The sequence below is a fragment of the Pseudomonas sp. HY13-MNA-CIBAN-0226 genome (assembly GCF_040310305.1).
In the GTDB taxonomy this organism is placed as follows: Bacteria; Pseudomonadota; Gammaproteobacteria; order Pseudomonadales; family Pseudomonadaceae; genus Aquipseudomonas; species Aquipseudomonas gregormendelii.
Genome location: NZ_JBEOPS010000010.1, coordinates 1 through 56,309, shown reverse-complemented (window position 1 = coordinate 56,309; position 56,309 = coordinate 1). Strand labels below are relative to the sequence as shown.

The following is a 56,309-nucleotide window of genomic DNA, read 5'->3' as shown; positions in this document are numbered from 1 at the left end:
ATCCATCGCAAACACCGCGCTGCCCCTGGCCGGGCGAACGCCCTGGCGCGAGAGCAGGGCCATGATCGTCAGAGGTCCGCCGCTGCCTCCAGGCGTGGCGCAATAGGCAAACTCGGCGGCCATCACCACCCCAAGACTTTTCAGTCTGCCGACCTTGTGACACTGATCGCCCAATAACAGTCGCAGGCGCAGGGTGTTCAGGACCCAGCACAACAGAATCATGCCGAACATGATCAGCAGCCAGTGCAGGGGGAAATGCCGCAACCGATACCAGGTTTCATTCCCGCCCAGCAGGGACGGGATCAGCACCGCAACCAGCAGCGCGACGAGAAGAAGAATGACGCGGCTCATGCGCGGCGACCGACAGCAGCGTCTGGCAGTCGCAACCAGTCGGCCTTGGTCAGCGGCATACGCCCCTGATCCAGCAGACGCTTGACGGTTTGCAGCCAGTAATCCCGGGAGAACCGGTGGCGCATGTCCACTGGATGCAGGCCGAGGCGAATCACCGGCGCTTGCTGCCAGCGTTGCTCCCGGCGGTCGCTGAGCCACTTCGACAGGCCGCGACGCCAGGCACTGCGGGCGCTCCACACCAGTCCCGGCGCGTCCACAACGCGGAAGTCCGGCAGGCGGTAGAGGTGCTGTGGATCACTGGTGTAGCTCAGCGGCAACTGGCGCAGGGCTTGCCGTGTTCCGGCACTCATCAACCAGGCCGGCGCGACGAACCCTTCCAGGGGCCAGTCGTAGCGACGGAACATCTCGATGCCAGCCTGCAGGCGGGACAGCGCTTGCTGCTCGGTCAGGTGATAGAACTCACCTTCGTGGGTGTAGATACGGCGCATGAACCAGTCTCGTGGGGTGCTCGGCGGTGAACCTTCGTCGCAATGAAAATAGCCGTGCAGCGCCAGTTCGTCACCCCGGGCCAGACGATGGGACAGCAGTCGGCGAAAGTCCGGGTGCGCTTGCAGGTCATTGTGTTTGTGGAAGTCAGGTACCACCAGCCAGGTCATCGGCACCGCGCCCAGGGCATCGACAGCTTCGACGAAAGGCTGATAGTCGGGCCAGGTCTGCGGTGCGACATCGTGCAGCACCAGCAGCAGGCAGGGGGGATTCGCGGATTCAACCATTGGCGATCAGCGGCCATTGCGTGCCCAGCACAGCATGATAATGCCCCAGCAGGCTGTCGACCACCGTATCCCAGGCGTAATGCTGTTCCACATGACGGCGAGCCTGTTGACCCAGGGCCGTACTGCCCGAACTGAATAGCGCGTGGACGGCGCTGGCCATTGCCGCCGGACTGTTGGGTGCGCAGAGCAGGCCGCACTGGTCGGTGACGATTTCCTGAAAGGCCCCGGCCGCTACCGCGATTACCGGGATACCGCTGGCCATGGCTTCGAGGATCACCAGGCCGAAGGTTTCCTGATCGCCAGCATGCAGCAGTGCATCGGAGCTGGCCATCAGGCGAGCCACGTGCGGCGCCGGGCAGAACTCATCGATCACCGTGACGTTATCCGGCACGAGTGTTGGCATCGATGAACCCACCAGCAGCAGGTGAAAGCGCGGGCCCAGTCGCTTCATGCAATCGAGCAGCACGGGCAGGTTTTTTTCCTTGGAACCGCGACCGGCAAAAATCAGCACGCGGCTGTCTTCGGCAATGCCCAGTTCCGCCCGCAGCCCCGTGTCGCGAGCGCCAGGGTGGAAGGTTTGCAGGTCGACGCCCAAAGGCTGCACATAGACATTTTTTACCCCCAGGCCAATCAGCTTGTCGGCCATGACCTGGCTGGGCGCGAGTACCCGATCGAAGTTGCCATACAGCTTCCTGACATAGGCTTCGACATTGGGTGTTACCCAGTTGCCCATGCGATTGCTGCACAGCAGCGGCAAATCCGAGTGATAAAAGCCAATCACCGGAACATCCAGCTGACGTCGCGCGTCCAGGGCTGCCCAGGCCGTGAGGTAAGGGTCGCCGACTTCAATCAGATCGGGCTGCAGATCCTGCAGGACATTTCGCCAGGGGGCGAGGCGAACGGGAAAACGATAGCCTTTGCCGAAGGGCAGGGCGGGGGCGGGAACAGTGTATACGCCGTCCTGTTCACCCAGGTGGGCGCCGGGAATCAGCAGGCTGTGGCGAATGCCGGGCTTGATGCCCAGGCGTCGGTGTTTGGCATCCAGATACGTGCGCACGCCACCGCTGGCAGGGGCGTAGAACATGGTTATGTCAGCGATATGCACGATGAGCATCCCTCCGGTCCGTTGTTCTCCCTCGGTTGACCTTTTTGAAGGATAGATGTTCGGTTGGGGTTTGCCGGGTGGCTGCGCAGTTGGCGCTGCGTTTGATTTGAGAGCGCGATCGCGAGCAGGCTCACTCCCACAAGTCTGGACGTTAACCTGTGGGAGCGAGCCTGCCCGCGATGGCGTCGGTTCTGATGTTAGATACGGAAACTACCCACCAGCTGCTTCAGCCGCGCCGCCTGCTGCTCCAGGTCTGAACACGCCCGCAACGTCGACTGCAGGTTCTCCACCCCTTCCTGGTTCAGCGTGTTGATCTCGGTAATGTCGACGTTGATCGATTCCACCACCGCCGTCTGCTCCTCGGTCGCCGTGGCTACCGATTGGTTCATCCCGTCGATCTCGCCGATGCGCAGGGTCACGCTGTTCAGGCGTTCGCCAGCGAGGTTGGCGATGTCCACGCTGTCCTGGCTGTGACGCTGGCTGTCGCTCATGTTGCTCACCGATTCCCGTGCACCGACCTGCAGTTCCTCGATCATGGTCTGCACCTGCTGTGCCGATTCCTGGGTGCGATGCGCCAGGTTGCGCACTTCATCGGCGACCACCGCAAAGCCACGACCCGCTTCGCCGGCGCGTGCCGCCTCGATCGCCGCGTTGAGTGCCAGCAAGTTGGTTTGCTGGGAAATGCTGGTGATGACTTCGAGGATCTGCCCGATATTCACGGTCTTGCTGTTAAGCGATTCGATATTGGTGCTCGAGGCGCTGAGCATGCTCGACAGTTGATTCATCGCGGCAATGCTGCGATCCACCACTTGCTGACCGTCTTCGGCCAGATTGCGCGCGTCGCTGGCCTGGCTTGATGCCTGGGCGGCGTTGCGGGCGATTTCCTGGGCTGCGGCGCCCAGTTGATTGATCGCGGCGGCCACGCTGCTAGTGCGCGAGGCTTGCTGATCGGAATTGAACATCGACGAATTGGACGCGGCGACGACGCGCAACGCCACTTCATTGACCTGGCCGGTGGCCGACGCCACTTCGCGGATCGAGCCGTGGATGCGCTCGACGAAGCGGTTGAACGCCGTGCCCAGGATGCCGAATTCATCGTTGTTCTGGATGGTCAGGCGCTTGGTCAGGTCTCCCTCACCGTCGGCGATGTCTTCCATGGCCCGGGTCATCACGTGCAATGGCTGGATAAGCAGGCGGATCAGCATGCCCAGCAGGGCGATGATGATTGCCACGGCGATCAGCGTCGCCACAACCGCCGATGCACGGAACTCGCTGAGCATCGAGAAGGCTTTGTCTTTGTCGACCGACAGGCCGATGTACCAGTTGACCGAAGGCAGGCCTTTGACCGGGGTGAAGTTGACGATGCGGGTCTTGCCATCGACTTCCACTTCGCTGAAGTCACTGCTCAAACGCGGCGCCCCCTGGGGAAAGGCCTCGCTCAGCGTCTTCATGACCAGCGTTTTGTCCGGGTGAACCAGGATCTTGCCATCGGCACTGACCAGGAACGCGTAACCCATGCCGTCAAAATCCCGGGCGCTGAGGGTATCGATCAGGGTTTGCAGGCTCAGGTCGCCGCCCACTACGCCGACGCTCTGGCCGGCTTTTTTCGAGGCAGTGGCAATGGAAATGATGGTCTGCCCGGTGGCCGCATCGATGTAAGGTTCGGTCAGGGTGGCGGTGCTGCTACTTTCGGCACCTTTATACCAGGGGCGCACTCGCGGATCGAAGCCGGCAGGCATTTTGGCGTCCGGGCGAATGGTGAAACTGCCGGTCGCGTCGCCCAGGTAGGAGGCCATGAAGGTCGACGTCAACGCTTTCTGCTCAAGCAGGCTGGCCACAGTGTCCGGCTCGGGGTTGATGGCGATGTTCTGGGCCAGGTTGTCGATCAGCAGGATGCGCCCGCTCAACCAGGTCTGGATATTGCTGGCGGTAACGTCGCCCATCTCGTTGAGGTAGTTGTCCAGGTCTTCGCGGATGGCGTTACGTTGCAGGTAGTCGTTGTACAGCGTAAACGAGGCGAAGGCGGCAATGACGATTAGCGCGGCGGCAAGCAGGATTTTATGGCTGAAACGCAGGTTTTTGTTCATGGCTTGAGGTTCCGCTAAGGTCTTAGTGGCCAGGGCGTGCTTTTATAAGAGAACGCGAAAGTGGGTGGTGACGAGCACAAGCGCACAGCTCCGTTTTTTCTGTAGGAAATTACCGACGCTCTTCAATCCCCTGTATCGGCCATCAGGAATCAAAGATTAACCATGGGTGACGAAATGCCTGACTCCTCGCAACTTGTTATTGGTGCTGATCTCGCTGGTAGCCCTATCGCCCAGGCGATGCGCCTGGCCAATCGTCATGGCCTGGTCGCCGGGGCGACCGGGACCGGCAAGACGGTCACCTTGCAACGCCTGGCCGAAGCCTTCAGCGACGCCGGGGTGGCGGTGTTCGCCGCCGATATCAAGGGCGACCTGTGCGGGCTCGGGGCTGCCGGTAATCCCCAGGGCAAGATCGCCGAGCGCATCGCCGGCATGCCCTGGCTGAATCACCAGCCCCAGGCGTATCCGGTGACCTTGTGGGATATCCACGGCAAGTCCGGTCACCCTTTGCGCACCACCCTCAGTGAAATGGGCCCGTTGCTGCTGGGCAGCCTGCTGGAACTGACCGACAGCCAGCAGTCGGCGCTGTATGCCGCGTTCAAGGTCGCGGATCGGGAAGGCCTGCTACTGCTGGACCTCAAAGACCTGAAGGCGCTGCTCAATCACCTGCGCGATCATCCGCAGTTGCTGGGAGACGACGCCGCGCTGATGACCACCGGTTCCAGCCAGGCGTTGTTGCGCCGCCTGGCAACGCTTGAACAGCAGGGGGCCGAAGCGCTGTTCGGTGAGCCCGCGTTGCAGCTCGAAGACATCCTGCAACCGACCGCCGAGGGTCGCGGGCGCATTCACCTGCTCGACGCCAGCCGCCTGGTACATGAAGCGCCGAAGGTCTACGCCACGTTCCTGTTGTGGTTGCTGGCTGAACTGTTCGAGCAATTGCCCGAGCGCGGGGATGCAGACAAACCGCTGCTGGCGCTGTTTTTTGATGAGGCGCACTTGCTGTTCGCCGGTACTCCCCAGGCCCTGCGTGATCGCCTGGAGCAAGTGGTGCGGTTGATCCGCTCCAAAGGCGTAGGGGTGTATTTTGTGACCCAGTCGCCGGGTGACCTGCCGGATGACGTGCTGGCCCAGTTGGGCTTGCGTGTGCAACATGGGCTTCGCGCGTTCACCGCCAAGGAGCAGAAATCCCTGCGTGCGGTCGCCGAGGGCTTTCGTCCCAACCCGGCGTTTGATGCCTTGTCGGTGCTGACCGAATTGGGGATCGGCGAGGCGCTGGTGGGCACCTTGCAGGACAAAGGCACCCCCGCGATGGTGCAACGGGTGCTGGTAGCGCCGCCGCAGTCGCGGATCGGACCGGCGACCGAGACCGAGCGCACGATGCTGATCGCCGGCTCGCCGTTCAAAGGCCGTTACGACAAGCCGATCGATCGCGAGTCAGCCTATGAAGTGCTGATGGGGCGCAAGGGCTTGGCGCCGGAGCCTGAAGCCACACCGGGCAAGGCAGGCGCTGAAGAGCCAAGCTTCACCGACAAGGCCGGGGAATTCCTTGGCACGGCGGCGGGTCAGGCGCTCAAGTCGGCGATGCGTCAGGCGGCCAATCAACTGGGGCGGCAGTTGGTGCGGGGGTTGATGGGGTCGCTGCTCGGAGGCAACAAACGCCGCTAAAAGCAAAAGATCGCAGCCTTCGGCAGCTCCTACGTAGGAGCTGCCGAAGGCTGCGATCTTTTGATCTTGCCGTTAAACCTTTGGTTTGGCGTGAGCCGCCAGCCGTTCCAGCGCTGCCCGGAGATTCGGATCGCTGATTCCGTCGGCCGTGGCCTGAATGGTTGCGCCTGCATCCGTCGACAAGCTGATGGTATGTCCCGCAGCACCTTGCTGAACGGTGGGCGGCTGTACCTTGAACAGAATCCGCGTCAGGCTGGCAAATTCGTCAAACATTTGTAACTGACGCTGCAAACGCTTCTGCTGATAGCGCAGCCGGGTCGCCCAATGCCCATCGGTCACGATCAGCAGTAGACTGCCTTCGCGCCAGGAGGCCACATGGCAGTGTTCCCGGGCGGCAGGCTGCAGCTGGCTTTCCAACAGGCGCTGCAAATGACCCAGGCGTTGAGCGTGACCAAAGATGGCTTTAAGCGGTTTGGCTTCGCGAAGCAGAACGGCGGGTGCTCTGGCCGTGAGAGGGCGAAATGCCATGATCAGACACCTGAAGTAACAGAGCAGCCATCTTAGCAGAAAGGCCTGGCCGTACCCCATCCATCGTTCTGGCGACGCTTTATCCATTAAATCAATGATTAACTTCGTACTTATCCGGGTTGAAACTGGCAGAAAAGGCCTTATTGTAAGTGAGCCCCGTCACAGCGCTGTGCCAGCATCGTGGAATAACGCCACTTTCCTCTCCATCGTTTCCGGGTAGAATGCTCGTTCGCATGCGGCCATGAGGGCTGCTCGGGCGACTCACGGGGCCGCCCTCCATCCCTTTAGTGTGGAAGATCCTGCCGATATGTTTGCGCCTTTGTTAAAGAAACTTTTTGGAAGCAAGAACGAGCGTGAAGTCAAACGCATGCTCAAGACGGTGCAATTCGTCAATGCCTTCGAAGAGCAAATGGTGGCCCTTTCGGACGATCAATTGCGTGCCAAGACAGACGAGTTCAAGGCCCGCATCGCCAAAGGGGAAACCCTCGACAAGCTGCTGCCTGAAGCCTTTGCGGTCGCCCGCGAAGCCGGCAAGCGCGTCATGGGTATGCGCCACTTCGATGTCCAGCTGATCGGCGGCATGACCTTGCATGAAGGCATGATCGCGGAAATGCGTACCGGTGAAGGCAAGACCCTGGTGGCAACACTGGGCGTTTACCTGAACGCGCTGTCCGGCAAGGGCGTGCACGTTGTGACCGTGAACGACTACCTGGCCCGTCGTGATGCCAACTGGATGCGTCCGCTCTACGAATTCCTCGGCCTGACGGTCGGCGTTGTCACGCCGTTCCAGCCGCCGGAAGAGAAGCGCCTGGCTTACGCCGCCGACATCACCTACGGCACCAACAACGAATTCGGTTTCGACTACCTGCGCGACAACATGGCGTTCAGCATGGAAGAAAAATTCCAGCGCGAACTCAATTTTGCCGTGATCGACGAAGTCGACTCCATCCTCATCGACGAAGCCCGTACCCCGCTGATCATTTCCGGTCAGGCGGAGGACAGCTCCAAGATGTACGTCGAGATCAACCGACTGATCCCGCAACTGGAGTTGCACGTCGAGGAAGTAGAAGGCGAAGTCACCAAAGCTGGCCACTACACCGTCGACGAGAAGACGCGTCAGGTCGAGCTCAACGAAGCCGGTCACCAGTTCATTGAAGACATGCTCACCCGCGTCGGTCTGCTGGCCGAAGGCGAAAGCCTGTATTCGGCACATAACCTGGGCCTGCTGACCCACGTCTATGCCGGTCTGCGTGCGCACAAGCTGTTCCATCGCAACATCGAATACATCGTGCAGGACGGGCAGGTTGTGCTGGTCGACGAACACACCGGTCGTACCATGCCGGGTCGTCGTCTGTCCGAAGGCTTGCACCAGGCCATCGAAGCCAAGGAAGAGCTGAACATCCAGGCCGAAAGCCAGACCCTGGCATCGACCACCTTCCAGAACTACTTCCGCCTGTACAACAAGCTGTCCGGCATGACCGGTACGGCAGACACCGAAGCGTTCGAGTTCCACCAGATCTACGGCCTGTCGGTCATGGTGATTCCGCCAAACCGTCCGCTGGCACGTAAGGACTACAACGACCTGGTGTTCCTGACCGCCGACGAAAAATACGCGGCGATCATCAACGACATCAAGGAATGCATGACCCAGGGCCGTCCGGTGCTGGTGGGTACTGCAACCATCGAAACTTCCGAGCACATGTCCAATCTGCTCAACAAGGAAGGCATCGAGCATAAGGTCCTGAACGCCAAGTTCCACGAGAAGGAAGCCGAGATCATCGCCCAGGCCGGTCGCCCAGGCGCACTGACCATCGCCACCAACATGGCCGGTCGTGGTACCGACATCCTGTTGGGCGGCAACTGGGAAGTGGAAGTGGCTTCGCTGGAGAATCCGACCCCTGAGCAGATCGCCCAGATCAAGGCCGACTGGCAAAAACGCCACCAGCAAGTGCTGGAGTCCGGTGGCCTGCAGGTCATCGCTTCCGAGCGTCACGAATCGCGCCGTATCGACAACCAGTTGCGCGGTCGTGCCGGCCGTCAGGGTGATGCCGGTTCGAGCCGCTTCTACCTGTCGCTGGAAGACAGCCTGATGCGTATCTTCGCCTCTGATCGGGTGAAGAACTTCATGAAAGCCCTGGGCATGCAGCCTGGCGAAGCGATTGAGCACCGTATGGTGACCAACGCCATCGAAAAGGCCCAGCGCAAGGTAGAAGGCCGCAACTTCGATATTCGTAAGCAACTGCTCGAGTTCGACGACGTCAACAACGAACAGCGTAAAGTGATTTATCACATGCGTAACACGTTGCTGGCCGCTGACAACATCGGCGAGACCATCGCTGACTTCCGTCAGGACGTGCTCAACGCCACCGTCAGCGCGCACATTCCGCCACAGTCGCTGCCAGAGCAGTGGGACGTGGCCGGTCTTGAGGCTGCATTGCAGAGTGATTTCGGTGTTGCCTTGCCGATCCAGCAGTGGCTCGACGAAGACGATCACCTGTACGAAGAGACCCTGCGCGAGAAGCTGATGAACGAGCTGATCGCCGCGTACCACGAGAAAGAAGACCAGGCTGGCGCCGAAGCGCTGCGTACCTTCGAGAAGCAGATTGTGCTCCGCGTACTGGATGACCTGTGGAAAGACCACCTGTCGACCATGGATCACCTGCGTCATGGTATCCACCTGCGTGGCTACGCCCAGAAGAACCCGAAGCAAGAGTACAAGCGCGAGTCGTTCACGCTGTTCTCCGAGCTGCTGGATTCGATCAAGCGCGACTCGATTCGTGTGCTGTCTCACGTACAGGTTCGTCGCGAAGACCCGATCGAAGAAGAGCAACGCCTGCGCCAGGAAGCCGAAGCTCTGGCCGCACGCATGCAATTCCAGCACGACGAGCCGCCAGGTCTGGAGCAGCCGGAACTGCTGGGTGAAGAGGTCGATGTTGCCCTCGCCACCGCGCCGGTGCGTAACGAACAGAAGCTGGGCCGTAACGAACTGTGCTACTGCGGTTCGGGCAAGAAATTCAAGCATTGCCACGGGCAGATCCAGTAAAACCCGTTCAGCACGCTGAAATACCCGCGCCGCGACCGGCATCAGCCGTCGCGGCGTTTTGCCATTTGATACCGCCGATCATCTGCGTCGGCGATGACTATTTTTAAGGAGCGCATTCATGGCTGTTGGTCTTGGTCCTTTGCCAACGTTGCACCCGGTTGCCGGTTTTGAACTCGGTATTGCTTCGGCCGGCATCAAGCGCCCGGGGCGCAAGGATGTCGTGGTCATGCGCTGTGCCGAAGGCTCGACGGTCGCTGGCGTGTTCACCCTGAACGCCTTTTGCGCCGCACCGGTGATTCTTGCCAAGCAGCGAGTGCAAGGCCCGGTGCGTTACCTGCTGACCAACACCGGCAACGCCAACGCCGGCACCGGCGAGCCTGGCCTGGCCGCCGCCGAGCGCACCTGCGCGAAGCTGGCAGAGCTGACCGGCGTCGATGCCCGCCTGGTGCTGCCGTACTCCACCGGGGTGATCGGCGAACCGCTGCCGGTCGAGAAGATCGAAGGCGCCTTGCAGGCTGCGCTCGACGACCTGTCGGTCAACAACTGGGAAGCTGCCGCCACCGGCATCATGACCACCGACACCTTGCCCAAGGGGGCGAGCCGCCAGTTCGACCATGACGGCGTGACCATCACCGTCACCGGCATCAGCAAAGGTGCTGGCATGATTCGGCCGAACATGGCGACCATGCTGGGCTACATCGCCACTGACGCCAAAGTGTCCCGTGAAGTGCTGCAAAACCTGCTGCTGGACGGCGCCAACAAGTCGTTCAACCGCATCACCATCGACGGCGACACCTCGACCAACGACTGCTGCATGCTGATCGCCACCGGACAGGCGGCGCTGCCGGAAATCACCCGCGCCGAAGGCGAGCTGTTTGCCAAGCTGAAACAGGCCGTGTTCGAAGTGTGCATGGACGTCGCCCAGGCGATCGTTCGTGATGGCGAGGGCGCGACCAAGTTCGTCACCGTCCAGGTTAATGGCGGCGGCAACCACCAGGAGTGCCTGGACGTCGGTTACACCGTGGCTCACTCGCCCCTGATCAAGACTGCACTGTTTGCTTCCGATCCGAACTGGGGCCGTATCCTGGCCGCCGTTGGCCGCGCGGGTGTGCCCGATCTGGATGTGAGCAAGATCGACGTGTTCCTCGGGGAAGTGTGCATCGCCAGCCACGGCGCCCGTGCGGCCAGTTACACCGAAGCCCAGGGTGCGGCGGTGATGCAGCAGGAAGAAATCACTATCCGGATCGAACTGGGTCGCGGCGCGTGCAGCGAGACGATCTGGACCACAGATCTGTCTCATGAGTATGTAAAGATCAACGCTGAGTACCGTACTTAAGCCAGACCGGGTCGGTCGAACGCGACCCCGGCCCATCGCGGGCAAGCCCCGCTCCCACAGGATTGCGCTGACCCTGTGGGAGCGGGCTTGCCCGCGATGACGGTCAACCAGACGCTGAAAAATCTGGCCCATACCTCTTATCCAAGGGTCCCGAACATGAGCCTCCACCTGATCATCGGCGACAAATTGTATTCCTCCTGGTCCTTGCGCGGCGCGCTGGCGCTTGATCTGGCCAAAGCCCCCTACAGCGAAGAACTGATCAAGCTGAACCAGCCGGACACCCGTGAACGCCTGCTCAAACACTCGCCGACCGGCAAAGTCCCGCTGCTGAAAACCAGACATGGCACCATCGCCGATTCCATGGCGATTGCCGAGTACCTGGCCGAACAGTTCCCGGATGCTGGGCTCTGGCCCAGCGATGTAGCGGCCCGGGCCCAGGCCCGCTCGGCCTGCGCGCAAATGCACGCCGGGTTCTTCGCCCTGCGGGCCAACATGCCGTTTGACCTCAGCCGCGACGCGCCACTGGTGTCGGCTCCGACTGAAGTCCAGGAGGACATCGAACGAGTGCTGGCGTTATGGGCGCAGTGCCGGGCCGCTGCGTCCGACGCCGGTCCGTTCCTGTTTGGCAAGGTTAGCCTGGCCGATGCTTTCTTCGCCCCGATTGCTGTGCGCCTGCGCACCTATCAGGTGAAAGTACCGGCCGAGGATGAGGCCTACATCGATACGATCTACCAATGGCCAGCGTTCAAGGCCTGGCAGAAAGCAGGTCTGAAGGAGGTTGGGCAGTGAAACGCGTACATGTAGCGGCTGCGGTTATTCGTGACAGCAGTGGCAAGATCCTGATCGCCCGGCGCGCCGATACCCAGCACCAGGGCGGTCTTTGGGAGTTCCCGGGTGGCAAGGTCGAGGCTGACGAGTCCGTCGAAACCGCCTTGGCTCGCGAGCTTCATGAAGAGCTGGGAATTGTGGTCGGCGCAGCGCGCCCGCTGATCAAGGTCCGCCACGATTATCCTGACAAGCAAGTATTGCTGGATGTCTGGGAAGTCTCGGCGTTTACCGGTGAGCCGCATGGGGCCGAAGGCCAGCCGCTGGCCTGGGTGGCTCCGCGGGACCTGCTGGACTACGAATTTCCGGCGGCCAACCAGCCGATCGTCGCGGCTGCGCGTTTGCCGGCCGAATACCTGATCACCCCTGAAGATCTGGAGACCCCGGCACTATTGCGCGGTATCCAGAAAGCCATCGCAGGCGGCATCAAGCTTATCCAGCTGCGCGCACCAAACGGCTACGATCCCAAATACCGGGATCTGGCGGTGGATGCGGCGGGACTGTGTGCGGGCAAGGCGCAGTTGATGATCAAGGGGCCGTTCGAGTGGCTGGGTGATTTCCCCTCGGCCGGCTGGCATATCACGGCCGCCCAACTGCGCAAATACGCGGCAGCGGGTCGACCGCTGCCGGCGTCGCGCTGGCTGGCGGCGTCCTGTCATAACGCAGAGGAGCTGGCGTTGGCCGAGCAGATGGGCGTGGACTTTGTCACCCTGTCGCCGGTACAGCCGACCCAGACCCACCCGGATGCCCAGCCGCTGGGTTGGCAGCAGGCGGCGAGCTTGATCGAAGGGTTCAGCAAACCGGTGTTCCTGCTGGGTGGCGTGGGCCCGGCTGAGCGGCAGCAGGCTTGGGAAGCTGGGGCGCAGGGTGTGGCGGGGATCCGCGCGTTCTGGCCTGAGGCTTGATTGTGTATTGAGGCTGCTGGCCTCATCGCTGGCAAGCCAGCTCCCACAGGGTATTGTGTCGTTCACAAATGTTGTGCACACGACGAAACTTGTGGGAGCTGGCTTGCCAGCGATGGCAACCGAACAGGCGCTACGCTTCTGTGGGCTTCACCGCCGGCTGCCACAAGATTTCCGCAACCCCCTGGCGCCTGGCAATGACCCTTGCCATCACAAACAGCAAATCCGACAACCGATTGATGTAAGCCAACCCGACCCCGGCCAGCGGCTCAGTCGCATTCAAATGCTGACAGCGCCGTTCCGCACTGCGCGCCAGGCTGCGGCACACGTGCGCCTGGGCAATCAGCGCCGAACCGCCGGGCAAAATGAAATTCTCCAACGGCCCCAGTTCTTCGTTCCATACATCGATCGCCGCCTCCAGGCGCTCGATCTCTGCCATGTTCAGAGCCTGATACTCAGGCATTGCCAGTTCGCCGCCGAGGTCGAACAAGCGGTGCTGGCAAGGCGCTAACACCTCGACCACTTCATTAAGCCCAGGATACGCAGCAGTTTCCTGCGCCAATCCCGCCAGCAGCACACCAACCTGACTGTTTAGCGTGTCAACCTCACCAATTGCTTCAATTCGTGGATGGTCCTTGGGCACTCGGCGACCATCGCCGAGGCCTGTTTCGCCTTTGTCGCCAGTGCGGGTGTAGATTTTCGACAAGCGAAAGCCCATGGGTTACCTCTATAGCTGATTGAGTTCCTGAGAGACGAGCGCAGTGCTCGCCAAGGGCAGGCGCAGGGTGAAGCAGGTGCCCTGGCCGAGGGTCGATTGCACTTCCATCTGGCCCTTGTGGTTGTTGGTGATGATGAAGTACGACACCGATAAACCGAGCCCGGTCCCCTGGCCGATTTCCTTGGTGGTGAAGAACGGTTCGAAAGTACGCTTGCGCACGCTCTCGCTCATGCCGATGCCGTTGTCCTCGACCTGGATCTCCGCCCAGGGCGGGTTCAGGCGGGTGCGCAAGATGATCCGCCCCGGTTCACCGTCGTCCTCGCGCTGATGAATGGCCTGGGCGGCATTTTTCAGCAGGTTGAGCAGCACCTGCTCCAGCTCGTTGGCGGTGCCGGGGACCGGGCCGAGCTGCGGGTCGAACTGACGAATGATCGCCTGCCCCTTGAAGTCGAAACCGATCGCCAGGTCGAAGTCGTTGCCAGCGATTTCCACTGCCTGATCAATCAGCGCCGGCAGGTCGCAGGGCGCCATTTGCCGGGTGCTGCGCCGGCTGAAACTGAGCATGTGCGTCACGATTTTCGCCGCGCGGGCGCCAGCCTGCTGGATACCGTCGAGCAGTTGCGGCACTTCACGAGCCACCAGATACTGGTTCACGGTTTCCAGTTCGATGCCGATGTGCTCGGCCTGTTCAAGGTTCTTCGGCAACTCCGGGGACAGGCGCCGGCGGATGTTTTGCACGTTGTGCAGGATGGCGCCCAAGGGGTTGTTGATCTCATGCGCCATACCCGCCGCCAGGCCGCCGACTGAGAGCATTTTCTCTGACTGCACCATCATCTCTTCCAGCGAGAGACGCTGGGTAATGTCGTCGATACGGATGACCACGCCACGACCCGCGCCGCCCATCAGTGGATAAAACGTCAGGGCGTAATGCCTGGCTTCATCATCCTTGACCCAGGTCACCCGCTCGATCTTGGCCACCGTGTGCTGTTCGACCGTTTGCTTGAGCTGCGGCAAATACGGCTTTAGCGGTTCGAAGGCGAGGAAGATCGGCTGGTTCAGGGCCTCGTCCAGGCGAGTCCCGGACAGCGCGCTGGCCTCCTGATTCCATTGGGTGACGTAGAGCTGTTCATCCAGGGCAATCAACGCCGAGGGCATCGAGTCGATGATGCTGTTGAGGTAATTCTGGAAGCCCGTGAGCTTTTTCTCGATCTTGCTGCGAACCTGCACTTCCAGTTCCAGTTTGCGATTGGTATGGCGGGTTTCTTCCGCCAGCCCCTGAGCCTGGTCGTAGGCGGCCTGGGAGTCGTCACGGGCGCGTTTGAGCTGCTGCTCCCGCGCTTCGATCCGCGACAGCATGGTATTGAACGCCTCGGCAAGGCTGCCGATTTCGTCATGGTTGCCGCGAGAGGCGCGCAGGGCGTAGTTCTCTTCCCTTGTGACTTGCCGGGACAACTCTTCCAGCTGATGGATCGGCCGGGTAATCAGGCGCTTGATCTGCCGGGCGATCACCAGCCACAACAGGATGCTGAAGATCAGGATCCCCAGGCTTGCCGTCAGCGTACCGGTGTAGAACGCCATCGGCAGTTCGCTGCTGGCAACCAGCAGCAAGTGACCAGGCGCTGTGCCGGGGCGGGGCAGGGTGATCACCTGGTTGCTGCGAAATTCGGTGGCTTGCCAGGACTCGATGTGCCGGTAGTGCTCTGGCAACTTGAGCTTTTCCCCCTGTTGCAACTGCGCCAGGCGCTGGCCTTTGCCATCGTAGAGGGCGGCTGCCCGCAGAGGCGAATAGCTATTGAGCTCGTTGAGCAGGCGTTCGGCGCTTTGTGGTGACTGCAAGGCGTCGGAGATCAGGCTGGGGTTGGACACCAGGCGGCCGATGGTCTGCAAGGCCTGGGGCGCCATGCTTTCCTGGGAAATATAATAAGCGGCGCTGATAAAGGTCAGGTTGGCGACCAGCAGAACAGTGGTCAACAGCACCAACAGGGCGGCCAGCAATTTCTGACCGACCGGTAGGTTTTCAAGGCGCTGGCGCAATGGCATCAGGTTCGTCGCTGCAAAGGAACAAGTGGCCAGCGTAGCCGCTGCTTAGTCGCTGGGCAATCCAAGGCTTTGCAGATGGGCGATCAGGCGCGACTCGAGCTGCTCCAGGTGTGGCAGGTGCAGCGAGTGCCGGCGCGCGGCTTTACAGGCGTAACCCAGCAGGTAGCTGATCTCGGTGCGCCGCTGGCTGTCGACATCCTGGTACATGGACGAGTAATTCGCCGCAGTGGCGTGGATCACGCGCTCTACTTCCTGCTGCAAATCCTCGGCGGCAGCCGGCTGGCCGCAGCGTTGGAGCAGCTCGCTCAGTTCACCGCAGAGTGTGGCGACTTCGCAATGATGCGCGTCAAGCCCGCCATTGCGGCACTGGTGCAGGACGGTGAGCGGATTGATCGCACAGTTGAGCGCCAGTTTGCGCCACAGCCGGGTCAGGATGTCGGTGCTCCATTCATGGGGAATGCCGGCGGCTGTCAGATCATCCAGCCAGATCGGCGGCACCGGGTGGCTGGCGTCCCCCAGCCAGGTATAGCCGTGGCCGGCAAAGACCACTCGCCAGTCGCCGTCGCGAAACGCCCCTTCGGTGCTTGAAGCGTATAGGCAGCGAGCGTGGGGAACCCGGGCGGCAACGGCGTCCTGGCTGCCCAACCCATTTTGCAGCAGGATCAACTCGGCGTCGGGTGCCAGGCGCGGCGCCAGTTGGGCCACGGCGCTCTCGGCGTCATAGGCCTTGCAGGCGACCAGCAGGCGCCTGATTGGCTCGGCGCTGTCCGGTGTCTGCGCCGGGATCGGGTAGCTGCGCGCCTCGCCATGTTCGACCAGGGTCAGCGCGCCTTGCGCCTCGTAGGCCTGCAGTCGCGCCTGATCTCGCACAATCAGCGTGACTGGCACCCCGGCCCGAGCCAGACGAGTGGCCCATAGGGTGCCGAGGCTGCCCGCACCGAGGATGTGCCAGGTGGTCGACATCAGCTTTTTGCTCTGTTTATGACGCGCATCGGAGGCTCGCAGTGAATGATCGGAAAGACCCGTTATAATCAGCGCGGATTTTAACCGCAAGCCAGGCGTGCTCCATGGGCACCCCTTTTACTGGAGAGATTACATGCCGTCGTTCGACGTGGTATCCGAACTGGACAAACACGAAGTCACCAACGCGGTCGAAAACGCCGTCAAGGAACTCGATCGCCGCTATGACCTGAAAGGCAAGGGCACCTTCGAATTCAAGGAAAAAGACCTGACCGTCAACCTGACCGCAGAAGCCGATTTTCAGCTTGAAGCCATGATTGAGATCCTCAAGCTGGCACTGGTCAAGCGCAAAATCGATGTGCAGTGCCTTGAGGTCAAGGACGCCTATGCATCGGGCAAGCTGATGAAGCAGGAAGCCGTACTGAAGGAAGGCATCGACAAGGAGCTGGCGAAGAAGATCGTCGCCCACGTCAAGGATGCCAAGCTCAAGGTGCAGGCCGCCATTCAGGGCGAGCAAGTACGCATTACCGGGAAAAAGCGTGACGATCTGCAGGAGGCTATCGCCGCACTGCGCGCCAAAACCTTCGACATGCCGCTGCAGTTCAACAACTTCCGCGATTGATTTCGAAGGAGAGCAACAATGGATTTGAATGCTGAAGTGGACAACCTGGTCAAGGCGTCCCAAGCCTGGATTCCAATGATCATGGAATACGGCAGCCGCGTGCTGCTCGCCATCATTACCCTGGCCATCGGCTGGTGGCTGATCAACAAGGTCACGCAGAAACTCGGCGGCCTGCTGGCACTGCGTAACGCCGACCTGGCGTTGCAGGGCTTCATCAGCAGCCTGGCGAACATCATCCTGAAAGTGTTGCTGATCGTCAGCGTCGCGTCGATGATTGGCGTGGAAACCACCTCCTTTGTCGCGGCGATCGGTGCGGCAGGCCTGGCCATCGGCCTGGCATTGCAGGGCAGCCTGGCGAACTTTGCCGGCGGGGTGTTGATTTTGCTGTTCCGTCCGTTCCGGATCGGTGACTGGATTGAAGCGCAGGGTGTTTCGGGTACCGTGGACAGTATCCAGATTTTCCATACTGTGCTGCGTACCGGTGATAACAAGACCATCATCGTGCCCAATGGCAACTTGTCCAACGGCATCATTACCAACACCAACCGTCAGCCAACCCGCAAAGTCGTGTTCGATGTGGGCGTGGATTACGAAGCGGACTTGCAAAAGGCCCGTGAAGTGTTGCTCGACCTGGCGAAGGACGAACGCGTATTGGCTGAGCCGGCGCCACAAGCGGTCATCTCCACCCTGGGCGACAGTTCGATTACTGTTTCCCTGCGCGTTTGGGTCAAGACTGCTGATTACTGGGACGTGATGTTCATGTTCAACGAGCAATCCCGGGATCGTCTTAAAACCGCTGGTATCGATATTCCGTTTCCGCAACGGGTGATTCGAGTGGTTCAGGAAGGGGCCGTGCAGTAACAGGCATAAGCTGCAAACAATAAAAAAGGCCCATCCGAAGATGGGCCTTTTTTTATCTAGAGCTAACTAACAGCTTTCGATTACAAGATCGACAGCGGGTAGTCAACGATCAGGCGGAACTCGTCGATGCTGCCTTCGCCTTGGTCAGCGTTGGCGCGGTGCCATGCTTGACGAATGCGGAACGACAGGTCTTTAGCCGGGCCGTTTTGTACTACGTACTTGGCTTCAACGTTGGTTTCGTGGTGTTTGCCATCTTCGCCGTACAGGCCAGCGTAAGCGCCATTCACCGGAGCGTTGGAGCCGTCGATGTCCCAACCTTTCACGTAACGGGTCATGAAGCTCAGACCAGGAACGCCGTACTCGGCCATTTTCAGGTCGTAGCGTACTTGGGCCGACTTCTCGCCAGGACCGTTGAAGTCAGAGTACTGGATGGAGTTGGCGAGGAAGATCGAGTCGCCGCCACGGTTGTTTTTACCCACGCCGACGTAGTCGAACGGGGTGTCGCCGTTGATTTTCTGGAAGCCAACGGTCAGGGTGTGCGCTTTCAGGAACGAGAAAGCAGCTGCCAGGGAGAACGCGGTGTTGCTGATGTCGCCTGCTTCAGCACTACCGGAATCGTCTGTGCGGTAGATGTTACCGTCCAGGTTCACCGACTGATCGCCACCCATAGGGATGGTGTAGTTGGCGTTGGCGTAGTACTGGTTCCAGATGTCTTCGAGCTGAGCGCCGTACAGCGATACGCTGAAGTTTTCGTTGATGCCGTATTTGGCACCACCGTAGTTGATGGTGTCAGCTTCGACGCCAGCGTAGTTGGCCCACAGACCGCCGTCACGGCCGTTTTTGTCCTGGCTGGTCGCCGAGTAGAAGTGACCGGCTTCGAGGTCAAGGTCTTTGATCTCGCTGCTTTGCAGTTGGAAACCGCTGGCAGTTTGCGGAAGGATACGGGAACCGCCAACAGCAAATACTGGTGCGGTGCTAGGCTGCATGTCGCCCGCTTTCAGTTCGGTCTTGGAGATGCGAACTTTAAGTGCAGCGCCTGCTTTACCCTGGCTGTCATTGTTTTCGCCAGCAGCGTTGGTGCTCAGGTTACCCGAACCCGAGTACTTGTCGGAACCGTCCAGTTTGATGGCGAGGTAACCGAAAGCGTCAATACCAACACCCACGGTGCCCTGGGTGTAGCCAGAGTTGAACACACCGTGGAAACCCTGGGTCCAGTCTTTGTCATCGACTGCGCCGTCTTTCTTGTTACGGTTGAAGTAGTAGTTGCGGAGCAGCACGTTGAAAGTGCTGTCTTCAACAAAACCTTTGGCTTCGGCCTGGTCGCCTACGAAAGGTGCGGCCGTAGCCATTTGAGTGCTGGCTGCTGCTGCAACTGCCAGTGCGATCATGCTCCACTTCATCACGCGCATCGTGATTTGCTCCTTTGGTTTTAGAAGAGTACTGCCGTCCCACCTGTTTTATTATCTGGGCGGCTCTTTCTTTTTGTGTCGGCGCAAACTTATATCACGCCGACCATGTTGGCGATACTTGCGCATCTAACCTTTCAGCATCTTTACGACCCTGTCGCAAACAGCTGGGTAGATGTCGCAAATTTACAGCCCCAATGCAAGAGGACTGACAACTTGTTTGTTGTTTTCCAGGGCCTGAGCATCGGTAAAAAGAGTCCCTGGTGAAACGAGTGAATCTCCATCGGGCTACCTTGCCACTGTTTTTATATGCCTGGCGGCTTCCACTTCCAGCGGAGGCGCAAAAGGCGATGTGGGTGTGAATGCAACAAGCGTGCTCAAATCGGAAATCTTTCTGTTTTTTTTCTGAAATATCGCCAAAAGCCGTAAAGGCCTCATAAAACCGGGGGGTTCGTGCCCCGAGGTTCGAGCTTGACGCCGGGATTGGCATCGTGTTTCACCGTTCTGGCTATCAGCGCGACAAGTCAAAATGTTACCGGTTCACCCCGCAAGTGAGTAAAAGGTGGATCCCCGACCCACCAGCGTAGACGCAATGTGCGGTTTTGGTGCAAAAAATTTGCAGCACTGTGCGCAATTCACTCAGCGCGGCCATGATGTGGTTTGGAGCGTCGCCTTGATAATCAGTCACTTCAGCGCTTTCGCCTTCCTGGTTCGTGCTGAAATGGTGCGTCTTGCACAGAAAAGGCCCATGTCGGAGCGTGCTGCCTGCCGTCGTCGATGGTCGTGAAGCGAGCGACGTTCGCAGGTATGCTGCTCAACTGTCGCCTGGTCAAGCGTCGTTGAAGATGAGGCCAGGTTGTAAATGATCATCTGCCGGAGTGCGCACAGTGTTTGCCTTGGATTCACGACTTCAACAAGACACCTTACCGATAGGGGATTTCCCGCTCTGTCGGCTGCTCTTGTCCAACGATTCGAATTACCCCTGGTTCATCCTGGTGCCACGCCGCGAGGATATCAGCGAGATATTTCAGTTGGATGTCGCTGATCAGCTGCAGCTGTGGCAGGAGACTTCAGCGTTGGCGCAGACGCTGAAGGACTCGTTCGACGCTGACAAGCTGAACATTGCAGCGCTGGGTAATGTGGTCAGCCAGTTGCACATGCATGTCATTGTGCGCAAGCGCGAGGACGCTGCCTGGCCGGCCCCGGTCTGGGGCAAACATCCGGCCGTGCCGTACAGTGCCGAGCAGGTGGCAGCTGTCCGCGAACGGCTGCAGCGGGTATTAACTGAAGATTTCACGTTTCTGGAGGGTTGAATCATGAGTCTTGAGGAGCGCATCAATGACCTGGAAAGCCGCCTGGCATTTCAGGATGACACCATTAACACCCTCAACGATGTACTGGTGGCGCAGCAGGTCGTCGTCGAGCGGCTGCAGCTGCAGATGGCGGCCCTGATTCGACGTCAGGAGGAAATGGTCGGGCAGTTCGAGTCTTCCGAAGAAGAAGCCCCGCCGCCCCATTACTAAAGGGTAGGCATAAAAAAACCGCGAACAGCCGGGCTGTTCGCGGTTTTTTTCAGCCGGAAATCAGCGTCGCGGCAGAGCCGCGATCACGTCTTCGGCTTGCAGGCCCTTGTCGCGATTCATCACGGAGAACTCCACGCGCTGGCCTTCGACCAGGACGCGGTGACCTTCGCCACGAATGGCCCGGAAATGCACAAAGATATCATCGCCGGAGTCACGGGAAATAAAGCCAAAACCCTTGGAAGTGTTGAACCACTTGACGGTGCCGGTATCGCGGTTGGTCATGTCGTAGCTGGGCGAAGCGGCGGCCGGTGAAGATTTGTAGAAGCTGATCGCCAGGTGCAGGAGGACGGCAATGACGGCAGCAGCCAGGCTGAACAGCACGTTGGGTTGACCGGAGACAAACGCAATCTCCGCAAGAAGCGTCAGTGTCTGCAATACGACAGCCAGGACCAGCAAGGCGCTGACCAGGTTCTGCAGTTGATGACGCGGGCCTTTGTTCCAGTAGGGAATGACAGGCGCGAGGGTAAGGTTGAGCAGGCCGAAAAAGGCCAGGTACAGTGCATCGGGTTGTTGCAGGTAAGGAACAGCTTCGGATCGCAGGCTAGGGATGAAGGACAGCAGCAAGGCTGCTGCGCCCATTAGCAGGTGGACGATTTTCAACATTTTGATTAACTCACGTTAAGACGGATCACAAGGAAGAGCTGACGGAGCACGGTTCGCTTCAGAACAATAAGAGGCGTTGGGCACGTACCCGAAGTCAGCCTATGCGCAGCGTCCGGAAAAATAGACGCTGGCGACACACTGCCTATTTAACAGCAAAGCTTGTGGCTACTCAAATCAGGCAGTCCAGCGGCGTCATGCGGGCAATTTGTCGCACGGGGACTGGCCATCCGGTGCTGCGGTGTGGCGACAGCCTTGCTAGAGTGGTCCCTGCACCTGTTGGATGGAATCAATCACCTTTAGGGGAACCGCATGGCAATTGATATTGGTATCAGTGAAGAAGACCGCAAGTCCATCGTCGACGGACTGTCGCGCCTGCTGTCGGACACTTATGTGCTTTATCTGAAAACCCACAACTTCCATTGGAACGTCACGGGGCCGATGTTTCGGACCCTGCACCTGATGTTCGAAGAGCAATACAACGAGTTGGCCCTGGCCGTGGATTCGATCGCCGAGCGCATTCGCGCCCTCGGGTTTCCGGCACCGGGTGCCTATTCCATCTATGCGCGCCTGTCTTCCATAAAGGAAGAAGAGGGTGTGCCGAATGCCGAGGACATGATTCGGCAGCTGGTTGCCGGTCAGGAAGCCGTCACCCGCACCGCGCGGGGTATTTTCCCACTGCTCGACAAGGTCAGTGACGAACCGACTGCCGATCTGCTGACCCAGCGCATGCAGGTTCACGAAAAAACCGCGTGGATGCTGCGTTCCTTGCTGGACCAATAAGGCGCGTGCGCACGGCTGGCATCCTTGGGGTGTCACCCGTGCGTGGTCCGACACCCTTCACCTCGAACGATTTTGCACCGGGTGTTGCAGGAAACTGTACGGAGCAGGACCGTCATCCATGATCTCCCTGCAGTTGCAGTAAAATCCTGCGAGGGTGGTTAAAAAGTCATCTGGATATCCCATTTTTCCTTCGCTTGCACAGGCGCGGGCTTGCTCGTCGAGCGCCCCATTGACCGGGGCGGCAGGGTGAAAGTTGCAGAGTGTCGGTCTGTGCAGTCTTACGGCTGCACTGGCTGCATTTAATGGATATAATCCCGCTCTTTGCCGCAAAACCCCGAGTCTGCGGTAGCAATCTGATCGCCGAGACAACCCCCATGCCGATGTACGACTATCAATGTGCTTCCTGTGGTCATCAGTTGGAAGCCATTCAAAAGATCAGCGCTCCGGCGCTGGTCGACTGCCCTGCGTGCCAGGCACCAGAGCTGAAGAAGATGCTGTCCATGCCGGGCTTCCGCCTCAGCGGCACCGGCTGGTACGAAACCGATTTCAAGACCGGCTCCAAGAAGAACCTGGCCGGCGGCGACAAAGCTGACTAGATTCCAGGGTCCGAGTTGAACGACACGTGCGAGCTCCTGCATCATCCAGCTCCTGAGATGGGCAAGACCTCCTACCGAATTTCGAATTACGAGAAGTGAAACCATTACCATGATGCGCAGCCATTATTGCGGCCAACTGAACGAAAGCCTGGACGGCCAGGAAATTACCCTTTGCGGATGGGTTCACCGTCGCCGTGACCACGGTGGGGTGATTTTCCTCGATATCCGTGATCGTGACGGTCTGGCCCAGGTGGTGTTCGACCCGGACCGCGCTGAAACCTTCGCCGTCGCCGACCGCGTGCGCAGCGAATATGTGGTCAAGGTCACCGGCAAGGTGCGCCTGCGTCCGGCCGGTGCCACCAACGCCAACATGGCGTCGGGCATGATCGAAGTGCTGGGCTACGAACTTGAAGTGCTGAACGAGTCGGAAACTCCGCCGTTCCCGCTGAACGAGTTCTCCGACGTTGGCGAAGAAACCCGCCTGCGCTATCGCTTCCTCGACCTGCGTCGCCCGGAAATGCTCGAGAAGCTGCGTCTGCGTTCGCGCATGACCACCAGCATCCGTCGCTTCCTGGACGAGAACGGCTTCCTCGACGTCGAGACACCGATCCTGACCCGCGCCACGCCTGAAGGCGCGCGTGACTACCTGGTGCCGAGCCGCACGCACGCCGGTTCGTTCTTCGCCTTGCCGCAATCGCCACAGCTGTTCAAGCAATTGCTGATGGTTGCCGGCTTCGACCGTTACTACCAGATCGCCAAATGCTTCCGTGACGAAGACCTGCGGGCTGACCGCCAGCCGGAATTCACCCAGATCGACATCGAGACCAGCTTCCTCGATGAAACAGAGATCATGGGCATCACCGAACAGATGATCCGCAACCTGTTCAAGGAAGTGCTGGATCTGGAATTCGGCGACTTCCCGCACATGACCTTCGAAGAGGCCATGCGTCGTTACGGTTCCGACAAGCCGGACCTGCGTAACCCGCTGGAACTGGTTGACGTTGCCGACCAGCTCAAGGAAGTCGACTTCAAGGTGTTCAGCGGCCCGGCCAATGACCCGAAAAGCCGTATCGCAGCTTTGCGCGTACCGGGCGGGGCGAGCATGCCGCGCAGCAAGATCGACGACTACACCAAGTTCGTCGGCATCTACGGTGCCAAGGGCCTGGCGTACATCAAGGTCAACGAGCGCGCCAAAGGCGTCGAAGGCCTGCAGTCGCCTATCGTCAAGAACATCCCTGAAGCCAACCTCAATGTGATCCTTGATCGCGTTGGCGCGGTCGACGGCGACATCGTGTTCTTCGGTGCCGACAAAGCCAAGATCGTCAGCGAAGCCCTGGGCGCGCTGCGGATCAAGGTCGGTAACGACCTGAACCTGCTGACCTGCGAGTGGGCGCCGATGTGGGTCGTCGACTTCCCGATGTTCGAAGAGAACGACGACGGCAGCTTCAGTGCCTTGCATCACCCGTTCACCGCGCCGAAGTGCACGCCACAAGAGCTCGAAGCCAGCCCGGCGACCGCTCTGTCCCGTGCCTACGATATGGTGCTCAACGGCACCGAGCTGGGTGGCGGTTCGATCCGTATCCACCGCAAGGAAATGCAGCAGACGGTGTTCCGCCTGCTCGGCATCGACGAAGCGGAACAGGAAGAGAAATTCGGCTTCCTGCTTGACGCCCTGAAGTACGGTGCACCGCCCCACGGTGGCCTGGCCTTCGGCCTGGACCGCCTGGTCATGCTGATGACCGGCGCCCAGTCGATCCGTGAAGTGATTGCGTTCCCGAAAACCCAGAGCGCGGCTGATGTCATGACTCAGGCTCCGGGTGCAGTCGATGCCAAGGCATTGCGCGAATTGCACATTCGTCTGCGCGAAACGCCGAAAGCCGAGTAAAGCGGGTCGTCAAGGCGCATCCTTATGGGGTGCGCCTTTTCTTTAGGTCGAGATTTTTGGTTGCTGGCTGGCGCAGTTTGCGTGGCGGGCAACGTTTCAAAGTGAATTCGGAGCGAGTTATGGCGGGTCATTCCAAGTGGGCGAACATCAAGCACCGCAAAGAACGTCAGGATGCCAAGAAAGGCAAGATCTTCACCAAGTGGATCCGCGAGCTGACGGTTGCTGCCCGCCAGGGCGGCGCTGACCCGGGTTCCAACCCGCGCTTGCGCCTGGCGCTGGACAAGGCCCTGGGTGCGAACATGAGTCGCGACATCATCGATCGCGCCGTAGCGCGCGGCGCGGGTGCTGCCGATACCGACGACATGGTCGAACTGACCTACGAAGGTTATGGCCCAGGTGGCGTGGCAGTGATGGTCGAGTGCATGACCGACAACCGCAATCGCACCGCCGCCGCAGTTCGCCATGCGTTCAGCAAGTGCGGGGGCAACCTGGGCACCGATGGCTCGGTGGCCTACCTGTTCGAGCGCAAGGGCCAGATTTCCTTTGCGCCGGGCGTCGATGAAGACGCGTTGATCGAAGCGGCGATGGAAGCCGACGCTGATGACGTGGTCACCAACGAAGACGGTTCCATTGACGTATTCACCTCGTTCGCAGGGTTCTACTCCGTACGTAACGCGCTGGAAGCGGCCGGTTTCAAAGGTGATGACGCAGAAATCGTGATGTTGCCAACCACCAGTGCCGAGCTGGACCTTGAGGGTGCCGAGAAGGTGCTCAAGCTGCTCGACATGCTCGAAGACCTGGATGACGTGCAGAACGTCTATTCCAACGCGGACATCCCGGAATCGGTTGCCGCACAGCTGGGTTGATGTCCATATAAAAGATCGCTGTCTTTGCAAGGCCCTACGCTAAACCTGTAGGAGCTGCCGAAGGCTGCGATCTTTTGACTTTAAAGATCCAAAATCAAAAGATCGCAGCCTTCGGCAGCTCCCACGGGGATATCCTGAGGTACCGCGATCTCCTTGCGCAGGCGTTATGACTCTAATTCTTGGTATCGACCCCGGTTCGCGCATTACCGGGTATGGCGTGGTATCTGATACCGGGCGCGGCTGTGTCTACGTGGCCTCGGGCTGCATTCGCACCGGCTCCGGTGAATTGCACGAGCGCCTGCAAATCGTCTATCGCGGCGTGCGCGAAGTCATCCAGACGTACGGCCCGATCACCATGGGCATCGAAAAGGTGTTCATGGCACGTAACGCCGACTCGGCCTTGAAACTGGGTCAGGCCCGCGGTGCAGCGATCGTTGCCGGTGCCGAGGAAAACCTGGAAATTGCCGAATACACCGCGACTCAGGTCAAGCAGGCCGTCACCGGTACCGGCGCGGCAAACAAGGAACAGGTGCAGATGATGGTGATGCACATGCTCAAACTGACCAGCAAGCCGCAAATCGATGCTTCGGATGCCCTGGCCATTGCGATTTGCCATGCTCACACCCGCTCCAGCCTGCTGCCCCATGGTCTGGGAACGGCACGCAGTCGTGGCGGGCGCCTGCGTCTCTGATAGCATCAGCACATCTTTTCCAGGACCAGGGGTCCTGCGCCTGTGTTGTCGGCGTGAAGCCCTTGGCCTGTCAGTCGCCAGCCCTGTACTGGCCAACGCTCAAGGATCTGAAACGTGATTGGACGCTTGCGCGGCACATTGGCTGAAAAACAGCCGCCGCACCTGATTCTGGATGTAAATGGACTGGGGTATGAGCTGGAAGTACCCATGACCACGTTGTATCGCCTGCCGTCGGTCGGCGAACCGCTGACGCTGCACACCCATTTGGTCGTACGTGAAGACGCGCAGTTACTCTATGGCTTTGCCAGCAAGCGCGAGCGAGACTTTTTTCGTGAGTTGATCCGTCTCAATGGTGTGGGGCCAAAACTGGCGCTGGCCTTGATGTCGAGCCTGGAAGTCGACGAACTGGTGCGCTGCGTACAGTCCCAGGACACCTCGGCGTTGACCAAGGTGCCGGGCGTGGGCAAGAAGACTGCCGAGCGCCTGCTGGTTGAGCTCAAGGATCGCTTCAAGGCTTGGGAAACGGTGCCGGCGATGTTTGCCCTGGTACCGAACCAGCCCGGTGGCCCGGATGTGGCTGCGGTGGCCAGTGCCGAAACTGACGCGGTGAGCGCGCTGATTTCCCTGGGCTATAAGCCCCAGGAGGCCAGCAAGGCGATTTCCGCTATCAAGGAGAAAGGTTTGAGCAGTGAAGACCTGATACGTCGTGCCCTGAAGGGAATGATCTAAGTGATTGAAGCGGATCGTCTGATTACAGCTGCACCCGGCCCACGGGACCGTGAAGAGGTCCAGGACCGGGCTATCCGTCCGGTCAGCCTGGCCGAATACATCGGCCAGCCGACCGTCCGCGAGCAGATGGAACTGTTCATCCAGGCCGCACGCGGACGCAACGAGTCCCTGGACCACACGTTGATTTTTGGTCCTCCGGGTCTGGGTAAAACCACCCTGGCCAACATCATCGCCCAGGAAATGGGGGTCTCGATCAAGAGCACGTCGGGCCCCGTGCTCGAGCGTCCGGGCGACCTGGCCGCACTGTTGACCAATCTTGAGCCTCACGATGTGCTGTTCATCGACGAAATCCATCGGCTGTCGCCGATTGTCGAAGAAGTGCTGTACCCCGCCATGGAAGATTTCCAGCTGGACATCATGATTGGCGAAGGCCCGGCCGCGCGCTCGATCAAGCTCGACCTGCCGCCATTTACCCTGGTGGGCGCCACGACGCGAGCCGGCATGCTGACCAATCCGTTGCGGGACCGCTTTGGTATCGTGCAGCGCCTGGAGTTCTACAACACGGCGGACCTGGCAACGATTGTCGGTCGTTCGGCGAACATCCTCGGCCTGCCGCTCGACCCGGAAGGCGCCTTCGAAATCGCCCGCCGTGCCCGGGGTACACCGCGGATCGCCAACCGCCTGTTGCGGCGGGTGCGGGATTTCGCCGAAGTTCGCGCCAAGGGGCACATCACCAAGCCGATCGCCGACCTGGCCTTGAACCTGCTGGATGTCGACGAGCGCGGCTTCGACCATCAGGACCGGCGCCTGCTGCTGACCATGATCGAGAAGTTCGACGGTGGCCCGGTGGGTGTCGACAGCCTGGCTGCAGCCATCAGCGAAGAGCGGCATACCATCGAGGATGTGCTGGAGCCGTACCTGATCCAGCAGGGCTACATCATGCGCACACCCCGGGGGCGGGTGGTGACCCGGCATGCGTACCTGCACTTCGGTTTAAACATCCCGTCACGATTGGGTGAGATGCCCGTGGTAGACGAATCCCTCGATGCAGTTGACGATTAATCACGTTGCGGGCTGATCAATTCGGGGTTTGTGCTGTCTGAGGACCGTGCTTTCGCGATAAAGCCGCAGAACAATGAAAAACAGTTGCCTGGCCGGATTGGCAACCTGAGGAGTAAGCACTAGAGTATGCGCGCGCAAAACGGGCTTGGGCCTTTCGCACATCGTTGTCGCGTTTATTACGAAGACACCGATGCGGGTGGCATCGTGTATTACGTTAATTACCTCAAGTTTATGGAACGGGCTCGAACCGAGCGGCTCCGGGAGCTGGGCTTTGCCCAATCCCAGCTGGCAGGGGAGGACCTGTTATTCGTCGTGCATTCCAGCGAAGCGCGTTACCACGCGCCGGCGCGACTGGATGACGAATTGCTGGTAAGCGCTGATGTAAGCGAATTGAACCGTGCCAGCCTGCGTTTCAAGCAGCAGGTCAGGCGGGCAACGGATAATGTGCTGCTCTGCGAAGGGCAGTTTCTGGTGGCCTGTGTGCGCACTGAAAGTTTAAAACCCCGGGCCATTCCCGAAGCTCTACGTGCGGCCTTTGCCGACGTGAGCGGCGCGGGTACACACTCAAAGCAGGAGATAAAGCGTGGAAGCTAACGTCGTCGACCATTCCTCCATGTGGAGCCTGGTCAGCAATGCCAGTATCGTGGTGCAACTGGTAATGCTGATCCTGGTAGCCGCATCGGTCACCTCATGGATCATGATCTTTCAGCGCAGCAATTTGCTGCGCGCCGGTCGACGGGCCCTGGAGAGCTTCGAGGAGCGCTTCTGGTCGGGTATCGACCTGTCCAAACTCTATCGTCAGGCCGGCAGCAACCCTGATCCGGATTCGGGCGTCGAGCAGATCTTCCGCGCCGGCTTCAAGGAGTTCTCCCGTCTGCGCCAGCAGCCAGGGGTTGATCCTGAAGCGGTCATGGAAGGTGTGGCCCGGGCCATGCGCGTCGCTATTTCCCGCGAAGAAGAAAAGCTCGAGCAGAGCCTGCCGTTCCTCGCGACAGTAGGTTCCGTGAGCCCGTATATCGGCCTGTTCGGTACGGTCTGGGGCATCATGAACTCCTTCCGTGGCCTGGCCACTGCGCAGCAGGCAACCCTGGCCACCGTGGCTCCGGGTATCGCCGAAGCCCTGATCGCCACCGCGATCGGCCTGTTCGCCGCGATTCCAGCTGTCATCGCCTACAACCGGTTTGCTGCCCGCAGCGAAACGCTGATCAGCCGCTACTACACCTTCGCCGATGAATTCCAGGCGATCCTGCACCGCAAAGTGCACACCAGCGAAGAATAAGCAGGTAATTTCCAATGGCTTTAATCGCTCGAGCTCGCAAAAAGCGCAAGCCGGTCGCCGAGATGAACGTAGTGCCCTACATCGACGTGATGCTGGTGCTGCTGGTCATCTTCATGGTGACCGCGCCGATGCTCAATCAGGGCGTGAAAGTTGATCTGCCCAAGGTTTCCAGCGAAGCCTTGCCGCAGGACAACAATACTCAGGTCCTGACCATTTCGATCAAGGCTGACAAGACCTACTACTGGAACCTTGGCAGCGAAGTCGATACCCAGAAACAGCAGGACAAGGCCATGACCTTGCCGCAGATGACCGACGCGGTGACCAAGATCATTCGCGCCGGCACCGAAGGCGGCAAGCAGACCCAGGTCTTCATTCGAGGCGACAAGACCGTCGATTATGGATCGGTCATGGGTGCCATGGGCGGTCTCCAGAAAGCCGGGGTCGGTAATGTTGGCTTGATTACCGAGGCGCCCTGATGCGGCAACAACGAGAGCCGACAGCCTCGGAAAGCTACTTCTGGCCTAGCGTCTGGGCGATTGGCTTGCACGTGCTGGTGTTCGGCATGTTGTTTGTCAGTTTTGCCATGACCCCGGAGCTGCCGCCGGCCAGGCCGATCGTCCAGGCGACCCTGTACCAGCTGAAATCGAAAAGTCAGGCGACCACCCAGACCAATCAGAAGATTGCGGGTGAGGCGAAGAAATCCGCCGCGCGCCAGACCGAAGTCGAGCAGATGGAGCAGAAGAAGATCGAGCAGGAAGCCATCAAGGCTGCGGAACAAAAGAAGGAAGATACGGCTCAAAAAGCCGAAGAATCCAAGAAGGCCGACGAGACCAAGAAAGCGGAAGAGGCGAAAAAGGCTGATGAAGCCAAGAAAGCCGACGAAGCCAAAAAGACCGCCGAGGCCAAAAAGGCTGAAGAGAAACAATTGGCTGATATAGCCAAGAAGAAATCTGAAGAAGAAGCCAAGAAGGCAGCTGAAGAAGAGGCCAAGAAAGCGGCCGCTGAAGAAGCCAAGAAAAAGATCGTCGAAGACGCGAAGAAGAAAGCCGCAGAAGACGCCAAGAAGAAATCTGACGCTGAAGAGGCGAAAAAGAAAGTCGCCGAAGACGCGAAGAAGAAAGCTGCTGCCGATGCTGCGAAGAAGAAATCGCAGGAAGCGGCACGTAAATCCGCCGAAGACAAAAAGGCCCAGGCCTTGGCAGATCTGCTTTCCGACACGCCGCAACGTCAGCAGGCCCTGGCGGACGAGCAGGGTGACGAAGTCGCTGGCAGTTTCGATGACCTGATTCGTGCACGTGCAGCAGAAGGCTGGGCTCGTCCCCCTTCGGCACGCAAAGGCATGACGGTCGTGCTGCAAATCGGCATGTTGCCGGATGGAACAGTGACCTCGGTTACCGTCGGCAGATCAAGCGGAGATGGTCCGTTCGATGCTTCGGCAGTGGCGGCGGTCAAGAATATTGGACGTTTGACAGAAATGCAGGGAATGAAGCCGAGCGATTTTGCTCCGTATCGTTCATTCAAGATGACATTCACACCTGAGGATCTAGCCTTGTGAGAAACCTTCTTCGAGGAATGCTTGTCGCCATCTGCTGCCTGGCAGGGATGGCGGTAGCCGATGAGAAAAACATTCTGGTAACCAGCGGCAGCGATCGGGCTACCCCGATTGCCGTCGTTCCGTTCGCCAACCAGGGCGGCAGCGTGCTGCCGGACGATATGGCCGAGATCATCGGTAACGACCTGCGCAACTCGGGTTACTACTCGCCGATCCCGAAACAGAACATGATCAGCCAGCCAAGCCAGGCCAGCGAAATCATCTACCGTGACTTCAAGGCGCTGGGTGCCCAGTACGTCATGGTCGGCAGCATCGCTCCGGCGGGCGGTCGCCTGCAGGTGCAATACGCCTTGTTCAACGTCGCCACCGAGCAGCAAGTGCTGACCGGCAGCGTGTCGGGCAGCGTTGACCAGTTGCGTGACATGTCGCACTACATTGCTGACCAGTCGTTTGAAAAACTCACCGGTATCAAAGGTGCTTTCTCGACTCGCCTGCTCTACGTGACTGCCGAGCGCTTCTCCGAGAAAAACACTCGCTACACCCTGCAACGTTCGGACTACGACGGTGCGCGTGCCGTTACCCTGCTGCAATCGCGCGAGCCGATCCTGTCGCCGCGTTTCGCACCGGATGGCAAGCGCATCGCTTATGTCTCGTTCGAGCAGAAGCGTCCGCGCATCTTCATGCAGAACATCGACACCGGTCGCCGTGAGCAAATCACCAACTTCGAAGGCCTCAATGGTGCACCAGCCTGGTCGCCGGACGGCAATCGCCTGGCGTTCGTGCTGTCCAAGGACGGCAACCCGGACATCTATGTGATGAACCTGGGCTCGCGCCAGATCACCCGCGTCACCAATGGCCCCGGCATCAACACCGAACCGTTCTGGGGTAAAGATGGTTCGACCATCTACTTCACCTCCGACCGTGGCGGCAAGCCGCAGATCTACAAAACCAGCGCGGGCGGCGGTGGTGCAGAGCGTGTGACCTTCATCGGTAACTACAACGCCAACCCTAAGCTGTCGGCTGACGAAAAGACCCTGGTCATGATTCATCGCCAGGAAGGCTTCACCAATTTCAAGGTGGCGGCCCAGGATTTGCAACGCGGTAGTGTAAAGATCCTCACTGATAGCACTCTGGACGAGTCGCCTACTGTTGCGCCCAACGGCACCATGGTAATCTACGCCACCCGCCAGCAGGGCCGGGGAGTCTTGATGCTCGTGTCCATTAATGGACGCGTAAGGCTCCCGCTTCCTACCGCACAAGGCGAAGTCAGAGAACCTTCCTGGTCCCCTTACCTGAACTGACGCGGCGCTTTACGTTTTACTTAACACACTGGGGTTCATTAGGAGTTTCACGATGGAAATGCTGAAGTTTGGTAAATTTGCTGCGCTGGCTCTGGCCATGGCTGTAGCTGTAGGTTGCTCGTCCAAAGGCGGCGACAATGCCGGTGAAGGCGCTGCTGTTGATCCAAACGCTGGTTACGGCGCTAACACTGGTGCAGTTGACGGCTCCCTGAGCGAAGAAGCTGCTCTGCGCGCGATCACCACTTTCTACTTCGAATACGACAGTTCGGACCTGAAGCCAGAAGCCATGCGCGCTCTGGACGTTCACGCCAAGGACCTGAAAGCTAACGGCGCTCGCGTTGTTCTGGAAGGTAACACCGACGAACGTGGTACTCGTGAGTACAACATGGCACTGGGCGAGCGTCGTGCGAAAGCCGTTCAGCGCTACCTGGTACTGCAAGGCGTTTCCCCAGCTCAGCTGGAACTGGTTTCCTACGGCGAAGAGCGTCCAGTTGCTACCGGCAACGACGAGCAGTCCTGGGCTCAAAACCGTCGCGTCGAACTGCGTAAGTAATTCGTCATGCGAACGTGCCGTCGTGCTGTAACTATTCTGGCTCTCAGCCTCGCACCGCTTGCGGTGTGGGCTGCGGTTCCTGTGGTCGATAACAACAACTCCGGCAATAGTGGAAGTAGTTATCCGCCCGCGGGTTACGGTACGAACGGCGCCTATGCCGGGGGAGGGGTTTCGACCCCTGTCTCGGCACAGGGCGAGCTGTTCAACCAACTGCAATCCATGCAGGAGCAGATCTCGCGCCAACAAGGCATCATCGAAGTTCTGCAAAATGATGTAGCGCGCATGAAGCAGGAAAGCCTGGAGCGATACCAGGATCTTGATCGGCGCATTGGAACCGGCGTTGCACCAGCCGCAACTCCTGAGAATTCTTCCAACGGTGGCGATTTGAACGCCCCCGGTGCAGCAGCAGGTGCTGGAGCGGCTGCCGCTCAGGCACCGGCCGCGGGTACCGAGCCGGCTGACCCGGCGAAGGAAAAACTGTATTACGATGCAGCCTTCGACCTGATCAAAGCCAAGGATTTCGACAAGGCCAGCCAGGCTTTTGCCGCTTTCCTGCGCAAGTACCCCAACAGCCAGTACGCGGGCAATGCCCAATACTGGCTGGGCGAAGTGAACCTGGCCAAAGGCGACCTGCAAGGGGCCGGTCAGGCGTTTGCCAAGGTGTCCCAGCTGTACCCCAAGCACAACAAAGTGCCTGACTCGCTGTACAAGCTGGCTGATGTAGAGCGCCGCCTTGGTCATCCCGACAAGGTCAAAGGCATTCTGCAGCAGGTCGTGTCCCAATATCCGGGCACGTCCGCCGCGCAGTTGGCCCAGCGCGACTTGCAGAAAATGTAAGCTTGCCTGAACCGTTTTGAAGAAACCCGCACTTGCTGCGGGTTTTTTCGTTAGAATTCACGCCCTTTTTCTGAAACACCGCTTTTTGGGATTCGCGCGATGGCGGGGTTCCTAAAAGTGCCTGACGGAGGCGGACAGCCTGTTTAGCTGTTACGCCCGTGGCGACTATGCAAGACACATTGAGAATCACCGAAGTATTTTACTCGTTGCAGGGTGAAACGCGGACGGCCGGGCTGCCCACTGTTTTTGTGCGCCTGACCGGTTGTCCATTGCGTTGCCAGTACTGCGACAGCGCCTACGCCTTCACAGGCGGCACGGTTCGCCCGCTGGATGACATCATCGAACAAGTGGCCGGCTTTCGTCCGCGTTATGTGTGTGTCACCGGCGGCGAGCCCCTCGCCCAGCCCAACGCCATCCCATTGCTCAAGCGCCTGTGTGATGCCGGTTACGAAGTGTCACTGGAAACCAGTGGAGCTCTGGACATCTCGGCAGTCGATTCGCGGGTAAGTCGCGTGGTCGACCTGAAAACTCCGGGTTCGAAGGAAGCGCATCGCAATCGCTACGAAAACATTGAGCTGCTGACGCCCAACGATCAGGTGAAGTTTGTCATCTGTTCCCGGGAAGACTACGACTGGGCCGTGTCCAAGCTGATTCAGTACGGTCTGGATCGCCGCGCCGGTGAGGTTCTGTTTTCTCCCAGCCACCATGACCTGAATGCTCGGGACCTGGCGGATTGGGTCGTGGCGGACAACCTGCCAGTGCGCCTGCAACTGCAGCTGCATAAATATCTATGGAATGACGAGCCGGGGCGCTGAAATGACTGAACAACTGAACGCTGCAGAAAAACGTGCGGTCATCCTCCTGTCTGGTGGCCTGGACTCGGCCACTGTCGTGGCCATGGCACGAGCCGATGGCTACAGCTGCTACACCATGAGCTTCGACTACGGCCAGCGCTCCCATGCCGAACTGCACGCTGCCGCACGCGTCGCCCGTGATCTTGGCGTGGTTGAGCATAAAGTCATCGGGTTGAACCTGGACGGCATGGGTGGCTCGGCATTGACCGACAGCAGTATCGATATTCCGGAGGAGGCCGGTGAAGGCATTCCGGTCACCTACGTTCCTGCACGCAATACCGTATTCCTGTCCCTCGCGTTGGGCTGGGCCGAAGTGCTCGGAGCGCGTGACATCTTCATTGGCGTCAATGCCGTCGATTACTCCGGTTACCCGGATTGCCGTCCCGAGTTCATCGAATCCTTCGAGCGCATGGCCAACCTCGCCACCAAGGCAGGGGTGGAAGGTAACGGCTTCCGCATTCAGGCGCCCCTGCAGAACCTGAGCAAGGCGCAGATCGTCCAGGCTGGCGTCAAGCTGGGTGTCGATTACGGCCTGACGGTTTCCTGCTACCAGGCCGACGATAACGGTCGGGCGTGCGGCAAATGCGACAGCTGCCGACTGCGTGCAGAAGGCTTCGCGGCGGCCGGAATAAGTGACCCAACGCCTTATTTTTGATTTATTTCAAATTAGGTGTTGAATAGTCCTTAAAAATCAGTATTATACGCGCCACCACACAGCGGGTCGTTAGCTCAGTTGGTAGAGCAGTTGGCTTTTAACCAATTGGTCGTAGGTTCGAATCCCACACGACCCACCATTTTTATAGCAGTTTAGAAAATCCGGAAGGCCCACGAAAGTGAGGATTTCCGGGTTTTTTTTTGTCTGAAATTTGGTCATTGCACCGCTTGGCACGGCACGAGGCGGGCAACTTCCTCAGCGTCTGTCAGCTGCCGAAGGTGAGATCGAATCCATCTGCGCATTCTCTCAGCCTCATTCGCAGGTGGCGGTTCGGTGGATTCGACGATGCGCTTGGCGGCAGCCAGCACGTTGTTGTCGCGGATGGATGGTGTGTATGCCGTCAGGCATCTTGTCCAATAAGGTCGCACCCTTTTTCATGTGCATGAACGCCGGCCCGCACGGAGCCGGCCGACCGGAACGCTTTGAAGTTGAGCATCGGCTTGTTACCAGCTTGATGGCGCGATGGTCCTGTTCGATGATGTTGTTGAGGTGCTTGACTTGGCGCACCACGATCGAATCGATGACGTTCATCGTATCGTGATAGCGCCGGTTACCTGAGCAGGGGGGCGAGATAGCCGCCGTCGACGTCGAGCAGGTCAGCGAGCAGGCGGCACGGTCGCCAGTCCTCGACACTCCCAGCAGCCGTCCAGATGTCAAGGTCACGGAGCTGGTCGAGAATCGCGGCGCCATGGATAAGCGCGCGACCATGAATCGGATCCATATGTCGAACGGCGATCTCAACCGCAGCGTTGCCTGCCTCCGAATCAATACGATGGCCTTCTTCGGATACGCGGGCCTCGCATACCAACCGGCACAGGTCGATCTCGACCGGACCGAGCACGGCGAACTCAAAGTCCAGCAGGGCGACGACCTCTCCATCCCATAAAGCATTCATCAGCGCGAGGTCGCCATGGTTGACGGTCTGTGCAACCAAGGGTGCAGCCCGGAAGTAACCCTCGATGATTCCATGGAGCCGCGACTGCTGTGCGCTGGACAGTCCCAGCTTGACTTTAGCGCGGTTAGCCGCCGCGGTGGCAGCTTCGAGCGAAGCCGGTACGAACCCCCCGTGAGATGCGACAAGCGTCCTCAGAGACGGGCTCGCGTCGTGCACGATCTGGGCCCGAGCCCAAAGCTGGCGGACCGCTGCTTCCTGCTCCGCAGGCGTCAGCGTCGGCCACGCCTCCTGGAGGTTCTGGCCGCGAATCTCCGCGCTCACGATCCAGCCGTGGCCCTCGGTAGTGCCCTCTCCAAGGATCTCCGGGTGCCCGACCTCTCGCGGAAGAGCCTGAACGAGCGCAACCTCGCGTGCCATGTCGACGGGTGTATGCGCGATACGCACGGCGATGCCGTTACCGACCCACGTCGCGTTCGAGTACCCATTGGCTCGCTGCATTCGCGCGAGATCGCCACCATGGTGAGCCGCCACCTTAGCGGCCAAGCTCCAAACAAGGGCTGTGCTGATCGGGTCACGATCCTGGTCGAGCGGATGAATACTTGTACTGGGGTCTTTCATTTTTTCCATCTTAGCCACGCCTCAGCAAATATATTGAGTTGAATTGAATGATTGCTCCTACCCTTTTTCGCTCATCTTAGATCGGGTCTATGCCATTGCGCCTCGCCATTTCCAGCATTACAGAGCGAGCACCCTGGAAGTCGATCGGTACCCGATCGAAGTGACCCTGGACTGTTTTCAACAGTTGAGAAATCCGCAAGGCTCAAGAGCGTGAGGACTTGCGGATTTTTTTCTTCGATTTGAGCGGGCTCACGTTCGGAGCTGCACCGCGTGACGCAGGTCAGATTCATCTTTTGCATCGTCGGGATATTCTGTAGCCTTGCGCAGCTTCAATGCTGTGCCTGATGACTACTCACTTTCCCGGCGGTACCCTCTAAGGGGTCCGGAGCCGGGTGTATACTCGACTTTCGCGCAAATGCGCCTGCAGGTCTTGCGAACATGACGCAGATTTCCGAACGCCTTCTGGTTCAAGCCCATCTCGACGCCAAGCAGCCCAAGCCGCTGACGGTCGAGGAAGAGGCTTATTACCGCGCTGCCATCGCTGACGAGCTCAAGGCTCAGGACGCAGTGCTGGTTGCTCACTTCTATTGTGATCCGGTCATTCAAGCGCTCGCCGAAGAGACCGGAGGCTGCGTCTCCGACTCGCTGGAGATGGCGCGCTTTGGCAATGCTCACTCGGCCAAGACCGTGGTGGTCGCCGGCGTGAAGTTCATGGGCGAAACCGCGAAGATCCTCAACCCGGAAAAACGCATCCTGATGCCGACCCTGGAGGCGACCTGCTCGCTGGACCTGGGTTGCCCGGTGGACGAGTTCTCGGCGTTCTGTGACCAGCACCCTGAACGCACGGTGGTGGTGTATGCCAATACCTCGGCGGCAGTCAAAGCCCGGGCTGACTGGGTGGTGACTTCAAGCTGCGCGCTGGAAATCGTCGAGAGCCTGATGGACAACGGCGAAACCATCATCTGGGGGCCGGACAAGCACCTGGGTACCTATATCCAGCGCAAGACCGGCGCCGACATGCTGCTGTGGGACGGTGCCTGCATCGTTCACGAAGAGTTCAAGTCCAAGCAGCTCGAGGACATGAAGGCCCTGTACCCGGATGCCGCTATTCTGGTGCACCCCGAGTCGCCGACTTCGGTCATCGAACTGGCGGACGCCGTAGGCTCCACCAGCCAGCTGATTGCTGCAGCGCAGAGCCTGCCGAACAAGACCCTGATCGTGGCCACCGACCGCGGCATCTTCTACAAGATGCAGCAGCTGTGCCCGGACAAGGTGTTCATCGAAGCCCCTACGGCGGGTAACGGCGCGGCGTGCCGCAGTTGCGCGCATTGTCCGTGGATGGCGATGAATACGCTTGAGCGCACGCTCAAGAGCCTTAAAGAAGGGACGAATGAGATCTTTGTGGATCCGGCGTTGATTCCGCAGGCGATTCGGCCGTTGAAGCGGATGCTCGACTTTACCCAGGCTGCGCGGATGAAGTTGGCTGGTAACGCTTAAAGCAAGATCAACAGATCGCAGCCTTCGGCAGCTCCTACAGGTGCTCACAAACCTTGTAGGAGCTGTCGACGGCTGCGATCTTTTTTATGCGCTTACCTCTGTTTCTTCGGAATGCGCACCAGCTGCGTCTCGGAATACATGTCATGCCAGCTGCGTTTCTGCTTGTCGAACAGCGACCAGATGAAACCCAGGCCCACGCACAGCAGCGAGGCGATGGAGACCACAAAGCGCAGCAGCGCCTGCCACAGGCTGATGGATGAGCCGTCGGCGTTCTGCACCCGAATGCCCCACACCTGCATGCCCAGGGTCTGACCCGACCAGGTCCAGAACTTGGCAAAAAAACCGAACAGCACGAAGAGCAGCAGGGTAGAAAGCAGCGGATCACCGTCCAGTGCTCCCGCTTCAGTCAGCGTGCGCATCCGCTCCTCGCCGATGATTGCCATCTGGATCATCTTGTAGATCCCGCTGGTGACAATTAGCAAAGCGGTGCACAGCAGGAAGTCATAGAACATCGCTGCCAGACGACGACCCAGGCCAGCGGCGGGAAAATCGCCCTGGGGCTTCAGCAGGTGTTTCGACATGGCACGGGTCTCGGGGGGAAAAAGAACTCATTTTACGGATTTGCGCGCACAAAAAAGCCCCTGATGTCAGCATCAGGGGCTTTTTCGTTACAGAAGATTAAGCTTCGGCCTGAACTTCGTCAGCCTGCATGCCTTTTTGGCCCTGCACAGCAACGAAGGTCACTTTCTGGCCTTCTTTCAGGCTCTTGAAGCCGTTGCCCTGAATAGCGCGGAAATGCACGAACAGATCCGGGCCGCTTTCTGGCGTGATAAAACCAAAACCTTTCTCGTCGTTAAACCACTTGACGGTACCGCTCTGACGTTGGGACATTTCTTATTTCCTTTGACGCAAAAATTAATGACAGCCTCTTTCTCATGAAAGAGTACTGGGGCTGGTTGCAGGAGAGTAAGAAGACGTCGAGCGGGATGTAGCTAACTTGTAGGCTACTGCCCAGGTCACGATTCCAAGCGAACCATGCAAACACAGTGAACAAACTCTACGCCAACTAGCCAATAAAAAACAAGCCCCTGTGAGGGGCCCGGTTTGCTTGGCTGTGAGGCTGTTAGTGGAGGCGTTGGTGCAGGCTTATTCGATAGCGCTGTTCAAATGTTTTCGACTGTTATAAGTACTGTTCATTATCGAACGGTTGCACTGTTTTATGGCGGCTGCGTTACAGATTAGTGCAGTGTTAACGCAGCCGCGTTACTTATAGAAACAGTCAATCAACCGCGATAGTAGCGTTGTGGAACAAATGGCATTTTGCTTACAAGCAAAGGCACCTTTTTCCCACGGACGATCGCCCAGACGGGGGTGTCGAGCGAAACGTACGCCGAGTCGAGGTAACCCATGGCCAGAGGGCCGCCCAGGGTGGGGCCGAAACCACCGCTGCAGACGCTGCCGATGATCTCGCCCGCTTCGTTGACGATTTCCGCGCCTTCGCGCACCGGCGTGCGCTCTTGCGGCAGCAGGCCTACGCGTTTGCGGCTGACGCCGCCCTGTTGTTGCGCGAAGATGTTTTCGGCGCCCGGGAAACCGCCGGCCCTTGCGCCATCGGCACGACGCGGCTTGGAGATGGCCCACAGCAGGCTCGCCTCGATTGGGGTGGTCTCGGTGTTCATGTCGTGGCCATAGAGGCACAGGCCGGCTTCCAGGCGCAGGGAGTCGCGAGCGCCCAGACCGATCGCGGCCACTTCCGGCTCGGCCAACAGGGCGCGGGCCAAGGCTTCGGCATTCGCGGCCGGCACGGAGATCTCGAAACCGTCTTCGCCGGTGTAGCCCGAGCGGCTGACGAAACATTCCACGCCCAGCAGCTGGACGCGCGTGAACTGCATGAAGGTCATCTTCGCCACTTCAGGAGCCAGGCGCGCGAGCACGGTCACGGCGGCCGGGCCTTGCAAGGCCAGCAGCGCACGCTCTTCGAACAGCGGCTCGATGGTGCACTGCTCGCCGATGTGCTTGCGCAGGTGCGCCAGGTCCTGGTCCTTGCAGGCGGCGTTGACCACCAGGAACAGTTCGTCGTTGCCCAGGTTGGCGACCATCAGGTCGTCGAGAATGCCACCGGCCTCGTTGGTGAACATCGCGTAGCGCTGCATGCCCACCGGCAAGTCGATGATGTCTACCGGTACCAGGGTTTCCAGGGCCTCGGCAGCCTTGGCGCCGGTCAGGCGAATCTGGCCCATGTGCGAGACATCGAACAACCCGGCCTGGTCGCGGGTGTGCTGGTGTTCTTTCATCACGCCCAGCGGGTATTGCACCGGCATGTCGTAGCCGGCGAACGGCACCATGCGCGCGCCGAGTTCGATGTGCAGGGCGTGCAGCGGGGTAGTCAGCAATTGTTCGGTGGACATGTTGTGCTCCTGAAAAAATGTGCAGAGGCCAATGCGCGCGCATCAGCATTCGATAATGTTGACCGCCAGACCGCCGCGGGCGGTCTCCTTGTATTTGCTTTTCATGTCGGCGCCGGTCTGGCGCATGGTGCGGATGACTTTGTCGAGGGAGACGAAGTGCTGCCCGTCACCGCGCAGGGCCATGCGGACCGCATTGATGGCCTTGACCGAGCCCATCGCATTGCGCTCGATGCAAGGCACTTGCACCAGGCCGCCAATGGGGTCGCAGGTCAGGCCGAGGTTGTGTTCCATGCCGATTTCCGCGGCGTTTTCCACTTGCTGCACGCTGCCGCCGAGGACTTCGCACAAGGCACCCGCCGCCATGGAACAGGCCACTCCTACTTCGCCCTGGCAGCCGACTTCGGCACCGGAGATCGAGGCGTTTTCCTTGTACAGAATGCCAATGGCCGCTGCGGTGAGCAGGAAGCGCACCACGCCGTCATCGTTCGCGCCGGGAATGAAGCGCATGTAGTAATGCAGCACCGCCGGGATAATACCCGCCGCGCCGTTGGTGGGCGCCGTCACGACTCGTCCGCCGTTGGCGTTTTCTTCGTTGACCGCCAGGGCGTACAGATTGACCCAGTCCAGTACCGAGAGCGGATCGCGCAAGGACGATTCGGGGTTCTTGCACAATTGCCGATGCAGCGCCGCAGCGCGACGCTTGACCTTCAAACCACCGGGCAGGATGCCTTCGTTGTGACAACCGGCGGCCACGCAATCCTGCATCACTTGCCAGATATTCAGCAGGCCGGCGCGGGTTTCGGCTTCAGGTCGCCAGGCACTTTCATTGGTGAGCATTACCTGGCTGATCGACAGGCCGTAGGTCGCGCAATGCCCCAGCAGGTCCTTGGCGCTCTTGAACGGGAACGTCAGTTTGGTGGCATCTTCGACAATGCGGTCGGCACCGGCTGCATCCTCATCGACCACAAACCCGCCGCCTACCGAGTAGTACTCGCGGCTGCGGGTTTGCAAACCGGCAGCATCGAACGCACGAAAAATCATGCCGTTGGGGTGATAAGGCAGCGGTTTGCGAATCATCGCCAGGTGTTCTTTCTCGTTGAACGCGATGCTGTGCTCACCCAGCAGGTTCAAGCGACCGTTGCCGCGAATCTCTTGCAGGCGAGCAGCGACGGTTTCGGTGTTCACGGTGTCCGGGTGTTCGCCTTCCAGCCCGAGCAACACGGCCTTGTCGCTGCCGTGGCCTTTGCCGGTGGCGCCGAGTGAGCCGTAGAGCTCGACCTTGACGCAGGCGGTTGCAGCCAGCAGCCCTTCACGGCGCAAGCCTTCGGCGAAACGCGCGGCAGCGCGCATTGGGCCGACGGTGTGGGAACTGGAGGGGCCGATGCCAATCTTGAACAGGTCGAACACGCTTAAAGCCATGGTTGTTCTCCGGTTTCTTGTTATGGGAATTGGCGGAATTTTTAACTGGACACGGTCCTGTGGGAGCTGGCTTGCCTGCGATGGCGTTGGTTCAGTCGCCATCGACGCTGCCTGACAGGCCGCCATCGCAGGCAAGCCAGCTCCCACAGGTTTTGTGGTGTTCTTGAGAAAGAGGGGCAGGCGCACCCGCCCCTCATTGGTTTAAGCGTAGCTTTCGATCGACGGGCAGGCGCACACCAGGTTGCGATCACCGAACACGTTGTCGACGCGACCGACCGGTGGCCAGTACTTGCCTTCGATCAGCGATGCTACAGGGTAGACCGCCTGCTCACGGCTGTACGGGTGAGTCCACTCGCCGACCAGTTCCGCCGCAGTGTGCGGAGCGTTCTTCAGCGGGTTGTCGTCCTTGTCCAGCGTGCCGTTTTCCACTGCGCGGATTTCTTCGCGGATGAGGATCATGGCGTCGCAGAAGCGGTCCAGTTCTTCCCTGGATTCGCTTTCGGTCGGCTCGATCATCAGGGTGCCAGCGACCGGGAACGACATGGTCGGTGCGTGGAAACCGAAATCGATCAGGCGCTTGGCCACGTCATCGACGCTGATGCCGCTGCTGTCTTTGAGTGGACGCAGGTCCAGGATGCACTCGTGGGCTACCAGGCCATTGCTGCCGGTGTAGAGCACTGGATAGTGCTCTTCGAGGCGACGGGAAATGTAGTTCGCGTTCAGGATCGCCAGCTGCGAAGCACGCTTGAGGCCCGCGCCGCCCATCATCCGAATGTACATCCAGGTGATCGGCAAAATGCTCGCGCTGCCGAACGGTGCTGCGCAGACCGCGCCTTCTTTACGCTCCATGGTGCCGTGACCCGGCAGGAACGGAGTCAGGTGCGATTTGACGCCGATCGGGCCAACGCCCGGGCCGCCACCACCGTGAGGGATGCAGAACGTCTTGTGCAGGTTCAGGTGCGAGACGTCGCCGCCGAACTTGCCCGGTGCGCAGAGGCCGACCATTGCGTTCATGTTGGCGCCGTCGATGTACACCTGGCCGCCGTTGTCATGAATGATCCCGCAGATTTCGCGGATGCCTTCTTCGAAAACGCCGTGGGTCGACGGGTAGGTGATCATCAGCGCCGCAAGGTGTTCGCGATGCTCGATGGCCTTGGCGCGCAGGTCTTCGATGTCGACGTTGCCGCGGGCATCGCAGGCGGTCACGACCACGCGCATGCCGGCCATGTTGGCCGTCGCCGGGTTGGTGCCGTGGGCAGACGACGGGATCAGGCAGATGTCGCGACGGTCTTCGCCACGGCTCTGGTGGTAAGCGCGAATAGCCAGCAGCCCGGCATATTCACCTTGCGAACCGGCGTTCGGCTGCAAGGAGATGGAGTCGTAGCCGGTCGCGGCGCAGAGCATCGCTTCAAGTTCGTCGGTCAGTTGCTGGTAGCCGGCACTTTGCTCGGCCGGGGCGAACGGGTGGAGGGCGCCGAATTCAGCCCAGGTCACCGGGATCATTTCGCTGGCAGCGTTGAGTTTCATGGTGCACGAACCCAGCGGGATCATGGTGCGATCCAGGGCCAGGTCCTTGTCGGCGAGCTTGCGCAGATAGCGCATCAGCTCGGTTTCCGAGTGATAACGGTTGAATACCGGGTGGCTGAGGATCGGCGATTGACGAACCAGCGCAGCCGGGATGGTGCTGACCACTGCAGCAGCGAGGGCGGAGAAGTCCGGCAGCGCCTGGCCGTCGGCGAACAGGGCCCACAGTGTTTCGACATCAGCTTGCGACGTGGTTTCGTCAAGGGACAGGCCTAGACGTTCGCCATCGACGACGCGCAGGTTGATCTGCTGCGCATGCGCCTGGTCGTGCAGCTTGGCGGTGTGGGCGCCAGTGTTGAGGGTCAGGGTGTCGAAGAAGTTTTCTTGCTCGACGTTCAGCCCCAGTGCGCTCAAGCCTTTGGCGAGGATCGCCGTCAGGTGATGAATGCGCTTGGCGATCTGCGTCAGGCCTTTTGGACCGTGATACACGGCGTACATGCTGGCAATGTTGGCCAACAGAACCTGCGCGGTGCAGATGTTCGAGGTGGCCTTCTCGCGGCGGATGTGTTGCTCGCGAGTCTGCATCGCCAGGCGCAGGGCCGGCTTGCCGAAACGGTCGACGGAAACGCCCACCAGGCGGCCCGGCATGTCACGCTTGAATGCATCTTTGGTAGAGAAGTACGCTGCGTGCGGGCCACCGAAGCCCAGCGGCACGCCGAAACGCTGGGCGCTGCCGATGGCCACGTCGGCGCCGAATTCGCCTGGCGGGGTCAGCACCGTCAGGGCCAGCAGGTCAGCGGCAACCGCCACCAGAGCGTTGGCGGCGTGGAAGCGTTCGGTCAGTGCGCGGTAGTCAAAGACATCACCGTTGCTTGCCGGGTATTGCAGCAGTGCGCCGAAGAACGGCGTCACGTCAGTCAGCTCAAGCTCGTCGCCGACGACCACGTCGATGCCCAGAGGCTCGGCACGGGTGCGCAGCACGTCGAGGGTCTGCGGGTGGCAGTGAACCGATGCAAAGAACGCGTGGCTGCCTTTGTTCTTGCTCAGGCGCTTGCAGAAAGTCATGGCTTCGGCTGCAGCGGTGGCTTCATCGAGCAGCGAAGCGTTGGCGATCGGCAGGCCGGTCAGGTCGCTGATCAGCGTCTGGAAGTTGAGCAATGCTTCGAGGCGACCCTGGGAGATCTCTGGCTGATACGGGGTGTAGGCGGTGTACCAGGCCGGGTTTTCCAGCAGGTTGCGCAGGATAGGCGACGGCGTGTGGGTGCCGTAGTAGCCCTGGCCGATGAAGGTCTTGAACAGCTGGTTCTTGCCGGCGATGCTTTTGATCATGGCCAGGGCGTCGGCTTCACTCAGGCCGTCGTCCATGCCGAGCACGCTGGTGCCCTTGATGCTTTCCGGGATCACGCTGGCGCTCAAGGCTTCCAGGGAGTCGAAACCGAGGCTATTGAGCATGGCTTGCTCATCGCCGGCGCGCGGACCGATGTGGCGCGCGATGAATTCGTTGGCGGTGCTTGTGGTTACAACGGCAGGGTTTACTTGAGTCATGTCGGCGCTCCTCAGGCTTCGGCGTTGGCTTTGATCAGACGGTCGTAAGCGTCCTGATCCAGCAGTTTGGCGACGGCAGAGGCGTCGGTTGGCTGAAAGCGGAAGAACCAGCCTTCACCCATTGGATCTTCGTTGACCAGTTCCGGGCTGCTGTCGAGCGCCGGGTTGACTTGCAGCACTTCACCGTCCAGGGGCATGTACACGCCGCTGGCCGCTTTTACCGACTCCACGGTGGACGCTTCCGCGCCCTTTTCGTAGGACTGCAGCTCTGGCAGTTGTACGAAAACCACGTCGCCCAGGGCGTTCTGCGCGAAGGCGGTGATGCCGACTGTGACGCTGCCGTCAGCTTCGGTGCGCAGCCATTCGTGATCTTCAGTAAAACGCAACTCGCTCATGGAAACTCCTAAGGGGGCCAGACTCGTCTGGTGGACGCGATTGAATGCTTGGGGCGTTAGCCCTGATTTATGCAGGGGTAATAAGCAAAATCGCGGCCAATGTTTTAAAAGCCATATAAAACAATGAGTTGTGTGATTTTAGGACAGAGGGGGATGATTTTTGTGTAGCGAAATCGCTACAGCTTGGGGCGTGGAAAAAAGCCTATCTGGATCAAAGCCTTGCACACTGGTCGCTGGGGAGGGGTGTAGCGATATCGTTCCGCTGTAGCGCTTTCAGTACGGCTGGAGGTCGTTTCCAAGCAGGTTAGAAGCCTTCCGATTGGAATTCGTCCCGCAGGAGCTGCCGAAGGCTGCGATCTTGTCGCAGGCAACACAGTATCAACGTCAAGAGATCGCAGCCTTCGGCAGCTCCTACGGGATGGGGCCAGGCGTGGGCATTCTGTGACGGCTAGTGCCCGTGGGAACGCCGTACTTGCGCAGCCTTCGGCAGCTCCTACAGGATGGGGCCAGGCGTGAGCATTCTGTGACGGCTACTGCCTGGTGGGGATGCCGTACTTGCGCAGCCGATGCGCGATCGCCGTGTGGGAGGTCTGCAGGCGGCTGGCGAGCTGCCGGGTCGAGGGGTAACTGACGTAGAGTTTTTCCAGCAGGGTTTTCTCGAACTCGTCCATGGCCTGCTCCAGGCTGTCGACTTCGGTGTCGCTCTGGCGCGCCACCGAGGTGCCGGCGATGTCGAGGTCGCCGATGTCCACCAGGCTGCTTTCGCAAATGGCAGCGGCGCGGAAAATCACGTTCTGCAACTGCCGTACGTTGCCTGGCCAGCGGTTGCCCAGCAGCGCCGGATAAGTCCCGGGCGCCAGGCGACACACCGGGCGCTGGATCTGTGCACAGGCCTGCTGCATGAAGTAACGGGCCAGCAGGAGGATGTCCTGGCCCCGCTCACGCAGCGGCGGGACTTCGACATTCAGGACATTCAGGCGGTAGAAGAGGTCTTCGCGGAACGAGCCTTCGCTGACCATTTTTTCCAGGTCGCGGTGGGTTGCGCTGAGGATTCGCACGTTGACCTTCACTTCGCGGTCACCACCGACTCGCCGAAAGCTGCCGTCATTCAAAAAGCGCAACAGTTTCGCCTGCAGGTAGGGAGACATCTCGCCGATCTCGTCGAGAAACACCGTACCCTGGTTGGCCAGTTCCATCAGTCCCGGTTTACCGCCTCGTTGCGCTCCGGTGAATGCCCCGGGGGCGTAGCCGAACAGTTCGCTTTCGGCGAGGTTCTCCGGCAATGCCGCGCAGTTCAGCGCCAGGAAAGGTGAACTGTACCGGGCGCTGATGGCGTGGCAGGCGCGCGCTACCAGTTCCTTGCCGGTGCCCGTTTCGCCCTGGATCAGCAGGGGCGCATCCAGGGCCGCCACGCGCTGGGCACGGGCCTTGAGGGTGCGGATGGCGGGAGATTCGCCAAGCAGCGCATCAAAGCCTTCGGCATGGTCGTGGTGCAGCGCTGACAGGCGCTCGCCGATGCGGTTGGGTTGATACAGGGTCAGCAACGCACCGGCGTCGGTAATGGGGGTGGCGTCGAGCAGCAGGGTCTGGCCGTTGACGGTGATCTCGCGCAGCGGCAGGCGAAAGCCGTGCTCCAGCAACGCGTCGAGCAGCGCCGGGTCGGCAAACAGCTCCGCCACGCTTTCCCCGGCCGGTTCGCGACCATACAGGGCAATCAGTGCCGGGTTGGCCAGCAATACATTGCCCGCACTGTCGAGCGCCAGCACCGGGTCGGTCATGGCTGCCAGCAAGGCATCGAGCTGCAGGTGCCGGCGCTGGCCAGGCAGGATGTCCACCACCGTCACGGCCTGCACGCCGCGCACGCTGAACAGCGCATCGCGCAGCTCTTCGAGTACTTCCGGGCTCAAGGTCGGAGCGTCGATGTAGACGTTGGGCGGCACCATTTCCACCGCATCCAGGTTGAGATTGCGCCCACCGAGCAACGCCAGAACTTCCTGGGTGATGCCGACTCGGTCGATGAAGCTGACGTGAATGCGCATGGGGCGATGGGGTTCTGGCGTGCGGAGGGTGGCAAGTATGCCTTGGGCAGGGCTGCAGGTGAAATCCTGGACTGATATCGCGGCCCTTCAGAAGCAAAGGTTGCCTGGTGTGCCATGGTCTGTGGGAGCAAAGCTTGCTCCCGCAGGACTCCCTTACAGCTTTACACCTACAGGGCTGTGCCGGTTACTCGAGGTGTTCGGGTTTGACCGGGTCGCCGGATTTGACGTCGAGCTGTGCCCGGACGTCTTCAAACATCAGGTCGTACGCCTTGTGCACCGTGCCGATGCCGGCGTCCTTGGGCAGGCCATGCTTCTGCGCCAGGCGAGTGGCATGGCGGGCGAAATCGAATGCCTGGTCCTTGGGCAGGAAAAACTCCTCCTGCAGTTCCTTGCCCTGCACCGAGCCATGCATCTTGAACAGCATGCCTTCGCCTTCCTTGGGGTCCTGGGTCACTTCATAGTCGATGCTCAGCGCGTAGCTGTAGTCATCCTTGTTCAGCGCCGTGCGCTCGATATGCAGGTGACCGGGCTCGAACGTAGCCATTGGCATCTCTCCGTATCAGTTGGTAATGCCAGGTGTCGCCGCGCAGACGGGAGCGCCGGCAGGGGCCTGGATAATCGTTTCGCTGTCCGAGAGTGGACCGAACAGCGCGATATTTCCAGTAAAGCGACCTCGTTCGAGTATTTCCAGGCTCACGCCCACAGGGGCCTGTCAGACGCGGAACTGATCCATCAGCTTCATCTGATGGGTCGTCAGCGAATTGAGGTGGCTGCTGATCTGTGCCGATTCGGTCGCTTGCCCGGTCAGGGTCTCGGTGACGGTGCGGATGGCCGAGACGTTGCGGTTGACCTCTTCGGCCACGGCGCTTTGCTGCTCGGCGGCGCTGGCGATTTGCAGGTTCATGTCGCTGATCACGGTGACCGCATCGCTGATCTTGCTCAAGGCCTGGACCGCTTGCTGAATCTGGCCAGCGTTGCTGTGGGCCTGGGTCTGGCTCGAGTGCATGGTGGCAACCACGCCGCGGGTGCCGGTCTGAATACGTTCGATCACGCTGCGAATTTCTTCCACCGAGTCCTGGGTACGTTTGGCCAGGTTGCGCACTTCATCCGCCACCACCGCAAAACCACGGCCACTCTCGCCGGCGCGTGCGGCTTCGATGGCGGCGTTGAGGGCCAGCAGGTTGGTTTGTTCGGCGATGCTGCGGATCACTTCCAGCACTGAACCGATCTGCTCGCTGTTGACCGCCAACGCTTCGACTTCGGTGACCGCCTTGCTGACTTCATCGGCCAGTTGATTGATGTCGCGGGTGCTGCGCTCAATGATCTGCATGCCATCGCGGGCCGATTGGTCGGCGCCTTTGGCAGCGTTGGCCGCATTGGAGGCACTGTTGGCGACGTCATGGGCGGTGGCGCTCATTTCATTGGACGCAGTGGCAACCTGATCGATCTCGCGGAACTGCACCTGCATGCCTTCGCTGGTCTGGCGGGCAATTTCCGAGGACTGGTCGGCCGTGCCGCGCGCATCGGTAATGCTCTGTTTGATCTGCGCGATGGTCGGCTGCAGCTTGTCGAGGAAGCGGTTGAACCAGCTGACCAACTCGCCCAGCTCGTCTTTCTTGCTGTACTGCAGACGCTGGGTGAGGTCGCCGTCGCCGCTGGCAATCGCCTTGAGCATCTGGGCAACGCTGTTGATCGGCCGGGTCACGCCCGAGGCGGTGAGCCACATCAGCAACAGGCCGACCAGGCCAGCCGCCACCGCCACCAGCACGGCTTTGATGGTGCCGCTTTGCTGGGCCTCATCGAGTACCGCTTGCAGCTTCACCGAATCGGCCAGCAAGACGTTTTTCGGCAGGTCGATCACCACGCCCCAGGCCTTGGAATCAGTAATCGGGCTGACCGGATACACGGCGCGAATCAGCTCGCCCTGCTCGAGGATTTTCGGCGTGCCAGCGCTGAGCAGCTGCAGCACTTCCTTGCCATCGCTGCCCAAGGTGTCGGCGATGCTTTTGCCGACCTTGCTGGCGTCAACGCTGTAACCTGCGAGCACGCCACTGCCGGAGACGATCAGCATGTGCCCGGCGCTGTTGAACAGGTCACGCTGGGATTCGACAGCGGCCGCTTGCAGGGCATCGAGGGCGATATCCACACCGACCACGCCGATGGTTTTGCCATCCACCAGCAGCGGCACGGAAATGGTGGTCATCAGCATTTCCTTGCCGTTGACGGTATCGGCATACGGGTCCAGCAGGCAGGTGCGCTTGCTGTCGCGAGGGCAGGTGTACCAGCTGTTATAGGGCGTGCCGTTGATGTTGAGGGTGGTCTTGGTCATGTCGTCTTCGACCATGATCGTGTTGACCCCGGCACCACCGGCACGGCTCCAGTAACTGGCAAATCGCCCGGCCTCGTTGGACTGGCGCGCCGCGTCGTTGGCGAATTCGCTGTCCTTGCCGTCCAGGCCGTTGGGTTCGAATGCCAGCCAGATCCCCAGCACTTTGCTGTTGCGCTCGAAGGCGGTTCGCAGGCTCTGGTTCAATTCCTCACGCACAGTCCCCGCTTCCAGCGACCGCTTGGCCGCCATGCTGCGCAGGTCCTGGATCTGATCCGCCAAAGCCGTGACCACCGTCAGGCTCTCGCCGAAGGTCTTCTGCACCCGCACGGCTTGCTCTGCGGCTTTGGCTTGCAGCAGATTCTGCACGCTGTCGGTGAGCATTTTGCTGCTGGAGGCGCTTACCAGTTCGTCGTTCTGGTTGGTCTGGTAGATATTCATGCCCACGATCAGGGCAAGCACGCCCAGCAGGCAAAGGCCGGACAGCAGCACGATTTTCAGGCGGATGGAGAGAGAGTCGAACATAAGGCGAACTCGCGAATGGATGAGGTGTTGGCTGTGGGTCGAGACCGACCCGGTTCGCCAAGTCCATTCAGCGCCATGGGAGAGGCATCGGCGTCGGGAAGGTTTGCATGAGTAAAAGCCGATGAACGGTCAGCGCAAGCGTTTGCGAGGGTTCATTGGGTGTCGGGAAGCTCGCTCCCACATTGAACCGGGTCACTGTGGCAAATACCTGTGGGAGCCAGCCGGCTGGCGATGGGCACGACTCGGTCTTTCAGGAAGAGTGCGCCAGGGACTCGGGCCTCGACCAGATCCACAGGTTGCCCAGGCTCATCCCGGCGATGGCCAGGTAGATCGGCCAGCCATGATCGAGCATCACCAGCATCAGCCCGGCGCACAGCAACATGCTGGCCGTGGCGCTGACTTTGGCGCGACGGGTGATGATCTTGCCGTTGCGCCAGTTGTGGAGCATCGGGCCGAACAGGCGGTGGTTCTCCAGCCAGGCGCTAAGGCGTGGGGAGCTGCGGGTAGCGGCCCAGGCGGCGAGCAGGATGAACTCGGTGGTTGGCAGGCCAGGCACCACAATAGCGACCAGGCCTATGCCCAGGCTGACGTAGGCCAGCAGGCCGAAAAGAAAACGTATGAGTCTGGAAGATGAGGGCATGGGCTCAAGGTAACGCATGTGGGGCTTGATCGGAGGAGCCAGGGTGCGGTCCTTTTGGGAGGAGCCGGGGCGCGGTCCTGTGGGAGCAAGGCTTGCCCGCGTTAGCGATGCCGCGGTCCAACCTGTCAATCGCGGCGCCTCAATCGCGGGCAAGCCTTGCTCCCACAGACCAGCAAGCCAGCTCTAACCTGTCAGGCAAATTCCGGGGTATAGGCCTGTTCCAGCAGCACGGTGAAGCGGTTAAAGGCATCGATCGCACCTTTATCCAGTTCAGCTTCTTGCTGTGCACTCAACTGCAGTCCATCCAGGGTCTTCACGAAGCGCTTCCAGCCCTCAGCACGACCACCGGCGGGTTCAGCGAGGTGGCGCGCGCCAAAAGTCTCGCTCAGCCCCAGGCCCACCGCGCGCTTGATCAGGAATGCCGCGCCCAGCTTCGAGCCTTCGGACACAAACAGCCAGCCCAGGGCCTCGGCCTGGGTTGGAGCGTTCACCGCGCCTGCCACGGGTGCCGGTACCTCGGTGTCGAGGTCTGCCAGGTCAGCCCTGGCCGCTTCCGCCCGGCAGCGCGCCGGCAGGTCGGGGACGATGGCGGTCAGTTCGGCGTCGTTGTACAGCGCCACCAGTTCCGACTGGAACAGGTACTGCGCGACGACGAAGCGGGCGAAGTTGGCCTGGGTTTCGAAAGGCGCGTGGGCTTTGACCAGTGCATCGAGTTTGGTGTGTGGTTCGTGGGTGATCTGGTTCAAGCGTTGTGAACGCAGAGCGCGGCGTTGAGCAGTGTCCTGGGTGGTCATGACAAATCCTTGAGAGAAAATGGTGCTTGGTAACGAGACGAACGAACAGGCGCCGGACAGTAAAAAAACCTCGTTGCGCGGGGGGAGAGGCCGCCGCGCAATGAGGCACGCAGGATCAGATATCCCACACCAGATTGACCGAGAAGTTGCGCCCCGGCTGGGTCAGGCGGTCGAGGTTGGCAGGCTGGGTCACGGAGGCTTCGCCCACGCTGTCGTAGCCGCGGACGTCATCCCACTGCCAGTACTTCTTGTTGGTCAGGTTGTACAGGCCGGCGTTGACGGTCACATCGTCGGTCACCTTGTAGAAACCGGCGAGGTCGAGCACGCCATAACCCGGGGTCTTGAACTGGGTGCTGGTGCCATCAGGCGTATTGAAGTTGGTGCTGTCGACCCGGTCCTTGCGTTTGACCAGGGTCCAGCTGAGCAGTGCGCCGTATTTGTCCTGGTCATAACCGAGGCCGAATACGCCGGTCAGCGGGTTGATGCTGTTCAGCGGTTCGCCGCTGTCATCGTTGCGACCGTACAGGTAAGACAACGAACCCTGGGTGTAGAGGCCATCGGGCGCGCCGAATGTGTCCAGGTTCAGGCGACCCTTGAGCTCCACACCCTTGATGGTGGCATGCTTGATGTTGTTGCTCTGGAAGGTGAGTTCGTCGTAACCCGGGGTAATGGCGTTCTCGTTGATGAAGTCGCGGTACTTGTTATGGAACACCGCGACGTCGAAGTTGCCGGCTTCAAACTGGCCACGCAGGCCGGTTTCGTAGCTCTTGCTCTTTTCCGGTTCGAGGTTGGGGTTGGGCGCGACCTGATAACCGCCGGAGGTATTTTCGAAGCGGCCGTACAGGGCCTTGGCACTTGGTGTGCGGAAGCCTTCGGCGTACTGGCCGTACCAGGTGTAGTGGTCGTTGAACTGGTAAGTGGTGCCAAACTTCGGCGACAGGCGATGCCAGGTCTTGGTGCTGTCATTCACCTCGCCATTGCCGCTCTGATCGGCGGTGGCCAGGAATCGCTCGGTCAGCTGCGGCTTGAGCTGGGTGTGGTCGTAGCGCAGGCCGGGTACGAAGGTCCAGTTGTTCCAGCTGATCTGATCCTGGGCAAACAGGCTGTAGGTGTTGATGGTCGGGTCCGGGAAATCGCTGGCCGGTGTCAGGGTGTCGGCGGCGCTCGGCGCTCCGATCACCCGGCAGGCGCCGGCCACGCTCAGACAGGTGCCGTCACCGGTGCGCAGGCCGGTGACCTTGTCCTGCTTGAGGGTGGTGCCGTAGGTGACGAGGTGATCGGTTGCGGCGACGGCAAATGCCTTGTCGGCCTGGGCATCGAACACCCACTGGCGATCCTTGTAGGTGGTGTTGCGATTACGCAGCACGGTGCGCGACGGCGCGTAGATTTCCTGGGTGCTCTGATCGGTCTTGGCGATCTGGTAGTTCAGGGTCCACTTGATGTTGTCCGCCAGCGCGCTGTCGAGGCCGAAGCGGTGCTCAAGGCCAAAGCGCTCGCGAGTAATGGTTTCGTTGCCACTGCGCGCTTTATAAAAACCAAAACCGCGCCCCGCGTTGAACGGTCCGCCCACCGCACTCAGCTGGTTGGTGTCACGGTCGTCCTTATAGTGCTCGTAAGTCAGGCCGAATCGCCCGTCCTCGGCATAGTCCCAGCCCAGCTTGGCGAGGATGTTGGTAGTACGCACGTCTTCCGGGTTGGCTTCGGTGCGATTGAGCCCGGTGCCGCCGGTCTCGCCATAGGACTCGGTTTCATGCCCGTTGCGCTGGCTCAGGTGCAGCAAGCCATCAAAGTCGCCAGCGCGCCCGGCGACGGTGCCGGAGGTCAGCCAGCTCTCGTCGGCCGAGCTGTAGCCGGTCTTCAGGCGAGCGCCGACATCCTGGCCGGGTTTGATGATGTCGTCCGGGTCGAGGGTGTAGTAGCTGACTGCGCCACCGATGGCGTTGCTGCCATACAGCACCGAGGCCGGGCCGCGGAGGATCTCCACGCGCTTGACGATTTCCGGGTCGACGTAGTTGCGATTGGTCTGGGCGTAGGGGCCGTTAAAGAAACCGTCGGGCACTTGTACACCGTCGACCTGGGTCAGCACCCGGTCGCCATCGATGCCGCGGATGTTGTAGCCGGTGATGCCGGAGCGCTGTCCTGTGCCACCTACGGATACGCCTGGCTCGTAGCGCACCAGGTCCTTGATGGAGTTGATGTTGTTGCGGTCGAGTTCTTCACGGGTGTGCACCGTGACCGTGCTCGGTACGCTGCTCACGTCCTGTTCCTGGCGGGTCGCGCTGATGGTCACCTGCTGCAGGTTCAGCGCGCCGGTGTTGTTGCGCAACGCCAGGACGATGTTGTTGTTGCCCAGTTTGCGATAGCTCAGGTTGGTCCCCACCAACAGGCGATCGAGGGCGGTTTCCGGCCGCAGGGAGCCGCGCACGCCGGGCGAGGCCACCCCCTGCGCCAGCTCGGCGGAAAACCCGACCTGCCAGCCCGTCACAGCGGTAAACGCATTCAGCGCCGACACCAGGGATTGCTGGGGAATGGCGAAAGCGTAGTCACCGATGTTGCGGGTCTGTTGGCCGTCTGCGGTGGCGGCCAGCAATTGCGCGCTGCCGGCCATCAGAATGGCGGCGGTCAGCAGCGACAGCACGCGCGAAGGGGTAGAGGACTGGCGGGTAAGGCGAGAGGACATCGATAGCGCTCCGTGTCGCACGAATCTTTATAGGTGCTGATTGGCATTTGTGGATGCGAATCAATTGCATTGGCTATAACGAGACGAACGAGCTGCAGCTATCGAGTAAAAATAATTCTTATTTAGTTCAAAATCACCAGCGCCGGGAATTCCCTGAGTTGCGCCGAGGTGATGTGGGCCAGCGAGCGCACCACGTCCAGCGGCTGGTCGAGGCGATAATTGCCGGTCACGTTGATGTCCGCCAATTGCTCGTTGTTGTTGATGATCCAGCCAGGGTAATAGCGACGCAGTTCCGCCAGCACCTGGCTCATCGGGCAATTCTCGAACACCAGGCGGCCCTGGACCCATGCCAGTTCGGTGGCGGCGTCGAGTTTGGTCGGGCGGTCAAAACCGTTGGGGCCGATGCGAATACTTTCCCCGGCCGACAGGCGCACCCTTGCATCGTCGCGCGTGGCGCGCAGGTCGACATCCCCGCGCTGCACCTGAACCTGCGCCACGCCGTCCAGATAACGCACGGCAAAGGCGGTATCGCGCACGCTGGCCTTCACCGGGCCGGCATCGATTTCCAGCGCCTGGCCACGATTGCCCGCCACTTCAAAAAACGCTTCACCCTGATACAGGCGGGCAATGCGCTGCTGATCATTGATGGTGCTGGAAAACGCCGAGTTGGTATTGAGCAGGACTTTTGAACCGTCCTCCAGTTGCAGGCGCTGGCGTTCCCCGACGACGGTCAGGTGATCGGCCTGCAGGCGTATGGGCAGATTGCTGAAGCTGAACAGGCCGAGGATCAGCACGGCGGCGGTTGCCAGGGGTTTCCAGTGCGGACGCAGGCGCGACAGCACCGTTACCTTTGGCGGCCGGGCCGCCAGTGTCTGCGCGCTCAGCATCACTTGCGGGCCATCCCATATCGCCTGCGCCTCGGCAAACGCCTGGGCATTCAACGGGTCGGCGGCGAGCCAGGCCTGAAATGCCTGAGACTGGTCCTCGCTCGGACTGCCCAGCACGATGAGCCAGTCCAGGGCCTGGTCCATCGCGTTGGCGCGGTCCTGCGCCGGGGAGGGCGGAGGCGAGCGGCGGGTGTGCGTCACGGGTTTTCCTCGGCAGTGTCTGTGCACTGCTGTTTTTTTAGTGGAGCGTGAAAAGACGCAAGGGTAGCAAAGCCTCGCGAACTCAGTCGCCGTTCAGGCGTTCGGCGACCCCGATGCAGATCGCCATGATCAGCTTCAGTTCCTTTTGCACGGTGCTCATCGAGACGTCCAGTTGCTCGGCAATTTCCAGGTAACTGTGGCCATGCAGGCGACTGAGGATGAAGATCTGCTGTTGGCGTGAGCTGAGTTGATTGAGACTCACGTTCAGGCGCTCCAGCAATTGTTCGGCATGGGCGGCATCCTCGGCGCTGCTGACCGGCGCTGCGACACTTTCGACCACCTCCGGTGGCACGTCATCGACCAGGGTGCGCGACTGGACGCGCCGCGCGCGCAGGTGGTCAAGCGCGAGGTTGCGGGCAGTCTGGAACACGAAGGGTTCAAGGTGATCGATGGCCCGTTCACTGAGCGCACGCGTCACTCGCAGGTAGGTTTCCTGCAAGAGGTCTTCGGCGGTGCTGTGATTGTTGACCATCCGCTCCAGCGTGCGCAGCAGGGAAATCCGCTGGGCGATGAAGACATGATTGAAGCGCGATTGACTCACGGGAGGACCTGATCCATTTCGAGCTAATGATAATGCTTATCATCTACTGTCATGGTCAAGCGCTTAATCGTGAAAATCTGCGTAGGAGCTGCCGCAGGCTGCGATCTTTTGATTTTGCTGTCAAAAGATCGCAGCCTGCGGCCGCTCCAACCGGGAATGGTGGTTGGTTTTCGGTTTTTTTGTGGTTTAAAAACACCACGCCCGTTAACA

Annotated in this window: 52 protein-coding genes, 1 tRNA gene and 3 pseudogenes (1 of these 56 running past the window's edge); 27 read left to right on the top strand and 29 right to left on the bottom strand. The window is 60.1% G+C overall.

Annotated features, from left to right (window positions below; translation table 11 throughout):
- The 5 genes and pseudogenes from gpgF to AAEZ05_RS30750 form a co-directional block, all read right to left on the bottom strand.
- Nucleotides 1-351, bottom strand: the beginning of a protein-coding gene (gene gpgF, locus AAEZ05_RS12790) for a glucosaminyl phosphatidylglycerol flippase (RefSeq protein WP_350647652.1). It extends 645 nt beyond the left edge of the window; 351 of the gene's 996 nt are visible here — the first part of the coding sequence; the start codon lies at nucleotides 349-351; the stop codon falls past the left edge of the window.
- On the bottom strand, nucleotides 348-1,124 hold the full coding sequence (gene gpgD, locus AAEZ05_RS12785; protein ID WP_350647650.1) for an N-acetylglucosaminyl phosphatidylglycerol deacetylase: 777 nt from the start codon (nucleotides 1,122-1,124) through the stop codon (nucleotides 348-350). Before gpgD ends, gpgF begins: the two co-directional genes overlap by 4 nt.
- On the bottom strand, nucleotides 1,117-2,238 hold the full coding sequence (gene gpgS, locus AAEZ05_RS12780) for an N-acetylglucosaminyl phosphatidylglycerol synthase (RefSeq protein ID WP_350647648.1): 1,122 nt from the start codon (nucleotides 2,236-2,238) through the stop codon (nucleotides 1,117-1,119). The genes gpgD and gpgS overlap by 8 nt, the downstream gene beginning before the upstream one ends.
- Nucleotides 2,239-2,426: 188 nt before the next feature.
- On the bottom strand, nucleotides 2,427-3,191 hold the full coding sequence (locus tag AAEZ05_RS30755) for a methyl-accepting chemotaxis protein (RefSeq protein WP_442963620.1): 765 nt from the start codon (nucleotides 3,189-3,191) through the stop codon (nucleotides 2,427-2,429).
- Nucleotides 3,192-3,284: 93 nt separating this feature from the next.
- Nucleotides 3,285-4,316: pseudogene (locus AAEZ05_RS30750) on the bottom strand (HAMP domain-containing protein); the annotation flags it as partial.
- Nucleotides 4,317-4,490: 174 nt separating this feature from the next.
- Here AAEZ05_RS30750 and AAEZ05_RS12770 point away from each other — a divergent pair.
- Nucleotides 4,491-5,978: a helicase HerA-like domain-containing protein gene (locus tag AAEZ05_RS12770; protein WP_350647734.1), complete on the top strand. Its 1,488-nt coding sequence runs from the start codon at nucleotides 4,491-4,493 to the stop codon at nucleotides 5,976-5,978.
- Between the two features lie 72 nt (nucleotides 5,979-6,050).
- Here AAEZ05_RS12770 and AAEZ05_RS12765 read toward each other — a convergent pair whose 3' ends face one another.
- Nucleotides 6,051-6,506 carry a DUF721 domain-containing protein gene (locus AAEZ05_RS12765; protein ID WP_007945864.1) on the bottom strand — a complete coding sequence of 152 codons (456 nt, stop codon included), beginning with the start codon at nucleotides 6,504-6,506 and terminating at the stop codon, nucleotides 6,051-6,053.
- A gap of 307 nt (nucleotides 6,507-6,813) precedes the next feature.
- Here AAEZ05_RS12765 and secA point away from each other — a divergent pair, with 307 nt between their 5' ends.
- The 4 genes from secA (at nucleotide 6,814) to AAEZ05_RS12745 (ending at nucleotide 12,615) form a co-directional block, all read left to right on the top strand.
- Nucleotides 6,814-9,549, top strand: a complete 2,736-nt coding sequence (gene secA, locus AAEZ05_RS12760; RefSeq protein ID WP_350599950.1) for a preprotein translocase subunit SecA — start codon at nucleotides 6,814-6,816, stop codon at nucleotides 9,547-9,549.
- A 118-nt stretch (nucleotides 9,550-9,667) separates the two neighbouring features.
- Entirely contained in the window at nucleotides 9,668-10,885 is a 1,218-nt protein-coding gene (gene argJ / locus AAEZ05_RS12755) for a bifunctional glutamate N-acetyltransferase/amino-acid acetyltransferase ArgJ (RefSeq protein ID WP_045058245.1), read from the top strand.
- A 156-nt stretch (nucleotides 10,886-11,041) separates the two neighbouring features.
- On the top strand, nucleotides 11,042-11,674 hold the full coding sequence (locus AAEZ05_RS12750) for a glutathione S-transferase family protein (protein WP_045058283.1): 633 nt from the start codon (nucleotides 11,042-11,044) through the stop codon (nucleotides 11,672-11,674).
- The gene (locus tag AAEZ05_RS12745; protein ID WP_045058244.1) at nucleotides 11,671-12,615 is read left to right on the top strand and encodes a Nudix family hydrolase; all 945 of its coding nucleotides are present in this window, start codon (nucleotides 11,671-11,673) and stop codon (nucleotides 12,613-12,615) included. The genes AAEZ05_RS12750 and AAEZ05_RS12745 overlap by 4 nt, the downstream gene beginning before the upstream one ends.
- 130 nt (nucleotides 12,616-12,745) lie before the next feature.
- Here the strand turns inward: AAEZ05_RS12745 and AAEZ05_RS12740 are convergent, their stop codons facing one another.
- From AAEZ05_RS12740 to AAEZ05_RS12730, 3 genes are read right to left on the bottom strand one after another with little or no spacing between them, the layout of a single operon-like run.
- On the bottom strand, nucleotides 12,746-13,330 hold the full coding sequence (locus tag AAEZ05_RS12740) for a cob(I)yrinic acid a,c-diamide adenosyltransferase (protein WP_205891697.1): 585 nt from the start codon (nucleotides 13,328-13,330) through the stop codon (nucleotides 12,746-12,748).
- Nucleotides 13,331-13,339: 9 nt separating this feature from the next.
- Nucleotides 13,340-15,370 carry a sensor histidine kinase gene (locus tag AAEZ05_RS12735; protein WP_350647642.1) on the bottom strand — a complete coding sequence of 677 codons (2,031 nt, stop codon included), beginning with the start codon at nucleotides 15,368-15,370 and terminating at the stop codon, nucleotides 13,340-13,342.
- Nucleotides 15,371-15,415: 45 nt separating this feature from the next.
- Nucleotides 15,416-16,333 carry a putative 2-dehydropantoate 2-reductase gene (locus tag AAEZ05_RS12730; protein WP_350647640.1) on the bottom strand — a complete coding sequence of 306 codons (918 nt, stop codon included), beginning with the start codon at nucleotides 16,331-16,333 and terminating at the stop codon, nucleotides 15,416-15,418.
- A gap of 133 nt (nucleotides 16,334-16,466) precedes the next feature.
- On the opposite strand from AAEZ05_RS12730, the gene AAEZ05_RS12725 reads away from it, so the two are divergent.
- The gene (locus AAEZ05_RS12725) at nucleotides 16,467-16,952 is read left to right on the top strand and encodes a YajQ family cyclic di-GMP-binding protein (protein ID WP_007906601.1); all 486 of its coding nucleotides are present in this window, start codon (nucleotides 16,467-16,469) and stop codon (nucleotides 16,950-16,952) included.
- Between the two features lie 18 nt (nucleotides 16,953-16,970).
- Entirely contained in the window at nucleotides 16,971-17,813 is an 843-nt protein-coding gene (locus tag AAEZ05_RS12720; RefSeq protein ID WP_045058240.1) for a mechanosensitive ion channel family protein, read from the top strand.
- 80 nt (nucleotides 17,814-17,893) lie between these two features.
- On the opposite strand, the gene AAEZ05_RS12715 is transcribed toward AAEZ05_RS12720, so the two are convergent.
- Nucleotides 17,894-19,222, bottom strand: coding sequence for an OprD family porin (locus AAEZ05_RS12715; RefSeq protein WP_045058239.1), 1,329 nt, complete (start codon nucleotides 19,220-19,222; stop codon nucleotides 17,894-17,896).
- Nucleotides 19,223-20,106: 884 nt separating this feature from the next.
- Here AAEZ05_RS12715 and AAEZ05_RS12710 point away from each other — a divergent pair.
- The gene (locus tag AAEZ05_RS12710; protein ID WP_350599958.1) at nucleotides 20,107-20,532 is read left to right on the top strand and encodes an HIT domain-containing protein; all 426 of its coding nucleotides are present in this window, start codon (nucleotides 20,107-20,109) and stop codon (nucleotides 20,530-20,532) included.
- A 3-nt stretch (nucleotides 20,533-20,535) separates the two neighbouring features.
- On the top strand, nucleotides 20,536-20,742 hold the full coding sequence (locus tag AAEZ05_RS12705; protein WP_045058237.1) for a SlyX family protein: 207 nt from the start codon (nucleotides 20,536-20,538) through the stop codon (nucleotides 20,740-20,742).
- Between the two features lie 60 nt (nucleotides 20,743-20,802).
- Here AAEZ05_RS12705 and AAEZ05_RS12700 read toward each other — a convergent pair whose 3' ends face one another.
- Nucleotides 20,803-21,405 carry a cold-shock protein gene (locus AAEZ05_RS12700; protein ID WP_122840143.1) on the bottom strand — a complete coding sequence of 201 codons (603 nt, stop codon included), beginning with the start codon at nucleotides 21,403-21,405 and terminating at the stop codon, nucleotides 20,803-20,805.
- A 309-nt stretch (nucleotides 21,406-21,714) separates the two neighbouring features.
- On the opposite strand from AAEZ05_RS12700, the gene AAEZ05_RS12695 reads away from it, so the two are divergent.
- From AAEZ05_RS12695 to AAEZ05_RS12615, 17 genes are all read left to right on the top strand, one after another.
- On the top strand, nucleotides 21,715-22,185 hold the full coding sequence (locus AAEZ05_RS12695; RefSeq protein ID WP_045058235.1) for a Dps family protein: 471 nt from the start codon (nucleotides 21,715-21,717) through the stop codon (nucleotides 22,183-22,185).
- A 374-nt stretch (nucleotides 22,186-22,559) separates the two neighbouring features.
- The gene (locus AAEZ05_RS12690) at nucleotides 22,560-22,781 is read left to right on the top strand and encodes an FmdB family zinc ribbon protein (RefSeq protein WP_045058234.1); all 222 of its coding nucleotides are present in this window, start codon (nucleotides 22,560-22,562) and stop codon (nucleotides 22,779-22,781) included.
- 109 nt (nucleotides 22,782-22,890) lie between these two features.
- A complete protein-coding gene (gene aspS, locus AAEZ05_RS12685; protein WP_045058233.1) occupies nucleotides 22,891-24,666 on the top strand; it encodes an aspartate--tRNA ligase in 1,776 nt (591 codons plus the stop codon).
- Between the two features lie 119 nt (nucleotides 24,667-24,785).
- Entirely contained in the window at nucleotides 24,786-25,532 is a 747-nt protein-coding gene (locus AAEZ05_RS12680) for a YebC/PmpR family DNA-binding transcriptional regulator (RefSeq protein ID WP_045058232.1), read from the top strand.
- 166 nt (nucleotides 25,533-25,698) lie between these two features.
- On the top strand, nucleotides 25,699-26,223 hold the full coding sequence (gene ruvC, locus AAEZ05_RS12675; RefSeq protein ID WP_045058231.1) for a crossover junction endodeoxyribonuclease RuvC: 525 nt from the start codon (nucleotides 25,699-25,701) through the stop codon (nucleotides 26,221-26,223).
- Nucleotides 26,224-26,337: 114 nt separating this feature from the next.
- Nucleotides 26,338-26,952: a Holliday junction branch migration protein RuvA gene (ruvA, locus tag AAEZ05_RS12670; protein WP_045058230.1), complete on the top strand. Its 615-nt coding sequence runs from the start codon at nucleotides 26,338-26,340 to the stop codon at nucleotides 26,950-26,952.
- Nucleotides 26,953-28,014: a Holliday junction branch migration DNA helicase RuvB gene (gene ruvB, locus AAEZ05_RS12665; RefSeq protein WP_045058229.1), complete on the top strand. Its 1,062-nt coding sequence runs from the start codon at nucleotides 26,953-26,955 to the stop codon at nucleotides 28,012-28,014.
- Nucleotides 28,015-28,140: 126 nt separating this feature from the next.
- Nucleotides 28,141-28,608: a tol-pal system-associated acyl-CoA thioesterase gene (ybgC, locus tag AAEZ05_RS12660; RefSeq protein WP_350599962.1), complete on the top strand. Its 468-nt coding sequence runs from the start codon at nucleotides 28,141-28,143 to the stop codon at nucleotides 28,606-28,608.
- Nucleotides 28,598-29,293 (top strand): protein TolQ, encoded by a 696-nt coding sequence (gene tolQ, locus AAEZ05_RS12655; protein WP_017340467.1) that lies wholly within the window; start codon nucleotides 28,598-28,600, stop codon nucleotides 29,291-29,293. The genes ybgC and tolQ overlap by 11 nt, the downstream gene beginning before the upstream one ends.
- A 23-nt stretch (nucleotides 29,294-29,316) precedes the next feature.
- Entirely contained in the window at nucleotides 29,317-29,769 is a 453-nt protein-coding gene (tolR, locus tag AAEZ05_RS12650; RefSeq protein ID WP_163019479.1) for a protein TolR, read from the top strand.
- Complete coding sequence (gene tolA, locus AAEZ05_RS12645; protein WP_045058226.1) at nucleotides 29,769-30,848, top strand: cell envelope integrity protein TolA; 1,080 nt, start codon at nucleotides 29,769-29,771, stop codon at nucleotides 30,846-30,848. Before tolR ends, tolA begins: the two co-directional genes overlap by 1 nt.
- A gap of 17 nt (nucleotides 30,849-30,865) precedes the next feature.
- Nucleotides 30,866-32,146 carry a Tol-Pal system beta propeller repeat protein TolB gene (gene tolB / locus AAEZ05_RS12640; protein WP_209012670.1) on the top strand — a complete coding sequence of 427 codons (1,281 nt, stop codon included), beginning with the start codon at nucleotides 30,866-30,868 and terminating at the stop codon, nucleotides 32,144-32,146.
- 52 nt (nucleotides 32,147-32,198) lie between these two features.
- Nucleotides 32,199-32,699 carry a peptidoglycan-associated lipoprotein Pal gene (gene pal / locus AAEZ05_RS12635; protein WP_045058224.1) on the top strand — a complete coding sequence of 167 codons (501 nt, stop codon included), beginning with the start codon at nucleotides 32,199-32,201 and terminating at the stop codon, nucleotides 32,697-32,699.
- A gap of 6 nt (nucleotides 32,700-32,705) precedes the next feature.
- Complete coding sequence (gene ybgF, locus AAEZ05_RS12630; protein ID WP_350647637.1) at nucleotides 32,706-33,536, top strand: tol-pal system protein YbgF; 831 nt, start codon at nucleotides 32,706-32,708, stop codon at nucleotides 33,534-33,536.
- 167 nt (nucleotides 33,537-33,703) lie between these two features.
- Nucleotides 33,704-34,351 (top strand): 7-carboxy-7-deazaguanine synthase QueE, encoded by a 648-nt coding sequence (gene queE / locus AAEZ05_RS12625; RefSeq protein WP_045058222.1) that lies wholly within the window; start codon nucleotides 33,704-33,706, stop codon nucleotides 34,349-34,351.
- Between the two features lies 1 nt (nucleotide 34,352).
- Nucleotides 34,353-35,045, top strand: a complete 693-nt coding sequence (gene queC / locus AAEZ05_RS12620; RefSeq protein ID WP_045058221.1) for a 7-cyano-7-deazaguanine synthase QueC — start codon at nucleotides 34,353-34,355, stop codon at nucleotides 35,043-35,045.
- Between the two features lie 63 nt (nucleotides 35,046-35,108).
- A tRNA-Lys gene (locus tag AAEZ05_RS12615) sits at nucleotides 35,109-35,184 on the top strand.
- A 173-nt stretch (nucleotides 35,185-35,357) separates the two neighbouring features.
- Here AAEZ05_RS12615 and AAEZ05_RS12610 read toward each other — a convergent pair.
- The 3 genes and pseudogenes from AAEZ05_RS12610 to AAEZ05_RS12600 form a co-directional block, all read right to left on the bottom strand.
- Nucleotides 35,358-35,636: a hypothetical protein gene (locus AAEZ05_RS12610; protein ID WP_045058220.1), complete on the bottom strand. Its 279-nt coding sequence runs from the start codon at nucleotides 35,634-35,636 to the stop codon at nucleotides 35,358-35,360.
- 19 nt (nucleotides 35,637-35,655) lie between these two features.
- Nucleotides 35,656-36,627, bottom strand: a complete 972-nt coding sequence (locus AAEZ05_RS12605; protein ID WP_201777865.1) for a phosphotransferase family protein — start codon at nucleotides 36,625-36,627, stop codon at nucleotides 35,656-35,658.
- 97 nt (nucleotides 36,628-36,724) lie between these two features.
- A pseudogene (locus tag AAEZ05_RS12600) lies at nucleotides 36,725-36,817 on the bottom strand (ParA family protein); the annotation flags it as partial.
- 239 nt (nucleotides 36,818-37,056) lie between these two features.
- On the opposite strand from AAEZ05_RS12600, the gene nadA reads away from it, so the two are divergent.
- Nucleotides 37,057-38,115 (top strand): quinolinate synthase NadA, encoded by a 1,059-nt coding sequence (gene nadA / locus AAEZ05_RS12595; RefSeq protein ID WP_045058219.1) that lies wholly within the window; start codon nucleotides 37,057-37,059, stop codon nucleotides 38,113-38,115.
- Between the two features lie 92 nt (nucleotides 38,116-38,207).
- On the opposite strand, the gene AAEZ05_RS12590 is transcribed toward nadA, so the two are convergent.
- The 15 genes and pseudogenes from AAEZ05_RS12590 to AAEZ05_RS12525 all read right to left on the bottom strand — a co-directional run bounded on the left by AAEZ05_RS12590 (nucleotide 38,208) and on the right by AAEZ05_RS12525 (nucleotide 56,099).
- Nucleotides 38,208-38,696, bottom strand: coding sequence for an RDD family protein (locus AAEZ05_RS12590; protein WP_045058218.1), 489 nt, complete (start codon nucleotides 38,694-38,696; stop codon nucleotides 38,208-38,210).
- A 97-nt stretch (nucleotides 38,697-38,793) separates the two neighbouring features.
- Nucleotides 38,794-39,006 (bottom strand): cold-shock protein, encoded by a 213-nt coding sequence (locus tag AAEZ05_RS12585; RefSeq protein ID WP_003175786.1) that lies wholly within the window; start codon nucleotides 39,004-39,006, stop codon nucleotides 38,794-38,796.
- A gap of 392 nt (nucleotides 39,007-39,398) precedes the next feature.
- Nucleotides 39,399-40,523: a glycine cleavage system aminomethyltransferase GcvT gene (gcvT, locus tag AAEZ05_RS12580; protein WP_045058217.1), complete on the bottom strand. Its 1,125-nt coding sequence runs from the start codon at nucleotides 40,521-40,523 to the stop codon at nucleotides 39,399-39,401.
- 42 nt (nucleotides 40,524-40,565) lie between these two features.
- The gene (locus tag AAEZ05_RS12575) at nucleotides 40,566-41,942 is read right to left on the bottom strand and encodes an L-serine ammonia-lyase (protein WP_045058216.1); all 1,377 of its coding nucleotides are present in this window, start codon (nucleotides 41,940-41,942) and stop codon (nucleotides 40,566-40,568) included.
- 201 nt (nucleotides 41,943-42,143) lie between these two features.
- On the bottom strand, nucleotides 42,144-45,011 hold the full coding sequence (gene gcvP, locus AAEZ05_RS12570; RefSeq protein WP_350647633.1) for an aminomethyl-transferring glycine dehydrogenase: 2,868 nt from the start codon (nucleotides 45,009-45,011) through the stop codon (nucleotides 42,144-42,146).
- Between the two features lie 11 nt (nucleotides 45,012-45,022).
- A complete protein-coding gene (gene gcvH, locus AAEZ05_RS12565; RefSeq protein ID WP_350647631.1) occupies nucleotides 45,023-45,406 on the bottom strand; it encodes a glycine cleavage system protein GcvH in 384 nt (127 codons plus the stop codon).
- A 530-nt stretch (nucleotides 45,407-45,936) separates the two neighbouring features.
- A complete protein-coding gene (gcsR, locus tag AAEZ05_RS12560) occupies nucleotides 45,937-47,445 on the bottom strand; it encodes a transcriptional regulator GcsR (RefSeq protein WP_045058213.1) in 1,509 nt (502 codons plus the stop codon).
- A 184-nt stretch (nucleotides 47,446-47,629) separates the two neighbouring features.
- On the bottom strand, nucleotides 47,630-47,989 hold the full coding sequence (locus AAEZ05_RS12555; protein WP_045058212.1) for a DUF5064 family protein: 360 nt from the start codon (nucleotides 47,987-47,989) through the stop codon (nucleotides 47,630-47,632).
- Nucleotides 47,990-48,157: 168 nt separating this feature from the next.
- Nucleotides 48,158-48,913 carry a methyl-accepting chemotaxis protein gene (locus tag AAEZ05_RS30745; protein ID WP_442963619.1) on the bottom strand — a complete coding sequence of 252 codons (756 nt, stop codon included), beginning with the start codon at nucleotides 48,911-48,913 and terminating at the stop codon, nucleotides 48,158-48,160.
- Nucleotides 48,914-49,015: 102 nt separating this feature from the next.
- A pseudogene (locus AAEZ05_RS30740) lies at nucleotides 49,016-50,023 on the bottom strand (methyl-accepting chemotaxis protein); the annotation flags it as partial.
- Between the two features lie 523 nt (nucleotides 50,024-50,546).
- Entirely contained in the window at nucleotides 50,547-50,936 is a 390-nt protein-coding gene (locus AAEZ05_RS12545; protein ID WP_045058281.1) for a YbaN family protein, read from the bottom strand.
- A gap of 191 nt (nucleotides 50,937-51,127) precedes the next feature.
- The gene (locus tag AAEZ05_RS12540; protein ID WP_350647629.1) at nucleotides 51,128-51,730 is read right to left on the bottom strand and encodes a biliverdin-producing heme oxygenase; all 603 of its coding nucleotides are present in this window, start codon (nucleotides 51,728-51,730) and stop codon (nucleotides 51,128-51,130) included.
- Between the two features lie 115 nt (nucleotides 51,731-51,845).
- Nucleotides 51,846-54,410: a TonB-dependent receptor gene (locus tag AAEZ05_RS12535; RefSeq protein WP_350647627.1), complete on the bottom strand. Its 2,565-nt coding sequence runs from the start codon at nucleotides 54,408-54,410 to the stop codon at nucleotides 51,846-51,848.
- A 122-nt stretch (nucleotides 54,411-54,532) separates the two neighbouring features.
- On the bottom strand, nucleotides 54,533-55,498 hold the full coding sequence (locus AAEZ05_RS12530) for a FecR family protein (RefSeq protein WP_350647625.1): 966 nt from the start codon (nucleotides 55,496-55,498) through the stop codon (nucleotides 54,533-54,535).
- An 82-nt stretch (nucleotides 55,499-55,580) separates the two neighbouring features.
- Nucleotides 55,581-56,099, bottom strand: coding sequence for an RNA polymerase sigma factor (locus AAEZ05_RS12525; protein WP_045057895.1), 519 nt, complete (start codon nucleotides 56,097-56,099; stop codon nucleotides 55,581-55,583).
- Nucleotides 56,100-56,309 lie beyond the last annotated feature (210 nt).

Coding starts and splice junctions, on each gene's coding strand:
- gpgD (WP_350647650.1), bottom strand. CDS start 1,124: ATGGTTGAATCCGCGAATCCCCCCTGCCTGCTGCTGGTGCTGCACGAT.
- gpgS (WP_350647648.1), bottom strand. CDS start 2,238: ATGCTCATCGTGCATATCGCTGACATAACCATGTTCTACGCCCCTGCC.
- AAEZ05_RS30755 (WP_442963620.1), bottom strand. CDS start 3,191: ATGTTCAATTCCGATCAGCAAGCCTCGCGCACTAGCAGCGTGGCCGCC.
- AAEZ05_RS12770 (WP_350647734.1), top strand. CDS start 4,491: ATGCCTGACTCCTCGCAACTTGTTATTGGTGCTGATCTCGCTGGTAGC.
- AAEZ05_RS12765 (WP_007945864.1), bottom strand. CDS start 6,506: ATGGCATTTCGCCCTCTCACGGCCAGAGCACCCGCCGTTCTGCTTCGC.
- secA (WP_350599950.1), top strand. CDS start 6,814: ATGTTTGCGCCTTTGTTAAAGAAACTTTTTGGAAGCAAGAACGAGCGT.
- argJ (WP_045058245.1), top strand. CDS start 9,668: ATGGCTGTTGGTCTTGGTCCTTTGCCAACGTTGCACCCGGTTGCCGGT.
- AAEZ05_RS12750 (WP_045058283.1), top strand. CDS start 11,042: ATGAGCCTCCACCTGATCATCGGCGACAAATTGTATTCCTCCTGGTCC.
- AAEZ05_RS12740 (WP_205891697.1), bottom strand. CDS start 13,330: ATGGGCTTTCGCTTGTCGAAAATCTACACCCGCACTGGCGACAAAGGC.
- AAEZ05_RS12735 (WP_350647642.1), bottom strand. CDS start 15,370: ATGCCATTGCGCCAGCGCCTTGAAAACCTACCGGTCGGTCAGAAATTG.
- AAEZ05_RS12730 (WP_350647640.1), bottom strand. CDS start 16,333: ATGTCGACCACCTGGCACATCCTCGGTGCGGGCAGCCTCGGCACCCTA.
- AAEZ05_RS12725 (WP_007906601.1), top strand. CDS start 16,467: ATGCCGTCGTTCGACGTGGTATCCGAACTGGACAAACACGAAGTCACC.
- AAEZ05_RS12720 (WP_045058240.1), top strand. CDS start 16,971: ATGGATTTGAATGCTGAAGTGGACAACCTGGTCAAGGCGTCCCAAGCC.
- AAEZ05_RS12715 (WP_045058239.1), bottom strand. CDS start 19,222: ATGCGCGTGATGAAGTGGAGCATGATCGCACTGGCAGTTGCAGCAGCA.
- AAEZ05_RS12705 (WP_045058237.1), top strand. CDS start 20,536: ATGAGTCTTGAGGAGCGCATCAATGACCTGGAAAGCCGCCTGGCATTT.
- AAEZ05_RS12700 (WP_122840143.1), bottom strand. CDS start 21,405: ATGTTGAAAATCGTCCACCTGCTAATGGGCGCAGCAGCCTTGCTGCTG.
- AAEZ05_RS12695 (WP_045058235.1), top strand. CDS start 21,715: ATGGCAATTGATATTGGTATCAGTGAAGAAGACCGCAAGTCCATCGTC.
- AAEZ05_RS12690 (WP_045058234.1), top strand. CDS start 22,560: ATGCCGATGTACGACTATCAATGTGCTTCCTGTGGTCATCAGTTGGAA.
- aspS (WP_045058233.1), top strand. CDS start 22,891: ATGATGCGCAGCCATTATTGCGGCCAACTGAACGAAAGCCTGGACGGC.
- AAEZ05_RS12680 (WP_045058232.1), top strand. CDS start 24,786: ATGGCGGGTCATTCCAAGTGGGCGAACATCAAGCACCGCAAAGAACGT.
- ruvC (WP_045058231.1), top strand. CDS start 25,699: ATGACTCTAATTCTTGGTATCGACCCCGGTTCGCGCATTACCGGGTAT.
- ybgC (WP_350599962.1), top strand. CDS start 28,141: ATGCGCGCGCAAAACGGGCTTGGGCCTTTCGCACATCGTTGTCGCGTT.
- tolA (WP_045058226.1), top strand. CDS start 29,769: ATGCGGCAACAACGAGAGCCGACAGCCTCGGAAAGCTACTTCTGGCCT.
- tolB (WP_209012670.1), top strand. CDS start 30,866: ATGCTTGTCGCCATCTGCTGCCTGGCAGGGATGGCGGTAGCCGATGAG.
- pal (WP_045058224.1), top strand. CDS start 32,199: ATGGAAATGCTGAAGTTTGGTAAATTTGCTGCGCTGGCTCTGGCCATG.
- ybgF (WP_350647637.1), top strand. CDS start 32,706: ATGCGAACGTGCCGTCGTGCTGTAACTATTCTGGCTCTCAGCCTCGCA.
- queE (WP_045058222.1), top strand. CDS start 33,704: ATGCAAGACACATTGAGAATCACCGAAGTATTTTACTCGTTGCAGGGT.
- queC (WP_045058221.1), top strand. CDS start 34,353: ATGACTGAACAACTGAACGCTGCAGAAAAACGTGCGGTCATCCTCCTG.
- AAEZ05_RS12610 (WP_045058220.1), bottom strand. CDS start 35,636: ATGAACGTCATCGATTCGATCGTGGTGCGCCAAGTCAAGCACCTCAAC.
- AAEZ05_RS12605 (WP_201777865.1), bottom strand. CDS start 36,627: ATGGAAAAAATGAAAGACCCCAGTACAAGTATTCATCCGCTCGACCAG.
- nadA (WP_045058219.1), top strand. CDS start 37,057: ATGACGCAGATTTCCGAACGCCTTCTGGTTCAAGCCCATCTCGACGCC.
- AAEZ05_RS12590 (WP_045058218.1), bottom strand. CDS start 38,696: ATGTCGAAACACCTGCTGAAGCCCCAGGGCGATTTTCCCGCCGCTGGC.
- AAEZ05_RS12585 (WP_003175786.1), bottom strand. CDS start 39,006: ATGTCCCAACGTCAGAGCGGTACCGTCAAGTGGTTTAACGACGAGAAA.
- gcvT (WP_045058217.1), bottom strand. CDS start 40,523: ATGTCCACCGAACAATTGCTGACTACCCCGCTGCACGCCCTGCACATC.
- AAEZ05_RS12575 (WP_045058216.1), bottom strand. CDS start 41,942: ATGGCTTTAAGCGTGTTCGACCTGTTCAAGATTGGCATCGGCCCCTCC.
- gcvP (WP_350647633.1), bottom strand. CDS start 45,011: ATGACTCAAGTAAACCCTGCCGTTGTAACCACAAGCACCGCCAACGAA.
- gcvH (WP_350647631.1), bottom strand. CDS start 45,406: ATGAGCGAGTTGCGTTTTACTGAAGATCACGAATGGCTGCGCACCGAA.
- gcsR (WP_045058213.1), bottom strand. CDS start 47,445: ATGCGCATTCACGTCAGCTTCATCGACCGAGTCGGCATCACCCAGGAA.
- AAEZ05_RS12555 (WP_045058212.1), bottom strand. CDS start 47,989: ATGGCTACGTTCGAGCCCGGTCACCTGCATATCGAGCGCACGGCGCTG.
- AAEZ05_RS30745 (WP_442963619.1), bottom strand. CDS start 48,913: ATGCAGGTGCAGTTCCGCGAGATCGATCAGGTTGCCACTGCGTCCAAT.
- AAEZ05_RS12545 (WP_045058281.1), bottom strand. CDS start 50,936: ATGCCCTCATCTTCCAGACTCATACGTTTTCTTTTCGGCCTGCTGGCC.
- AAEZ05_RS12540 (WP_350647629.1), bottom strand. CDS start 51,730: ATGACCACCCAGGACACTGCTCAACGCCGCGCTCTGCGTTCACAACGC.
- AAEZ05_RS12535 (WP_350647627.1), bottom strand. CDS start 54,410: ATGTCCTCTCGCCTTACCCGCCAGTCCTCTACCCCTTCGCGCGTGCTG.